This is a genomic window from Lentzea fradiae (assembly GCF_900100955.1).
Classification (GTDB): Bacteria; Actinomycetota; Actinomycetes; order Mycobacteriales; family Pseudonocardiaceae; genus Lentzea; species Lentzea fradiae.
Genome location: NZ_FNCC01000021.1, coordinates 1 through 57,671, shown reverse-complemented (window position 1 = coordinate 57,671; position 57,671 = coordinate 1). Strand labels below are relative to the sequence as shown.

Below are 57,671 nucleotides of genomic sequence, written 5' to 3'. Positions count from 1 at the left end.
CGTTGCCGCGCACGCGCTCGACACTGAGCTGGATCTCGTCCACTGCGAGCGCCGACGCCAGGTCCTCCCGGTGCTTCACGACGTCGGCCGCCTTGCGGGTGGCAGGCAGGTCCACGGTGATCGCCCAACCAGCGCCCTGCCGAGACGCACGCTCGACCAGGCGCAACGTCTCGTCCTTCCCGATCAGCTTGGCGTCCCGGAACGCGTCGACCAGCACCTGAGAGTCCATCGTCCAAGTCAGCGTGCGCGGTCCGGCGAGCACTGCCTTTCGTCCTGGTGAGCCGTCCTTCGCCCGTCCGACGATGGCCAGCACGGCCGCGCTGACGCCTCCAACGCTCCACAACACGAGGTCGCCGTAGAGCACCCACGCCACCGTGATCACCGCACCGCCCGCGAGCAACACCGTGCCGGTGACCTTCCATCGGAACAGCGTCAGCGCGCGGATCTCAACAAACTTGTCCGCCAGCTTCTCCGACTGCTCGGCAGCGTCGCGGTAGTCCCGGACCCGAACCCAGTTGCGCCAGCCGCGCGCCGCAACCACCAGGCCACGACCAACGGCACTCGCACACCGAAGAGGAGCGCGAAGCACCCAGGCGAGCGCATCCCTCGCGGCGAGCTTCAACGCCTCCCGAGACTTGAGCGCCGCAGGCACCACCCGCGAGTAGCGCCAGGTCGTCTCGATCCGCCGCACGAGCGCCGCACGCTCGTCGACCAGCTCCCCTTCGAAAACCTGCTCGGCAGGCACCAGCTCCCCGCTCATGGCTGGTCCCCGTTCAGCTCCGCAGCCAGCTTCGAAGACAGCCCGCGCGAGCACCCCGTGACCTCACGAACCCACGCCGGCGAAACCTTGGCGCTCGACTTCCGAGCCTTGCGAGCCACCGCCAGGTACTCCGCGAACGACGTCCGCGGAGCGGGTGCCACGTCCTCCACTGTGGCACCCGCAGCGGTCCCGAGCTTGTCCCGCAGCTCCGTCACCGCCTCCGCGGCGACGAACACGACGAGCGGCGGCACCGAGTGCAACACCACGAGTGCCGCAGACCCGGCCACGAACGCACTCCACGTGTTCATGACGTACGTGGCCCCGAGCGTGAACCACTTCGCGGCCCGCACCCATCCCCCGAGCCGCACTCCGTGCCGAGCAGTCACCTGCTCGGCACGGAGGATCGCCAGCAGCACCAGCGACACCATCGGGTCCAACAACCAGGCCGCAAACCAAGCCAACGACCACACCGCGGCACCGGCCGCCGCGAACTGCTGAACATTGGTCATTGTGAACGCGAGCCCGAGCAAGATCCCGGTCCAGCACAACCGGTCCACCTGCACAGCAACCCGCTCGATCGGCTCGCTCACTTCCGATCACCACCACGGCCGCGAGGCTCGTACGTGGTCACCGTGAGCGCCTTCGTGAGCGTGTAGGACGCGAGCAACGCCGGTACTCCGAGCACCGCGAACAACAACCAGCCGTTCCCGCCGTGCGTCACGACCACCCACTGAACGATCACGATCAGCACGGCGTTCACGACCACGCGGCCACCGAGCGACATCAGCCGAACGCTCGTCCGCGCCGCGTTCGCCGCAGCCTTCGCCCGACGAGAGCCAGCCCGCCAGACCAACACCAGAACCAAGAGGACACCGACTGCGGCCAGCATCTGAGTAGGCGTGACGCTGATGGCGTTCATGAACGCGGCCCCCTCTCGGCCCGTTCACCGCGCTGGAGCCAGTGCCGATGCACCTCGCGCCGCTCGTCCTCCGGCAGCGCTCCCCACACCCCGACCGTCTCAGCGCCGGCCGTGCGCAACTCCAACTCCAAGCACTCGTCCCGAACGGGGCACCCCGAGCACTGCCGCTCGGCCAACTCCTGATCGGTCAGTTCCTCGTCCGCCCACGGCGGCTCGCCCGTGAACGCCCACATGCACAGCCCGTCGTGCTCAACGACGTCGGTCAACTCATCGGTCGGCACCCATCGCAGGTGGTCCAGCGACCAGGCGACGCCGACCAGCCGCAGATCAGTCACGAGGCACCCCCGGCTCCGAGAGCAGTCGCCGCAGCGAGCTGTTCGGGATGACGAGACGTCCGTACTGGCGCTCGGCGGTCAGGAGCCCGAGCCGGATCGCCCGGAAGACGACGCCCTGGCTGACACCGAGCACCCAAGCGGTCTCGCGGATGGTGTGAACAGAAGACACAGAAGTACGCATAGGAATAGGCCCTTCAATGAACGAGCTGACGATTTCAGCTCTAAATGATTGATTTCAGCGCACATGAAGGCGCGTTTGATCGCACACAGCGCGGAATGCGCCGTGTCACGTCACCGAAGAACGAAAAGCGGCTAATCTCAGCGCTGAGGCGGAGCGCGGAGGAATACGTGTCGGAGGATTGGGCGGCAGTCGCCAGAGCGATCAACGAGCGCGTGCACGAGCTCGGCTGGCGTCAACGCGAGCTCGCGGAGCGTTCGAACGTCTCGCAGGCGATCGTCCGCGAGATCCAGCACCACACAGTGGAGCGCCGGCGGGGGCCGCGGACGCTGGAGTCCTTGTCTACAGCCATGGGTTGGCACCCGCAGCACCTCGACGCCGTGCTGCACGGCCGTCGCCCGCCCGAGCGAGACGAGCCGATCACCGACCCCGGCGACTCGCTTTGGTCGCGTTTGGACAGTGTCGAACAGCGCCTGATCGACATCACGGAGCGCCTGGACGATCTGAAGTCGGACCTCGCGTCGGTAGCGAAGCAAGTTCGAGAGAACCGGTAGTGCGGTGCGTTTCTGCTGGTTGAGCGGCTTGATTTCCATGCACCAATTCCAGCGCGCAGCGCCGTGTAAACCCATGCATGAGCGATGCATGTTCAATGCAAGTTCTGCGCTCCGGGGGTAGCGCAACCATGAGCATCGACTGGACCGGCGAAACGGCAAGTGCCCTGCAGAGCGCAATGCGTCTGACTCACGAAGCGTTCGCCGAGCGCCTGGGTATCGGCGTTCGTACGGTCGCCTCGTGGCACCAGAAGCCGGACACGAAGCCTCGCGGGGATATGAAGGGCATCCTCGACACCGCGCTGGAGCAGGCTCCCGACGACGTCAAGGCCCGCTTCACCAAGCTGATCAGCGGCGGCCCACTCGACCTCCCGGCAGGCGCGGCCGAAGACGCCGAACGACGGCTCACCGCAGACCCCACGATCGTCGCGGCTCTGAACTGGCTCGACGCCCACACCGGCTGGGACCCCGGCACCGCTCGCCGCGAGGTCGCCGCGCGTCTCGTCGCCCTCGACATCCGCGACCTGCACGACCGCGGCGTGCGGCGCAGCAGCGTGAACCAGCGCGACACGGTCCGCGCACTCGCGGACTACTACGGCACCACAACCACCGGCCACGGCCGCTACACCGCGGCGTTCGGCCCGGACACGACCGCCTCCACAACGGTGCTGACTCACCCGGACTGGCTCGATCTCGACTGCCCGCTGTTCCCCAAGCACGACAAGCTGAAGCTCGCCGGAGTGACCCCAGGCGACAACATCACCATTGACGAGGCGGGCGCAGACCGCGCAGCACAACGGCTGGCCGAAGCCCTGGCTCTGGGCAACCGCATGGTGAACATGCCGCTGTTCCGGCTGCTCGACGTGGACATGCAGAAGCACCAGCTCGCGGGCGCCGTGGGCGTGACCGACTTCGTTGGCTACGTGGTGACGATGGACCTGCTCGAAGGTGAGCTGATCGACGCGCTCACCACCGACAAGCCGGCGGATGCCAGCTCACTCCCGATGCGCAACGCGTACCTGCCCGACCTCTCAGCCGTGCTGAACGTCGGCAACCGGCTCTGCGCAGGTGGAGCCCTCGCACTCACCGCCATCGCCCGCCCAGCGGACGCATTCCGCGGTGAGCCGGACTACCTGCTGCTGATTCAGGAACGCTCAGGTCACGTGATCAACGCCGCGCGCCGTTTGGCGGTCATTCCGAAGGGCTTCCACCAGCCGCTCACCGACTTCCGCGCCGACACACAGGTAGGCGCGACCCTCCGCCGCGAGATCGAAGAAGAGCTGTTCGGACGCGACGACATCGACAACACGATGAGCGAACAGCGCCACGCAGACCCGATGCACCCAAGTCGGCTGTCCGAGCCGATGCGCTGGCTGCTGGCCGAACCCGGCCGTCTCCGCATGGAGTGCACAGGCTTCGGACTCAACCTCGTAAGCGGCAACTTCGAGTTCGCCAGCCTGATCGTCATCGAGGACGAGGAGTTCTGGAACCGCTTTGGCGGCGAGGTTCAAGCGAACTGGGAAGCGTCGCGCCTGCACCAGTACTCCAGCCGTGACGCGGAGCTGCTGGAGGAACTCATCCACGATGTAGCTTGGAGCAACGAAGGGCTGTTCGCCCTTCTACAGGGCCTACGACGCCTCCGCGAGATCGGTGGCGACCGCGTGGACCTGCCCTGGATCGAATGGGAGATCGAGTGACCGCCAACTGGCAAGCCGGAAACGCCGCAGACGACACGACGGAGACCCGCGGCTGGCTAGTCGGACACTTCATCGACCCATCGGTCGGCGTCCGCTCCCAGAAGGACGTCGAAGTGAAGTGGGGACTCCACCCGGCCGGCGACAAGCGTCCGGAGTGGACCGCTGACGACCAGCGCACGACGCTGGTTCTGTTGGTAGAAGGCAACTTCCGCGTGGACACCACAGACGGCAGCAAGACCATGAGCCGCCAGGGCGACTACATCATGTGGGGTCCGGGCGTCGACCACTCGTGGGAAGCCCTCGCGGACTCCGTCGTCATGACCGTCCGCTGGCCGTCACAGACCTGACCGCTCGAAGCTCGGCAGGCCCACCCGCGAGCCGCCGATCTCACGCAGTCGCCGGAGCCCTTGGAGCAATGCGAACAACCCCTCGTTGCTCCAAGCCTCCTGTTGCACCAGGTCCGTGATGAGTTCGCCGTCCAGGCTTGAGTACAACGTCAACCCGGACGCCTCCCAGTTCGCCTCGAGCTGCCCGCCGAACTGCGGCCAGAACTCCTCGTCCTCGATCACCACGAGCGTGGCGAACTCGTAGTTGCCGCTCACGAGGTTCAGCCCGAACCCGGTGCACTCCATCCGCATCCGGTCCGGCTCATCCTCCAGCCACCTCATCGGCGCTGACCAGCGACCAGGATGCATCGGCGCCGCCGCCCGCGCTGCACCTGCAGTCGTGTCCACGTCGCCTCGTCCGAACAACTCTTCCTCCAGCTCCCGCCGTAGAGTGGCACCGACCCGGGCATCAGCGCGAGGATCGGTGAGCGGCTGGTGAAAGCCCTTCGGGATGACAGCCAGCCTCCCAGCGGCGTTCACCACCTGGTCTGACCGCGTCTGCACGATCAACGCGTAGTCAGCAGCGCCACGGAACGGGTCCGCTGGCCGCGCAATCGCCACCAGCGACAGAACCCCACCCGCACAGACCCGTCCGGCGACATCGAGCACAGCTTCCATGTCCGGCAAGTACCTGTCTCGCAACGGGTGCAGCGCACCAGAACCGCTCGTCACCGAATCCGCCAACTCCGCTTCGAGCAGGTCCATCGTCAGCGCGTACTCCACAAAACTCCCCACGTCGACAGTCCCGCCGATGCCCTCGGCGCTGACGTCGATCTCCGCCAGTCGGTACAGCGGCAGGTTCGCGAACCGCACGCCAAGTGCCGCAGACGTCACGAGCCGCTGGGCAGCCGCCTCCGCGCAATCGGCGTCCAACACGCATGCCGCTCCGGCTCGTTGCACGAGCGTCAGCCGCTCGTTGTCCGCGTCGAGCGGTAGCCCAAGGTCACTCCATTCCGGCCGTGTGAACACGCTCGTCCGAACATCCAAGCCCGGACCACGGACGCCGAACGTGTCACCAGTTCGGTAGTACCGCCTCACCGCGTCCGCGACCTGACGTCGGCCGATCCGGCTCCGCTGCGCACGTTGGCCCTGGAGCGCACCGATGTCGGCGAGCTTCAACCCGGCACCGACCTTCGCGACGGCCGACCCCTTGGCCCAACCAGCCGCATCATCCAGCCACTCGAACGCACCCATCACGCCTTGATGAATCGACGCGCCAACGTCACTGGCCGCAGGACCGCGCTCCATCGGCGGAGACAACAACTCCTCGACCGGCGACCCGAGCATGCTCTCCAGCAACCGCGCGGTACTGGCCTTCACCTGACCAAGAGACTCGCCAGCCGACCGACGCCCAGCGACAAGCCGCTGAAGGTGCCGAAGCCCGAGCGTTCCAGGCTCCCGATGCTCTCGCGCATACAGCTCCGCTTCCTGGACAAACTCCTCCAGCGTCTGCCGACGTTCCCATATCCGCTGCTCAAGCACGGTGCGAAACGTCCGCATCGCCCCTCCTAGCTCGCCAGGTCGCAGCAGGTCGTCCCAGGTCACCCACAGGCCGTACCGCTGATCGAGCGCTGATGAAATCTTGATTTCAGTCTGACATGCCTGCTCCGCAGCCGTCAGACCGTCCGGTGACGTGAGGACTCCGCGTCCGCCTCAAACACGTCACCGGACACCCAACGCACGCGCCGCAGGAAAGGAGCCGCCATGACCGCGCTCACGGTCGCGCTCGGCCTCGTGGCAGGGGCGACATGGACGTGGGTCATCGGCGACCACTTCGACTGGTGGCAGCGAGCAGCCGCGCGCCGTCGGCACCTAAGACATCACCAATAGGCGGGGGTGCTCGGATGAACGACCTCCCAGCCGAGGCGTATGGCGAAGCGTGGTTGTCCCTCACCAACGAGCAGCGCACAGAGCTGCTGTCACAGCGACGCGACAACCAGCTCAACGAGAAGGCACTCGACGAAGCGCCCATCAACCACGGCGAGGACGAACAGCCCAACTGGGCCGAGACCAAGTAGCAGCCGACCTTCTCATCACGTTCTTCGCACCAGAGCAGGGAATCAGAACATGCCGAAGAGGTACTCCACCGCGCGCGGGCGTGAGTTCGGCGAGAGGTTGCGAGCGGCCATCGCGCAAGCGGGCATGACCTCCCGACAGCTCGCCGACCTGCTGGGCCGGCATGAGGCCAAGGTCTCGGACATGGTGAACGGCAAGGGAGGGTTCACCTTGCTGGAGCTCGCGGTGGTGCTCGGCATCTGCCGAGTCCCCGAGCCCGAGCGCGAGTTCCTGCTCAGCCTCTCCCCCGCTACCGAGCTGAACGGCTGGTGGCAGCCGTACGGCAAGTGCGCACCGGTCCAATCACACACCGCCCGCACCAACCTTGCCGCGGCGAAGACCCTGATCAGCTGGCACCCTCACGCGGTCCCGGATCTCCTCCGGACAGCTGACTACGCGCGTGCGGTGTTGGCCGCTTCAGCGACCGTGCCGACGACCGAGTTGGACGAGCGGGTGCGTGCGTTGCATGAGATGCAGGAGCTGCTCCGCAACGGTCTCGACTGCACGTTCTACGCCCACGAGTTCGCCCTTGAACTCCAGGTCGGTGGGCGTAATAAGCACATCGCCCAGCTCCAACACCTCATGCGCATGGCGAACTGGAAGAAGATCAGGATCTTGATCGTGCCCGCGGCAGCCGGTGCGCATGCAGGTATGGCTGGACCGTTCACGCAGCTCACGTTCCCGAAGTACCAGCCGCTGATCTGGACCACGACCGAGAACTCCAGCCTCTTCGTCGAAGAGGAACACGCGGTCGAAGGCTATGCGGCGGTCGTCCAAGCACTCGACGAGATCAGCCTCGACGAGGACCAGTCGCAGAAGTGGATCTCCCGCCGATGCGTGCGCCTCCAGGAGTCCGACGGAGCCGAGGACGAGATCCGCGAAGACGAGGACGAGCCCTTTCCGCCGCTGTAGGCGACCAGCGCTTCGCCACCGAGATGAGAGCGAGCAGAGTGATCGTGAGGCGTCGATCTCCTCATGCCTAAGGACTTCCGAGCTACTGCCCTCGAACGCGCCGTCGGACGGAAGCTGGCCATGTGGCGAGACGAGCGCGACCTCAGCCTCGTCGAAGCAGGCGAACTCGTCGGTTTCAGCAGCGCCAAGCTGTCCATGATGGAGAACGCGATACAGCCCTCCGCGGCCGTCGACATCATGGCGCTGGGCTATGTCTACAAGGTGCCCACACCTGAGTGGCAGTTCGTTATGTCGCAGGCACAGCACGCCGCGGATCTAAGAGCGCTCCGGCAGCCTCAAGCAGCCATCTTCGACCCGGCTGAGGACTTCCCGCGTCTGATCGCCGATGCGACACGGCTGCGGACATTCGCCACAGACACGGTACCGACCATCTTCCAGCTCGCCGACTACACCACGGCAACGACGCAGAGAGACGAGCCTGCCAAAGCCGCACAGCTCTCGCGCGTCAGGGAGTCATGGGCAACCCGTTCAAGCGGCGACGACCCCCTTGTCGTCGAGGCAGTGTTCCTGGAAGCAGTGCTGCGCCAGGCAGTAGGCGGCAGACGCGTGATGAAGGCACAACTGCTTCATCTCATGGAGGTGAGCGAGCTGCCAGAGGTGAGCCTTCGGGTGGTGCCGTACTCGGCTGGGGCCCATCCCGCGTTGAGTTGCCCCTTCACGTGGCTGAGCTTTCCGCATCTACAGCACAACGACGTGGTGTACACGGAAACATTCCTACGTTCCGAGTACGTCGAAAACCACGCCCTAATCGAGCAGGTTGCGGAACGATTCGCGGCACTACGGACGTTAGCGCTCGACGAAGGCAACTCGCTGGAACTAGTCGCCAAGACCGCCGCAGAAATCTAGTCGTGCCCGCTCAAGATTGCCCACGCTCCCTGACAGAAGTGGCACTTCGAAGCCCTATCCGACCGCCCTTTGCTTGACCCGTTGCCACCACCCACGAGGTGATGATCCCAACCCGCCAGCCCCAAGTCTGCTCTGACCAGTTTGCCGAACCAAATCGGCTCAATACTTCACGCTGATCGTTCTTGCTAAGCGCACCGGCAGATGCCGCATCAATAAGAGCGGCAACATTCTGCTTCGATAGACACAGAACCGCAATATCGCGGTCAGTGATCTCCGCACCGTTCGCCACGAGTGCCCGCCCTTGCGCCGTCAGGCGCACAACATCACCGTCGTCCTCCACGAGGCTTAGTGCTCGCGCATCTCTTACAACTGCAGCCGCATATTTTGACCCGAAATTTGATCGCACCTCGGAGCGATTCATTGTGCCATTCCGCAAGAACTCGACAAGCTCCCTAACTTTCGGCGGCCTTGTTGATGGAACGAAAGTTCCAGGAGTAAAGTTTCCAAGGTTGAACTCCCGCCGCAGCAGCATCTCGTCCGACGCGGACTCACGCTGCCTAATTAGGTCACCTTCAACATCAATAATCCCGGCATAACGGAGCCAGTTCACTAGAATACTAGAGTATTGAGCCCATGTAGTGCTGTTAACTCTGATGTGAGGAAGCTCCCGCTGCAATAGCGTAGTGACAGCGCCGAGATCTACCTTTTCCTCGCTCGCAACGAGATCCAGAACCCGCGAAACCAGTGCATTAGCACGGAGTGCCTTTCGCAGGAAGTCTCCAATCTGCTCTGAATCGATCGCAGCTGTAGCCTCAGCCGAAAGCGCTACCCTGCCAGGCTGCGGATCAATAAACCCCAATAGCCGAAGCTCCCGAAGTTTGTTATACACAGCGGTTGGGTTGCCTCCGATACGTTTAGCAAAAGTGGCCGCATCGAGAGGTCCTTCATCGGAGATAGTCGTCAATAGCCCGAGCGCCGCGCCAGGGGTAACCCTGAACACGTAGCGGGCCTGGAAAGGTATCCGGTTGGTCAGCAGGTACGACTTGAAGACATCGTTATATGTATCGTAAACGTCTCCCGCAAGTCGCAGAAGCTTCCGTCCCAAGAAATCGTTTAGCTTGTCGGTCAATCGCTGAAAGCTGACCTCACCCTCCAGACGCCTGCTGAGTTCAGCCGCAGTATTTGGCAGGTTCGCGGCAAAGACTCTGAGCAGGGCTTTGTCAGCCTCGTCCAACCCCGCAAGATCCTCATCGAAAAGATCCTCGGCGCGCAATCCTCCCCGCGCCAGCTGACTGACGTCCGTACCGGACTTGGCCATTCCAAGTATGTGTGCGCAGACTCGTTTCAGAAGCCATGGAAACCCAGCGGAAAAGGTGAGGATAGCCTCGGTCAATTGAGGTGACAATTTGGTCTCAAGCTCAGTTGAGAGCCGACTCAAAAGAGCCTTCTCCTCATCGACCGAAAAGTCATCCAACTCGATCGAGTAGCTAAGCTCATTAAGACGGGCAAGGTCAATGGCAGCGCCCTCATCGTATGTAGCAGCCAGGTCGTTCTTACGCGCCATGATCCACACGATTGGGAGCGTGCGCTCTGTGGTTTCCACTACCAAGTCTAGAACACCCTGGAACACACTCGGACGGGAGAGCAACGCCTCAAATTGGTCAATCTGGATCGTCGCAACCTCGTTGCGCCCCTTAATTAGAGAGCCCACTTCGCCGAGCTTTCCCGATATATCCTCCTGTCTAACCGGAGGATTTAGGCTCGACTCACAGGCATCGTTTAGGCTTTTCACCAGACTGGATACGACAAGCCTAAGATCCGAAGGCGTGAGCAGATTTCGCCCGTCAACTGTCACCGAAGCAATTGCACCTTTGGAAGCCGCCACCTTCAGTAGGAGCGAACTCTTTCCAACGCCAGATCGACTCAAGACCTGAATCGTCCGAGCAGTGATGCCCTCCTCGCGTACCCTATTAAGGTAGCCGACTATCTCGTCAAGCGGATCGGTCCGACCAATGAAGCATTCCGGAGGGCTAGGGAACTTATAGTCGAACCAGCCGGCACCGGCAAGCACACTCGGCAAACTGGCACGCTCAACCGTCTCACCCGTAGACTCACCCACTCGAAAGTAGACAAGATTCTGAAGGTCGGATACTTGGAGCCTCAACCGCGCGACATCTGACTCGCTCAGATCAGTTCTCTCGCCGGCAGTGCTGTACGCGAGGAAGTTGGTGGGCGCCGAGGCGGCGCTTGGCCCACAAGATGCAACTATGACATCGCCGTGCTCTCCAATTACATACCACGAGTCGAGCGGCTCTAGGCGCGTGTCTAGGCGCACTTTGGCACGAATGGCGCTTTCAGATGCGCAAGCCCCGTTCTTGAAAAGAAAATCTATTATCTCTTGACCGACCAACGTTCTAATGGTCATCTTGGTCGCCGTCAGGATTTCTGGGGTAAGCGACCGCAGATAGTCGGCGCCATCTGGCGTGAACGGTGATGTCGAGATGAATAGCCCATCTACCCCACCCCTAGTGACAGCGAGGGGAATCAGTTTTCCAACGAAAGCACTGACTTCTTTGCCAGAGATTGAGGACTCGTGAGCCTTCGCCTCACCGTCTAGCTGGCGCAGGGTCATCTTTGCAACCGCCTCGATATCATATTCGAGACTCGCCCGCTTCGCCCGCAGTACAACCTGCTCGTACCCGCACAGATCAACAAGCCTCTCAGTGAAGCGCTCAAAAAGACGCCCTTTGCGATAACTTGTCAGCTCATCGTTATCACAGTCAAAGAAGGCTATCTGCACGGCGACCTAACCCCATTTCATAAACTGCTTAACTAGATCAAAGCGTTTTGGCGCCAAGACGTAGCCTGCACCGCCACCCTCTTCGATCGATCACGTTTCCATTCATCACCCGATTGGCGGCTTGCTTCCATCGGATAGCGGATATATATCAGCCTCCGTCCTCTGCTTGGCCGGTACGCCATCTGTCGTTCTGCCTCCTACTTCGCCACAGCACCGGTCCATCGTTACGGCCACGTGCACCGATCACGCCGACAATTGGTCCGCCAGCACTAACGGCCAGGGAGCAAGATCCCCGCGGCCAGAGTGTCGGATCTCAAGAGGGACGTACGTCCGTATTGAACCTGCTGCTGGACAGCATGCGACTGGCAAGTAGCAGGATGCTGTCCTGTCCCATGACCCATGAGCTTGAGGCGTTCGACGCTCGTCAGCCGGTGCGGGATGGGACGGGCTGCGCTCAGGTGTCCTATGTCCTCGCAAGAGGTGTCTCCGCTTATGGGAACCTGTAGAACTCAGCCATGAGGCCCGTCCTGCGGGACCACCGCGGGACGGGCCTCATGGCTGAAGCTGGCAGGTGGGCTACTCAGGGCCCGAAAGGGCTACGTGGGTGAATAGTGTGCGACTTCGTCCTCGGACATCGGAGTTGATCAAGCTGATGAGGATCCTAATCCTCATCAGCTTTTTCGTTCATGGCCTCAACCGCTGAGCGCGTGGACCCACTATCGAGCACACCTCTCGACGCAATGCCGGTTCCACGTCATTTCGGTCAGCGTCAGCTCGCTATCTGAGCCCGCTGAAGAGCAACCACAAACCAGCCATGGATCAGGTTGAATGCCGACTCCCGGACGGCCGGCTCACTGGGCGCGCATGCACAGGATTCTTCGGCCGTCCCGCCAGAGCTTGAACTGTGGTGATCTGGTAGCTCTAGATCGTGTACGTCTTCGGGGGAACGGTCAGCGGTGCACATACCGCCATGCAGGAGTCACTCGATGGCTTCATCGAAGGTTGTGTCGCGGAGTTCGAGCATACAAGAGCCGAGGAGCTCAGCGAGTCGGAGAAGGCGAGTTGGCGCAACAGCTGGCCCGAGCTGCTCGGCGCGCTGACGCGGGCTGGGCTCGGCAACTTGCGCCTGTTCCTCGAGTACGAGCTGCCAAGGACCGGTCAACGCGTGGACGCGCTGCTGCTGGGCGCGCGCGAGGACGGCGGGCTTGCCGCGATCGTCGTCGAACTGAAGCAGTGGGACAGCTGTGAATGGGCCGACGCGCTGCTGGTCGCCGTCAGGGGACGTGAGTACACGCACCCGTGCCGCCAGGCTGCCGGGTACGTCGCCTACTTCGCTGACTGGCTGGACCATCGGGCGCTCGGTCTCGAGTTCCGTGCCGTCGCCCTGTTGCACAACGCACCACCCGCGACCGTCGAACAACTCCGCGACGCGGTACGTACGAGCGAGGGCAGCCGCGATGTGGAGTTGCTCGGCCGAGCCGACGTCGAGGAGACCGCCAGCCCCGCGACGTTGGCCAAGGCGCTCCTGTCGAACGACCTGGCCGCACCGAGCGACGAGGCGGTCGCGCGGTTTCTGGCGGCGCCGCATTCGCCCTCGGGACGCGTGTTCGACCGGCTGGCGGCGGTTCTGGCAGGCCAGCCGTCCTTCACTCTCATCGGGGCCCAGCAGGACGCACAACTGCACGTGCTCGGCAGGATCAGCAAGGCTGTGCGCGACCGACGCAAGTCATCGCATCTCATCGTGGTCCGGGGAGGGCCGGGCACGGGCAAGACAGTCATCGCCGCACGGCTGCTCGCCGATATCCCGAGAATGTTCCGCGAGGTCGAAGCCCGCTACCTCACCCCGTCGGGAACCCTGCGGTGGCAACTGGAACGGGCAGCCGCCGACCCCGCAGCCAAGGGCCTGTTCGGCAACCTGCAGACCTACCTGGGCAAGCAGCGGCCCACGGTAAGGGAAGTTCTGCTCGTCGACGAGGCACAGCGCATGAAGCGCGGAAACCGGTGTGTCGAAGGGCTGCTGGACCGCACCTCGGTGGTCGTGTTGTTCCTCGACGAACGGCAGATCGTCAACCCCGGCGAGGGCTTCACCGTCGAAGAACTGAAGCAGCAGGCTCACCACCTGGGCGCGCGGTTCACCTCGTTCGACCTGACCAGCCAGTTCCGGTGCGGCGGCTCGCAGCCCTACCTCCGCTGGCTCGAAGGGCTGCTGTTCGACCAGACGCATCCCCAGTCGCACGGCACCGACTACGACCTCGGCATCGCGGCCGACCCAGGCGAGCTGGCGCGCTGGGCCGACGAGCACGTCCGCAGCGGCCACAGCGCGCGGATCACCGCAGGCTTCTGCTGGCCATGGACGAAGAAGCCACGCGGCCACTCACTGATTCCAGACGTGTCGATCAGCTGGACTGATCCGGCCGGCGCGCGGCGCAGCTGGGTCCGGCCGTGGAACGCGTTCGACACGCACCGCGACGGCGCGATGGTTCTCGCGCCGCGCAAGGAGTACTGGGCCACGGATGCCGGCGGCGAGAACCAGGTCGGCTGCATCTACACCTGTCTGGGACTCGAGTACGACTACGCCGGCGTGATCATGGGACCGGACCTCGTTCGCCGTGGCGACCGCTGGGTGGCTCGCCCCGAGTACAGCCACGACCCGGCGATGAAGGACGTGAGCCCTGACGAGTATCTCCGGCTCGCGGCGAACACCTACTGGGTCCTGGCCAGCCGCGGAGCCAGAGGGTGTCGCCTGTACTCCACCGACAACGACACCCAGGCCTACCTGCGCGCAGTGCTCGGCCGGTGACGCGCGCCGAAAATTGTCGGTGCCCATCCCTATCCTCGTGATCATGACCAACGCCCAGCTCGTCCTGCAGCCCCGCGGCGGCTCGCGGCACAACGGGCCGCAGAACTTCGAGCGGTCCGTCCGCCGCGGGGTCCGGATCTCCGACATCGCGTCCGAGCTCGGCGACGACCTCCCCGCATTGAGTCGGCTGTTCCCGAACGGGACAGTCAGGCTGTGGGGCTCAACCCCAACCGCTTCGACCGGCAACGCCAAGGCCGTCGCACTGCGGAACCGGCGAGCCGGCGACCGGATCCTCTTCTACGCCGACATGGGTTTCTTCGCCGAAGCCACCATCCTGCACGTGTTCCGCAACGCGGACGTCGCGAGGGCCGTATGGGGCGCGGACGAGGAAGGCGCGACCTGGGAGCACATCGTCGCGCTCGGCGACGTCCACGAGTACGAGACGGCGATCCCGGCCGGCCGCGTGCTGACACCGCTGGGCCTGTCCGCGCCGCTGCGCAGCATCACGCTGATTCCCGCGGACCGCCACGCACGCCTCGGTGACCTCCACGCCGAACAGGCCTCGCCGCGGTACTGGCTCCTGCAGTGCAACCCGACCGTGTGGGACGTCTGGGCCTGGTGGCAGGACAACACGATGGAACTCGACCGGTGGACGGTCGCCATTCACCACCAGGACCTGCGGCCCGGCGACCGCTTCGCGTTCTGGATCTCCGGCACGGCCGCCGGCGTCTACGGACTGGGAGAGATCACCTCGCCGGTCCACCGCACGACCGACTTCGACTCCTACTGGAAGGAGCAACCGCCGTCGGAGGCGGACGTTGTCGACCTGCGCTTCGACCGCTACCTGTTCGACGCACCGATCACCAAGCAGCGCCTCCAGTCCAACCCGGACTTCGCGCGGGCGAGGATCCTGCGGATGCCCGGCGGCGCCAACCCGTTCCCGCTCACTCCGGCCGAATGGCACGTGCTCGAAGCGAGCGCGGCCCGCGGCCGGACGAACCGCCCACGCCACTCCGAGACCGTACTGACCTCCCGGCCGGTCGGTGACGTTCCCGAGGACACGACGTCGAGCAACAACGGCGGACCGCGCACCGTCACCTACCCCGAGGCGAGGCTGATCAAGCAGTACAGCGAGTTCCTGGGACGGGAGTTGCGCTGTCTCGTGGGCAGGCTGCCCACGGGTGAGGAACTCGTCTGCGACGTCTTCGACGACCGGCAGACGATGATCATCGAGGCCAAGGCGTCCACCAGCAGGCAGGACGTCCGCATGGCCATCGGCCAACTCCTCGACTACCAGCACCACCTGCGACCTGACGCGCGCCTCGCGGTTCTCCTTCCCGCCCAGCCGGCGCCGAGCCTGATCGACCTGCTGAAGGCCACGGGGATGGAACTGATCTATTGCGAGGACGGGACCTTCCACTCGACGCGAGCCACCGCAGACCGCTCAAGGAGCTCCAGTTGAACGATGACGCCTACCGCGAGCGCTCAAGACCGTTGCTGAGTCCAGGCCAGGTGCACTCGAGGGACGAGGTGCTGGCGCGCGATTCAGCCATCCCAGCCAGGCCTGGGGTCTACGCGTGGTACTTCGACGAACTGCCACCGGGTGTCCCCGCTCAGGGCTGCATTGCTGGAGCGTTCGGCACGCTGCTCTACGTCGGAATTGCACCGAAGCTCCCGCCGTTGAACGGCCGGCCTCCGAGCAGGCAGCACCTCCGGCAACGCGTCAGGTACCACTTCCGGGGCAACGCGTACGGCTCCACGCTCCGCTTGACCTTGGGCTGCCATCTGGCCGGGCAGCTGGGGATCGAACTCCGCCGCGTCGGCAGCCGCGGCGATCGGCTGACGTTCACCCAGCCAGGCGAAGCTCTCCTGTCGGAGTGGATGGCGGCCCACGCACGCGTGGCGTACGTGGTCGACGACGAACCGTGGAAGCTAGAAGACGAGCTCATCAGCAGAGAGGTGCTGCCTCTCAACATCGCCAACAACCCACACAGCGCCTACTACACCTCGCTCAGGGCCCTTCGTGCGGAACACAAGCGCCGCGCACGCGACCTACCGATTGTCTAGTCATTCAGCCTCCCCGTTGCTCGACCTATCGCGGGTGGACCGACGTCGCCACGGAGGTTGGGACACACAGGAGGATCGGGAGCGGCGCAGCTCCGACAACACACGCCGCTGATCACCAATTCCACGCGCACCCTGGTAGAGATCGATTACCGAGACCTGTCCGCCGCGTTGGCCTAGGAGTTCACTTGCCTGGCATAACCGGGCCAGGTACGTCTGCGGGAGGAACGCGTAGATCTCGGCCTGCTCCGTCCGTGTCACGTCCATCAGCTGCTCTGCGACCACCGTCGCCCCGACTGCGTCATGGCTTCTCATAGACAGGTCGTACGGGGCGACGAGCGCATCCAGATCCAGCAAGCCATGCTTGGCTGACAAGATCATCACAGTGACGTGGTGCCCAGCGGCAGCAGCAAGATCAGCCTCCCCGTCCGCCACAGCAAGACAAAATCGGAACATTGAGCCGGTGTAGAGCTCACGAGCATGCGCCGGATGTGGCAGCTTCGCAGCTCCACATGGGACAACAAAAACAATTCTCGCCATCGACCCGCCGATCTCGGGTTCCTCGACTGTCAGGACCTATCCAGAGTCGCTCGAACACAGTCTCCACAAGTGAGGTCAGTCGGCGGGATACCGGTCGGGACCCGCCGATTCAGGGAGTGGTCACCACACGCGACGGCCGACGACGATCGCGCTGGGCGGCGTGCGGTCGAGCCCGAGCCTAGGAGTGCTCCACGGGTTCCAATGATCGGGAGCGATCACGTCGAGAGCTGAACCGCTCGCGTGATCACGCTTGCTGAGACTGACCAGCTCGGCCGATCCCCCTTGATCTTGTCGACTCGGCACGGCGACCCCGCCGACAAGATTGGGCGAAGTGCTCGGACTAGTGCACCGCGTGGTCGAGCACCGACCGCCACTGTGACGGCGTCCCCAGCAAATTCGCGGCGTTCGACAACCATCATCGACGCTCCAGACGGTTCGTCAAGCATCACCGGCGGTCCGCTGTCAGCGCCCTGGCGACCCCGGCCCGTTGTCGCTGATTCTGGAAAGCAGTTCCAGGTAGCGGTGCCCGAACATCACCAGGCCGAGCCGGACCGTGCGCAGCAACTCGTCATTGAACATGTCCTGGACGCACTCCAGGTCAAGCAGGCAGACGACAGCCAGGCTTCGGTGCCCTCAATTTCAGTTGGATCCGAGCCATAGCAGGAGGACGATGATGTGCTGGCGCTCCGAGAGGAGCTACGAAACCATGGAACGGAGGCAAGCGCGCGGTGACTGAGGTCCACGATGAACGGCCCGACGGGCAGGTCGCTACTCCCGAAACACTGAAGTTGCGTAGAGCAACCCGCGCCTTGCGTTTGCACCTTGACGAGCTGCCCATCGACTACCACCTGGACATATCGGGAGATCGCTTCCTAGCTGGGCTCGCCTTCATGTCCGCTCGTCAACGCTATGCCTGCGCCGACTCGATGATTGGAGCCGGCTTCGGCGGCTCGGTGATCGGCGCGATCGCACGTAGCTTGTTCGTTGACGGGCTCCAATGGCTGTGGATCGGCGAACTGCCCGAGCGTCGTCGCGCCCTACTAGGAGACCTGCTTGAGGAACGCAATGGTCTGTGCATCCTACTTGAGGACACTGGCGCCAGCTGTGCAAATCTGGCGCGCTGGCTCATGCCCCTGCCGGATGTTGCCGACTTGACGGGAGAGTCGTTGAGCTGGTTGGACGCTCCAGCGATGCCTGTCGAGCAAGAATTGATCGACGAATTCTTGGCCCGCCGGACGGAAAACGTTTCAGTGATCGGCGATACAGGCGAACATGAAGAACTACTCCGCCGGACGCGGACCCTCCTGGACATGTCTGGACTGCTTGGTGCGGTGATGGTCCTGGCCCACGCTGGCCATGGCAACTACCTCGGGCTGTCGAGCAGTGTCACCGAGCACGGCGCAGCGGGGCACGATCTGCGCGCCGACCACGAGGCGCTATTCATGCAGGTGGCCGCAGCCGGCGCGACCGCCGCATTGCTTGGCAATGCAGCAGCTGTCCCGGAACTCTGGCCTTCAGACGTGCCGCGTCAGCCGTTTCTAGCGCGTGCTGTCGAGCTCACTGCAGACGTTGCGTCAGCTGCTGTGCCGATTCACAGACTGGACACAGCACGTCGACCCTTGCCGCAAGGAAAAAAGAAGAACTCTCCCCAACGTCGAACTGCCCTGCTGCGACCGAGCGCTGTTCTCGGCACCGACGATCTGATGCCTGACATCTTGTCGATCGATCGTGTAGCAAAGGCAGCAGAGGGCTACCACCGATTGACTCGCTCTCTGATGATCAGGCCTTGGGACTATGGAGAGCCGACTCTCCACGCCATGCTGGCTTACGGCGGCGGACACTCCAACCTTGCGGCAGTCATGAACACCTACGATCAGCCTGGGGCAGGGGTAATCGCAGTCTTCGCCGCCCGAATGCTACTGGAAGAGGCGGCACGCATGGTGTGGCGATACTCAACTGGGGCTATCCAAGAAGAATTCGAAGAGCGCGCAAAACAGTACTTCGACGAGTTCCGCGCGCGCCAAAAAAAGACAATCGATACACTAAGAGGGAGTGGCGTCCCCAAAGCTGATGCGCAGCGCATCTTCGCACGTCCCAGCAATATTCGCATTGACACCCCAATTGACGAGATCGCGAAGAACAGGAAGCCAATTCCCAAGATCGGCGAAATGCTGAAAGCATTGGGCACAAACTTTCCGGAGCCGGGATGGCTGGAAGTCGCATACTCGCTGCTCAGCCAAATAACGCACAGTACACCTATCGGTCAGCTGCACACGGTGCGCTTCCGTAACGGAATTTGGCACGGAAACGAGCTTAGTCCCGAGATGCTCGCCCTGACCCTAGACGTGGCCTGCATCGGCAGCGCACACATCATTGGCATGGGCGCCAGGCTGCTGAGCAACGACGCAGTAGATGCCGCCGACTATCACCGTCGTCTCCTGCGTCAAGCCATCACCGTAGTGCACTCGCGAGCACGGATGGTCCACGGGCTCGACTAGTTTCCACGCGCCTAGGAACTGGCATCTACAGATCTTGACCATCCCCTACTCGTGAAACACGGTCGGATCAGGTGCATTGCGCGAAGCTCAGCAGGTCCACGAAGAAGGTCTGCAGCATTTCGGGTGCCTCTGGCTGCCCCAGCTCGAACCCGCCGAATCGGTAGACCTCGTACCCGCGCAGCCGAAGCTTCCGGTCCTCAGCAACCATCAGCGAGTAGAGCCGCGGCGAGGCGGTGTCGCCCTCCGCGTAGTGCTGCTTGCCGTCGACTTCGATCACTACTCGGCCGCCGTTGGGAAGCAGCAGCAGGAAGTCCATCCGCTCCCTGGCGAGCACGCCGGGCCGGCCACCCCGTTGTTTCCACGTCGAAGGGTCGTAGTGCAGGTAGACCTGCGGCAGAAGTGCCGGTACATCAGCCCCCCGCTCAGACTTGTAGAGATCTCGGTAGGTCTGGAACAGGGTGTACTCGACAGGGTTGTCCTTGACCGACGCCGCGAGCCGGTTGTAAAGACTTCTCGCGACATCCTGTTGCGAGGAGTCGCCGAGGCTGTTCGTGGCACGCCACCAGTCACACAGCTGGCCCCAGGTCAATCCCGAGGAACCCAAGGGCCGGTTGTAGAACAGGCAATGCTCGGCGTTTCTGGTGACCTCGATGATGTTGTCGATCGCGTCCCGCAACACGATGTCCGGCTTCGGCCCGGTGGACGCGAAGATCAGGTTGCGGATTTGACCATCCGTTGCGCGCAGGCCCTTTTGCCCGCGCTGCTTGTCGTCCAGGTCGTCGAGCCGTTCGAAGATCGGGTTGAACAGTTCGTTCAGGTAGCCGCGGCGGGCTCCCCAGCCACCGGAGCCACTCATCCCCTGAGCACTCCAGAAGCCATGAAATCCTTTGAAATCCCGGAAAGGCGGGTTGAACGGCACCCCGAGGCGCTTGAGGACCGTCCGCAGCGTCCTCAGAACCGCTGAGATTTCGTCGTCGCTGAGCGTCTGGCTGCTGTCCGTGCCGTACGACTCCAGCTCACCGTGTGCGAGGCGGCCCAAGTCCATCGCCGCGTCGATGTCGCTCGGCTCTGCCTGCGATGCGCCTCGAACAAGTTCCAGCCGACCGATGTGCAGGACATCCCTGAACCTGTCGGGTGACCACGGATCGCCGTTCAAGGGCCACGCCGGATCTTCCTCCGACACGACGAACCAGCTCGACCTCACGCGGCCCAGTTTAGGCCGACCCTGGAACGACAGGAGCCCGACCAAACGAGCCCGCGAGCGTGCGCCACGCTGGCAAGCTAAGGGAGTGCCGACCACATCGCCCGACGACGAATCAGCTCAGACGAACAACACGATCTCCGGCTCGGTGTTTGGCTCTGCGGTACAGATCGGGCAGGTGCAGGGCGACTTCCATGTGCATCATCATCCAAGCAGTCACCAACGCACGACTAGCGAGTCGTCGCGATGGAAGCCTGACCCGCTCTTCGTGGGACGAAAGCAGGTTCTGAAGCACCTGCGGAGCTTGCTGAGGCTGGGAGAAGCAGGCGACACCGCGCCTGTTGTGCTTCACGGCATGACCGGCAGCGGCAAAACGAGCGTTGCCACTCAGCTAGGCGCTGAAGTTCCTGACTCGGTCACTTCCGTCTTCGTCGACGCGTCGAGCCGAACGTCCCTGCTGGAAGAGCTTCGTCGCCTGGCCGGCGCCTCGCAGCAAGGTGCGTTGATGGACGACAGTGTGATGTCAGCCGCGGGGCCGGTCACTCCAGAGCTTCCTGTGTCATCGGACATCTTGTTGATCTTCGACGGCGTTTCGAGCACCGACACGCTGCGGGGAATCGTGCCGAGAAGCGTCGGATGCAGGATTCTGATCACCAGCACGGTGCGATACCTCGACCACGGCTACACGCACGTCGAACTGGACGACTGGACAGCCGACGAAAGCAGTGAATACCTGGCGATGGTATTGCCGGACAGCCCGGACGGCGACCGCGCGCTTCTCGCTGCAGCGCTTCACCACCATCCGCTCGCACTTACGCAGGCAGCGCACCACTGCAGAGTGCTAGCCCAATCCGTCGGTCCGTTCCTCGCACGTCTCGCGAAGGAACCAACAGGCGCGCTTGGGCTAGGTGAGGCCAGCGGACACCGCCGCACCACGATTCGCTCCATCGAGATGAACATCGAATTGGCAACGACGACCGAGCCTGCCGCAGGAGATATTCTGACACTCCTCGCGCATCTCGGTGCCGAACCCTTGCTGGCCTCGTTCTTGGAACGCGAGTTCCCGCTGACCTACGTGCGAACATACGGCGCGAGACGAGCACGATGGCACAAGCGACTGAAGAAGTTCCTTGGAGAACATCGGCTGGCCACCTGGTCCAAAGCGAGAGCGATGAACAACGCTCTCATACGAGACCGTGCCTTCGCGGCACTGCTGCAGCTATCACTGATCAAAGCCACTGGTGACGGATATCTGATCCACCCACTGGTGGCAATGGTGGCCCGCGCACGCGCTGGCAACCCGCTGCCATGGCTGCAGATTGGTTTTGGCCTGTTCGCTGAGCGCATCGGAGACGTTCACACTGAAGTCCACGACCACAGGGATGCTGATCTTTGCCTCGGCCATTTGATCGAACTCACCTCGACGGCGATTCGCCACGGTTACCACGGCACCGCCGTGATCGAGTCTTGCGTCCATCTCGCACGGAGGCTCGCGGTCCTCGGTGGAACAGAGGAATCCAGGACCGCCGCCCAGTTCGCCCGGCATGTTCTGGCGATCTTCGCAGGCCCCAATCCTCCGCGGACTACCGTCGGGGTTCCCCAAGTGCGTGCGCGACTCGCACTGGCCCTCATCTCGTTCCGGAACGGCGACGCGTCGGAAGCCCTCGCCTGGTGCAGTGAGTGCCTCGCGATCAGCGCCAAAGCCGGTGACATCTTCCACTACGTCACCTCGATTCGTTTCCTGGGTGAGATCGCGTCCGTGGTGGGCGAGCACGACCTGTCGAGGCATGTGCTCGACATCGTTAACCGTGAACGCCGCCGCCCACACCGGATCGATATCCGAGTCAGCCTCGCCAACACTTGCACGCGGATCTTCCTGTCAATCAATGAGATCGCCGAGGCGCAAGCGTGCAGTGATTGGGTTCTCGATCAGCTGACCTCCTACCGACTTCCAGCGGCAGTCCATCAATCCGCGCTCCAGATGGCTGCTCTTCTCGCAAGGACGGTCGACGATTCCGAGGCGTGGCTGCGCCACGAGGTCGCCCTACTCGACATTCGCAGGGCAGAGCAGTCGAACGGCAGACGGCCAGACCGGTGGTTCGTAGAGTCTCTGCACTCCACCGCCGACGCGGCGATCCGGGCGAACAGGCTTCAGCTTGCGCAAGAGCTCCTTGACGAGGCAGTGGAGACGGCTGAAAGCACCTTCGGAGCGGGAAGCGAGAACTACGCGAACGTCCTCGCAGTCAGAGGGCGTTTGCGCCTTCACCAACAGCGCTACCCCGCTGCACTGCGCGATCTCACCTACTGCGCCGACTTCTTCCGCGCGCAGCCACCACCGGCCAACCACATGATCTCGGCCGTTCTCATTCATCTGGCGCTCGTGCTTTCCGCGACCGGAGCGCGGGCCCGCGCCATCGCCGCTGCCACCGAGGCATACGAGTTCGATCTCGCTCACTTCGGTCCGGATCACCCAGAGACTCTGATGGACCTCGACGTACTCAACCGCGTCAAGGCGCCCCGTCACGGCTGACATGCGACCGGTCACCGACCATTACGGGCGGTTCCAGCGCTGGCACAGCGGACCACAACCCATCTGAGCAGCCCGACAATCTTGTCGATCGCCCACAAGCGACCGACGCTCCGTCCCGTGATCAGCGGTTCTGTCTTGCCTGACTGACGACCGCCGCATCCGGCAACGAGGGCAAGTACAGAGTCAGCTGTCCCCTCAGCTCCACCCTCAACTGCCAGCCTTGGGAGCGTGACTCTCGCGCCAGGGACACATGTGGATCAGGCTGTCCCCCGTCCCTATTGTGCAGATACTTGCTGGTAGCTGCCAGCAAACACAGCATGAGGCCCGTCCCGCGTGACCACTGTGGGACGAGCCTCATGTGCCGAACGGGCCAGGTGGCCTACACAGGGCCACGAAGAGCTACATGGCTGAATAGTGTGCGACTTCGTCCTCGGACATCGGAGTTGATCAAGCGGATGAGGATTCTTCAATCCTCATCCGCTTTTTCGTTCATGGCGTCAACCGCTGGGCGCGCGGACCCGCTATCGAGCACACCTCTCGACGCAATGCAGGTTCCACATCATTTCGGGCAGCGTCAGGCCGCTATCTGGGCCCGCGAAGAGCAACTACAAATCAGCCATGGAACAGGTCGAATGCCGACTCCTGGACGGCCGGCTCACTGGGCGCGCATGCACAGGATTCCTTCAGAGGCCGCAGACGCCGGCCAGCCCGAGCCGCACCGCGCGGCGGCCGACACTACCGGTGTAGGACCCGAGTCGCTGCGCTACAACCTCACGCCGGCATCCGGCGACCTCGACGAGCTAATGCTCGACGACCGGGACCTGTACGAGCAGGGAAGTCCACTAACGGGTTAATGGCACGCGGCATAGGCGTGTAGGCGGCAACCGCTTGTCTACGCTTCTCGTACGCATCCCTAGGACTACATCAACGTCGAGCTGGGCTCGTTCGCGGTCCGCTAGCTCGGACAGCACGGCTCCGGATCCTGACAGAGAGCGGCGATGGCGAGACCTCGTGGCAAGAAAGGCTACACCGGCGCCTCGATGGGCGGATCGATCGTGCGGATCCCGCGCACCGGCCCGTTGCAGCGCAACAACAAGTCGTGCCCGGTGTGCTACTCAGTCGCCCATCAGCCGTGCCGTCAGGTGGTCTCCAAGCCTCGGGCGGCGGTGCTGAAGCTGGGCAGGCCGATCCCGACGATGCACCGTGCCCGCTCAGGCAAACCCGCGTCGGACACGCCTCAGCAGCCCGGGCCACGCCGAACTCCCGCACGCAGGCGCTCGCAGGAACCGGTACCGATCGAGCGCCTGCACCCAGACCGGGCAGAGTTCGTGCCGAAGAACCTCCGCGACGGCGGACCGCTGACAAAGGCGTGGAGCCGCAACAACTCCGACGCCCTTCCGCGAGCTACGAAGCCGTGACCAATCCGTACTCCGGCACAACGGCTACAGGTCGACGTACTCGCCGCGATCGAGCATCCACGACTGCACTTGTGCTCGTCGTAGCGCTGACGTGCGGCTTCGGTCCGTGAGGTCGGCGGCCAGCCTGCCTCACCGGTGCGAGGCTACTGCTCCGACTCGTCGACGCCGCCGTGCGCCGCGGCGTGGTCGACGAGTTCGGCAACCTGGTCAAGGAGGGCGTCGAGTTCCTCAGCATCCGGCAGTGTCCCTCCATCGCTGTACCGAGCAGCGGGTCGCAGGCTTTCCAGCCGCTTCATCGCCGGGTACCAGTCAGGCGACCCGTTGCCGTCCCGCCGCGTGTACCAGTTCAACCACGTCAGGCGGGCTCCGTGTGAGGCCCGCTTCTGGATCGGTACGACGTGCAACAGGTGCATCGCCTTCACCGCGAGCTCGGCGGCCGCGAACGCCGCCTCCACGGCGGGGCCTGGTCGGCTCGCAGCGACGGACTCACGCGCGGCGGCCACGAAGTCCCGTGCAAGAAGCACGTGATCACGCACCCGTGGCTTGTCCCGGCGCAGGTCGAACGTCACGATGTGCCCGTGGCCCGGCACGGCGGCGAAAGCCATCCAGCCCGCCGCCGGGTCGATATCGAAGGGCCGCAGGTCGCTGATCTCTTCGATGTCCTCCGCGAGCACCTCCTCGCCAGCGGCGATGTCGCGGCGCATCTTGACCTTCGCGGTCACGGTCGCCCGTTCGTTCAGCAATACCTCGACCTCGCCGCCGGGAGGCATCACGATCAGCGCCTGTCGGACCTGGTCGGTACCGATTCCCGACTCACCGGAGTTGAGGTACGGCGTGATCCACAGGTCAAACATCTGCTGAACAAGCGAGCCAGCAAAGGAATCCGGCGTCTCCACGGCCTCGTCCACATCACTCACACCGTTGAGGCTAGGCGCGCGGCACCTCGTCGAGCATGCGCTTTATCCCGACGCCGACGTTGTAGCAGGCCAGCACCAGGTCAACCTGACATCGGGGAATCCAGGCGCACGTCACCTGCATCTCGGTCGGGACCAAGCCAGCGCCACACAGGCTGTCGCAGGCGGCGACCGGCCGGTCAACGCCAACCGTGGGACTGGCCTTGGCCGACCAACACCGACCGCGTCCACTGCACGGCGCGGGCGTCCTCGCGAGTCAGAGGGCGCTCGAATGGCGGATGGGTCTTGCTGCGCTCGGCAAGGCACCACCGGAGTTCAACTCGCTCGCTGTCCTTGAAGCCGGCACTGATGCGGCCGATGTAGGTCAAGCCGTTGTCGGTGTACGCGCCTAACAGCAGGCCAACGAACGCGGTGCATCCCGCCGCGAATCACGACCGCGGCCGAGGACTCGTTGCGGCGCCTGGACGCCGACCACATCGATCCCTACCAGATGTACTGCTGCGACCCGTCAGTCGACCTCGACGAACCGCTGGGCGCGCTCACCGACCTCGTCCTCACGGAGAACACTCTTTGCCGGCCAACCTGACGCAAGGCCCTGACGACTAAGAACTAAGACGATCGACAAGACGCCCCCGGCGCAAGCAATACACTTAGCGCTTGATGCGGATCTATGTTCAACCAAGCATCGATACGTGCGCGCATCTCATCAAGTATTACGCATCGGATAGCTGAGCCCACGGCAAGGATTTAGGCAGCGATCGCATGAAATCGTCATGCCCCACGCGAAACCCTCTCCCAGACTCGCATAGAGTTCAGATCTAGTTAGTGTGTACGAGTGAATCCTGGCATCAGGCTGATTCGGCCGCTCCACCAAGGAAACTTCGAGCAGTTCAGCTTCGGTTATCACCCGACAACATCGTTCTCCGTCGTAGACGCGACCTGAGATGTGTTCGCATTCCTCAGGATCCTTACCACAAACCGAACAGTGACTTTGCTTGATCACAAAGCCGGCACTCATTCCCACACGAGAGTGCGCCAGCGCTACCGGACACGCTTGGTGATATGCATCGTCCCTAAAGTCAAAACAACACCCAGCGGAAAACTCTCGACGAGCAAGCTCACCGCTCTTATCAAGAAACTGATGCGCCAGATCAAACCCATCAGAATCCCAACCTTCGAGCCAATTCATAGCGCTACTGAGAGCGACAATGGCCCGCCTGATATCTTTGTTTGCCGAATCCCCGCTGTCACCTGTCAGCGCCCGCCACAGCGCAATTCCGTAAAGTCTTCTACCTTCACTGAGAAGCTGCTGCCCAGTGTCAGACATCTTCTTGCCTGCCGAACTTGTCAATTGCTTCCAAGACGAGAGCGCCGGGCCCGCTGGCATTAAACTTTCGCTGCGATCCGTCCGGAGTGCTCTCTTCGAACTCGACGTGCAGAACCGATTTTTCTGCACGAGAACGCCCGCCAAAATAGTTTACAATCATCGTTGCGACGATGTTCGCCGGAACGTTCACCCCAACGTCGGTAACGAACGCAAGAACTGGAATCCATACCTCTGCACTATTTAAACTTAGAATCTTCCTCTGATCGCGATCGTGCTCGTATGATACTTCGACGCCTTCTTGACGGAGTAGCTTTGCAACGTCGGTTACGCTATCCGGATAAATAGGTTCACCCTGCCCGCGCCCTTGATGACTCGCAGGAATACCTGCCCGAATAACGACCGCCACCCTACGCGCCCCCTGGTCGGTTTTAAACACAGCTTGAGCATCCACGCTACCGCTCACCTTCTTTTTCGTCAGAGCCCTCATTCGCGGACTCGACATTAGTGATGTAGTCACATTCAAGCAGCGAGGATGGCACCAACTTCAACAGAGGAAGAACCTCTCTATGGACCCTAAAACCTGCAGCCCACCCAATCTCTGGTGAATCCTCGTTGTAAACCGCCCATAGCACGTCAACCGCGTCTACTTCGGCCATGTCCATACTCTTGACAAACTGAGAGAGCCGGTTTATGGGACGCGTAAATCCTCGCAAGCTTCTTTCTGGTGAGTAGCCTGCAATTTCATATACTTGCTCGCGAGACACGAACCCTGACTGCTTCACTGCAACCCGTAGTACGTCAGCCTGCACCATTGCCTCGCTGTTCAGCCTGACCAGGAGGAGTCCTAGACCTTCTACCGTCCATCCGCCACCAGGGGGTATCTCGCTGGCGCGAGATACAGCGATGTCGACCGATTCAACGTCGCGCACTACCTCGTCGCTTGTGCTTACCGAAAAGAAGTCCTGCCCGTACTGTAGAAGTTGAGCTGGCCGAAGCATCAAAAAACGCTGACCCGTCCTTCGGTACATCTCTTGCACGAGCTCGATACGCGGCCCTCTCCGCTCACCTCCTTCCATTCTCCACCAATCCTCTTTCGTGTCCGCAGTGATCAGAACAACGCTCTTCTGACGATTCTCCCCTTCAAGAAGTATCTGCTCCCATACAAGATAGTCACCTGCCGCGCGATCTCCTTCCTTCTTCTTATCCTTGTATCCCGGTGGCTCTTCAGCCGCAACTCGGCGAAGGCCCTCCGTGACCGCCTTCTTGTAAAGCGACTCCTCCATCGCTGGTCCAACCCGCCCCTTAAGGATCGGCTCCAGCGACTTCAACACCATGTCGTCGGACGTGTCTCGACTGAAATCTGCCGTTACCATGACGGAATGGGCCTGCATTTCCTCAGCGACCTGAGCAAACCCGTCCTCAATGTGGCCGACAAGTTTCTTTGCAACTTCCATAGGCAGCGAAACACGATTAGACCAGGCCTGGAGCGCATTGACGGCCTTACGACTATGTTCTTCGAGTTCGTCAATCGTCTTTTCGGAATCCCCAGGATCCCTCATGACAGATTCCCTATTTCGCCAGAACTCGACTAGAACCTGATGCGGAACCCACAACTGGGCGGACACCTTCTCAAGAACACTCACGAGATTCGCCCTCGAATCCGCGGTATACCTGTATAGGTTTAGCAAGACATTGGCATCTGGTACGATTAGACCTTCGGCGAGTACGCGTGCGATCTCATCGCGCCCCACAGTCCGATATCCTTCAAATCCCTCGAAGAGACCTCGATCGACCTGCGTACCATCGTCTGCCATGGCTCCGTGATCGAGCTTGGGTGCTGAGACGTTACAGAAGTGCGATGTGGACCCGAGTGGACCCGAGTGCTGAGAGGCACCTCCTGACAGCAGAGCCGTCCCGTGAGGTCTCGCCTGCCAACCCTCTCACAGACGCCGACAGGTCATCGGGACGGCTCATCTGCACGACGTCCCGACGTCCCGACGCACGTCTTCGCAGCTCAAGCATTCAGCAGCAGCATGCGAGGCCCGTCCCGCATGGCCATCGCAGGACGGGCCCCGTGGGCAACCGGGGTCAGGTGAGCCTACCTAGGACCAGGAAGCGCTACGTGGGTGAATAGTGTGCGACTTCGTCCTCGGACACTTCTACCCCCACGGGGTTGATGGAGACATCAGCAACGTGGGGGTTTTGCTTATGCGGGGCCAGCCGTGGTGTCCACCCGGTTGACCAAGGTAAGCACTGCCGCTCCCACGTACACCGCGCAAGCAGTGATCATCGCCATGGAGAAGCCCTCCGTCAGCGAAGCGGCCACGGCCGCGAACCCGCCGAACACGGCAACCCCGAGCGCACTGCCGATCTGACGCATCGTCGTCAGCACAGCGGTGGCCGCGCCCGCCAAAGCCGCAGGCGCGAGACGAAGTGTCATCACCGTCGCGGCGGCAAGCCCCACATCGACGCCGAACCCGACCACGAAGAGGGCGATGGCCAGTTCCGGGAGCGCTGACGGGGTGCCGGAGAGGTGCAGATAGCCGGCCGCCCCGCACAGCAGTCCGACGATCATCGGCAGGAGCGGGCCCGTGCGAGCCGTGAACCAGCCGGCGAAGAGCGAGCCGGAGATCGAGCCGGCCGCGACGACGGCGATCATCAGGCCGGTGAGGACCGGGGAGAGGTGCAGCACCTGCTGCAGGTACAGCGTGACGAGGAAGAACATGCCGTAGAGGCCGAAGTTGAGCGCGGCACCGGTCAGGGCCGTTCCGATCAGGCCGCGGTCGCGCACGAGAACGGTGGCGAGCAGCGGTTCGGGATGCCGTCGTTCGACGCGCAGGAAGGCCAGGAGCAGGGCGAGGCCGCCACCGGTCAGGGCCGCTCCCGACACGAGCTCGTTGTGTCCCAGCTCGATCACACCCGCGACGAGCGCGCCCAGACCCGCGAACGACGTGAGCTGGCCGACGACGTCGTAGCCGGCGCTCGGTGTCGTTTCGGTCTCCCGCAGGCTGCGGAAGCTCAGCACCGCGGTGAGCGCGCCGAGCGGGACGTTGATCCAGAAAAGCGTCTGCCACCCGGCACTGGTGACCAGCACTCCGCCCAGCAGCGGACCGAGCGCCGCGGCGACGCCTCCCAGGCCGCCCCAGATGCCGATCGCGCGAGCGCGTTGCGCCGGTTCGGGAAAAGTCGAGCGCAGCAACGCGAGCGAAGCGGGCATCATCCCCGCGGCACCGATGCCCTGCACGCCCCTGGCCGTGATCAGCAGCCAGTTGTCCGTCACCACCGCGCACATCGCCGAGCTGATCGCGAACACGACGATGCTCACGACGTAGACGCGGAGAGCCCCCAGCCTGTCCGTCAGGGCCCCGCCGCCGAGCAGGAACGCGGCGAACACGAGCGTGTAGGAGTCGACGATCCACTGCAGTTCGCCGGGGCTGCTGCCAAGGTCGGTCTGCATCGTGGGCAGCGCCACGGTGACCGCCGTGGAATCCAGCAGCACCAGGCAGAACCCCATGCAGAGCACCAGCAGGGCGAACCGGCGCCTGACCGCCCGATGCCGCGGCCGCGCACCGAACCGGCGCTTCCCCAGCCCGTCCCCGCCCAGCAACGCCTCGGCACGGCGCGTGGGCAGGGCGGCTTCGCCGTAGCTGACCAGGGTGGTGGCCACCACGTCTTCGAAGAGTTCGCCCCGGATCGGGAGGATTCTGGTGGCCGACTCGTTCTCGATCTCCGTGTTCACGTGCGTCGCCTCATCACAGAAATCCCATTCCGTCCTCCCGGACGCGAGCATGGCGACCGAACGACTCAGACCGAAGAGAGCCGCTCACACCGATGGAACATTTTCGAACGCGTTCCGCGCTAATTTTCAGCGCGCGGCAGGCGACGCCTTTGCACGGCCTGACGTCGAGAGTCTCTTGGCCCTGCGGGATCTTGGCGCGCTTCACGTTTTACAGTCCTGTCGGCGGCACGATCAAGAGTCCGATGGACAAACTCTTTTGCCCGACATTGTCTCAAATGGCAGGCCGGAGGAAGGTTTATCGCAAAACCAATTGAGACCTCGCAGATCGCCGCAGGGGTTTCGGTGGAATGGGGAGTTGTGCGATTCGGGGGCGCCGGGCGGAACGGACGTGATCAGTCCCACGCCGATCGCACTGCCCTGTCTCTACTGGTTCGGGCGACATCGAACGCGGAGCCGGGTCCGTAACTGGATCGCGGCAGGCGTCGATGTCCAAGGCATGCACGCAACTGGCGACGACGGCGTCGTGCTCAACGCGGAGTTCGAGATCGAAGCCGAGGGTGGCCTCTTCGCGTTGGTCATGAAGAGCGCGGGTGGCAAGGTCACCAACAGCCCGCACGCCCGCAACCACCAGTACAACCTCGTTCTGACGCTGCTGCTCCGCCGACTGGGAGCCCTGGACGCGGTGCTGGAGGACGGGGTCGTCGACTCGGCCGTCGCCAGGAAGCTGCCCGAGGCCGAGCGCAGGATCGTCCAGACTCCTGTTGCGCTGGCGACCGTGCCCAGCTTCGGGGACCTGCGGGCGAAGCTCGGCAGCGCGCAGGCCAAGATCGGCAGGAACGCGTCCGGCAACGCCACCAAGCAGATCCGGCTCAGGTTGCGCGTCCCCGGTTACACCGCCGACGACGCCGACCGGCTGGCCGCCGACCTGGCTCGACCGGCAGACCGCGGCGCGGTGCCGGACGCGGTGACTCTGCTGCGGTCGCTCATCGGGGACCCCATCAAGACGGCGAAAGGCAGCGTCAACACCATCATCGAGGTCAACCACAAGCAGGTTCTGGTGAGCACCGACCGCTCCCCCGAAGGACAGTGGGTCGACGTCAGGGATGTCGAGAACGGCGTCGAGAAGCTCTACGCCCGGCGCTCCGTCCCCATCAACGTCGAAGAGCTCGGCCATCGTTCGGCGTTCGTCGGGGCGGTGTTGCGGACCATCCCCGGAACGGTCACGTCTCTCCGGCCCGCGACGGTCTCACTGCAGGACGTGGAGTTTCCGCCGCACGTCCGCGAGTTCCCCGAGTCCGACGGCATCGCGTTGGTCAAGATCCGCAAGGAGCAGGCCGAGCTGCGGAGGTTGTTGCTGCGCGGGCGGACCAGCGCGCCGTGCGACCTGTGCGGGCACGACTTTCCGGGGAACTTCCTCGTCGCGGCGCACATCAAGAAGCGGTCGCTGTGCAGCGAGGCCGAGCGCAACGACCTGACGAACGTGGCGATGCTGGCCTGCACGTTCGGTTGCGACAGCCTGTTCGAGACCGGGTATGTCACCGTGGACGGCACGGGACATGTCCGTTCACGGTTCGAGGAAGAGCTTCGCGGGCGGCTGCGTGATCACTTGAGCGACCTGGACGGACGTCGGTGCGGGGCGCACGACGGCCAGTCGGAGCCGTACTTCGAGTGGCACCGCGCGAACGTCTATCTCGGGTAGCCGGCTCGGGGGTCGAGGGACTGCGCGACGAGTGCGGTGATGCCGCCGAGTTGTTCCACCTGCTGCTCGGTGAGCCGGCTGAACAGGTGCTCGCGCAGCGCCGCGTAGTAGCTGGGCGCCGCCTCGCGGTACTTCTCCAGGCCCGCCGGGGTCAGTGAGGCGATCGTGTAGCGGGTGTCGGACGGGTCGGACTCGCGTACGAACCAGCCGTGCTTCTCCAGGCGGGAGGCAATGCGCGACAGGTGTGACGGCGTGACGCGGGACAGTTCGGCCAGTGAGCTCATGGTGTGGGTGCGGTCTGTGTGGTGCGACAGGCACCAGAGGATCAGGAACTCGTAGTGGCTCAGGCCGTGCTGCTTGAGCCGTCCCTCCAGCGCCGCGGGAAGCCAGAGCAGGACGGACAGCACCGACTCCCACGTCTGCGCCTCGGCCTGGTCGAGCTCTCCGTCCACGGACGCGAAGGTACCACCCGAACACTTTCCACGGAAAGTGACTCAGGAGACACTTGCTGCGGAAAGTAATCCACTCTAAGTTACTTTCCACAGAAACTATCTACCTGAGGAGCTTCCATGCGTGCAGCGCGCTACCACGACTACGGCACGGCGGAGGTGCTCGTGGTCGAGGACGTCCCGGAACCGCACGCGGGTCCGGACGAGATCCGGGTGCAGGTCAGGGCGGCCAGCGTCAACCCGGTCGACTGGAAGCTGCGCTCGGGGGTTGCCCGTGCGTCGTTCCCCGTCGAGTTCCCGGCGATCCCTGGACGGGACGCGGCAGGGGTGGTGGATGAGGTCGGGGAGAACGTCACGGGGGTCACTGTCGGTGATCGGCTCTTCGGGCTTGGCGGGCTGTTCGGGGCGTCCGCTGAGTACGCGGTCCTCGCGGCTTGGGCGGTGGTGCCCGACGCGTGGAGCTTGGAGCAGGCCGCTGGCGCTGGACTGGCTGTCGACACGGCCGTGCGGGCGCTTGATGCGCTTGGGGAGTTGGCTGGACGCACGCTGCTCGTTGAAGGTGCGGCTGGTGGCGTGGGTAGTGCGGCGGTGTGTCTGGCTGTTGCGCGTGGTGCCACGGTGATCGGCACGGCGAGTACGGGCAAGCACGACTACCTGCGCGGGTTGGGGGCGTTGCCGACCACCTATGGCGACGGGCTGGGTGAGCGGGTTCGTCAGCTCGCGCCCGCTGGTGTGGACGCGGTGCTCGACACGGCTGCGTCCGGGTCGCTTGCCGATCTTGTCGCGATTGCCGGTGGTGCGGACCGCGTTGTCACGGTTGCCGATGCGGAACGGGCCGCCGCGCTCGGTGTTCGCCACTACTACGCCGAGACCAGCTCGGCCGCGCTTGCCGAAGGTGCCGCGCTCGGGGCGCGGGGTGGGTACACGCCGCACATCGCCGCGACGTACCCGTTGGAGAAGATCGCGGAGGCGCACCGGGAGTCCGAGCTGGGCCGGACGCAGGGCAAGATCGTCGTCACGATCTGACGGAAGGACGGGTGTGGCGCCGGAACTCGTGGAGATCGCCGCCGCGTCGATGCCGCGGCGCGTGGAGGTGTTGCGGCAGCTGGCCTCCGCCGGTCTGCCGTTCCGGGTGCCGGAGCCGCTCACGCCGGTGACCTCGTTCGGCGACCGGGCCCGGGGGCCGTCGTGGTGCGGCCCCGACACCCCCAGCCCCATCCGGAACCGGCCACCCGACAACGTGCCCTGGCTGGAGGCCGTCAGATGACGGGGGAGCTGGACCTCAGGACCGAGACAGACCTCGGCGTGTGGTTCCAGCACACCCGGTATCGCCTGGTGGGAGGACTGTCCACGCCGAGACCTCTTCTGGGATCTCGATCCCGGCGGTGGCGATGCCCAGCTGAGTGGGACTCTCCCCCGACCACCGGGCGGTCGCCGCTCCGGCGTCGCACCTGAACGCGACGATCTGCCGCGAGGGGTCCAGGACCTGCCGCACGTCCACTCTCACGACGACCCCGCAAGCAACGCCGGAGGAGTCCTGTGTGGACGCCGGAACGGGTTCAGCTCTGCTCGCTCACGCGGACCAGGATCGCGCCGCACTCGTCGCAGCGCACGACCTCGTCGGGCGCCGCCTCCTTCAGCTTCGACACCGCGCCGCGGTCGAGCTCGATGCGGCAGGCGCCGCAGCTGCGGGACTGGAAGACGGCCGCGCCGATGCCGCGCTGCTCGCGCTGGCGGTCGTAGAGCTTCAGCAGGTCGTCCGGGAAGCCCTTCGCCATCACCGAGCGGTCGGCGGCGCGGCGGGTCTCGGTGGTCTCGAGGTCGGCCAGCGCGGTGTCACGGCGGGCGGCGGCCTCCTCCAGGGCGGCGCGGGCCTTGTCGAGCTCGACGCGGGCGAAGGAGACGTCCGCCTCGACGGCTTCGCGGCGTTCCATGAGCTCCAGCAGGTCGTCCTCCAGGATGCCCTGGCGGCGCTGGATGGTGGCCAGCTCGTGCTCCAGGTCGGTGAGCTGCTTGGCGCCGACGGAGCCGGACTGCATCAGCTTGCGGTCGCGGTCGCCGCGGGCGCGAACCTGGTCGATCTCGGTTTCCTGGCGCTTCACGTCGCGGTCGAGGTCGCCGAGGGTCGTCTCGACGGCGACCAGCGCGTCCTGCTTCGCGCGGACGAGCTGCTCCGCCTCGGCGATCTCGGCGATCTCCGGCAGCGTGCGGCGCCGGTGCGTGACACGCGCCAGTTCGGCGTCGACCGCGGCCAGGTCGAGCAGCCTGCGCTGCACTGCGGGGTCGGCTTTCACGCATGTCCTCCTGCTGCTGGGCTCGTCGCGCCTACGGTCCACGGGTCGGTCCGGCGAGTGGAGACGAGTACGTCGACCCTACCGCCGAACGCGGTGCGCAGGATTTCCGCCGCCTGCTCGCACCACGGCCACTCACTGGCCCAGTGCGCCACGTCGACCAACGCCGGGCCGCCGGACTCGATGTGCTCGCTCGCCGGGTGGTGGCGCAGGTCGGCCGTCACGTAGACGTCGACGCCGGCGCGCGTGACCGCGCCCAGGAAGCTGTCGCCCGCTCCCCCGCACACCGCGACGCGCTTGACCAGGCGTTCCGGGTCGCCTGCCGCGCGGACGCCCTGCACGGTGGCGGGCAGGGCGGCGGCGACGCGCTGGGCGAAGACCCGCAGCGGTTCGGCTTCGGGAAGTTCGCCGACGCGGCCGAGGCCGGTGTCCGCGGACGGCTCCGCCGGGTCGAGCGGGCCGGTGACGGTGAGGCCGATCGCACGGGCCAGTGCGTCGGAGACGCCGGGCAGGGCCGAGTCGGCGTTGGTGTGGGCGCAGTACAGGGCGGAGCGGTTGCGGATGAGCTTGTGGACCAGCGCGCCCTTGGGGTCGTCGGCGGGGACTCCGTTGACGCCGCGCAGCAGCAGCGGGTGATGGGCGAGCAGGAGCTGGGCGCCGGACTCGACGGCTTCGTCCACTGTGGACGACGTCGGGTCGACGCACACCAGCACGCGCGTGACCTCCTCCTCGGGGTCACCGCACACCAGGCCGACCGCGTCCCAGCTCTCGGCGGTCTTCGGCGGGTACGCGTCCTCCAGGACCGCGACCACGTCGGCGAGCTTCACGCCAGTTCCTCCATCACTACCCGCAGCGCGTCCACGAACAGGGCGAACTCCTCCGGCGGACGGATCGCCACGCGCAGGTACGTGTCGTCGAGCCCGGGGAAGGTGTCGCACCGGCGCGCCGCGATCCCCTTGTCCCGCAACGCTTCCCTCGTGCCGCGCGGAACCCGGACCAGCAGGTACGGCCCCTTCGGCGGCACGACGACGAGATCTCCCAGTGCCGCCACGGCGAACGCGGCGTGCTCGGCGCCTTCCAGCGCGAACCGCGCGGAGTCGGCCAGGGCCTCCGGCTCGCAGCACGCGGTGATGGCCTCCAGCGTGAGGCTGCCCACCGGCCAATGAGGACGGCCGTGCGCCAGCCGCGCGAGGGTCTCGGGGTCGCCGAGGAGGTAGCCGGCGCGCAGACCGGCGAGGCCCCACGTCTTGGTGAGGCTGCGCAGCACGAGCACGTCCGGGTCGTGCGCGAGGGACTCGGGCTCGCCGGGGACGGCGTCCATGAACGCCTCGTCGACGACGAGCCTGCCGGGCAGCGCCTTGAGCGCGGCGGCCTCGTGCAGCACGGACGTCGGGTTCGTGGGGTTGCCGATGACGACCAGGTCGGCGTCGTGCTGCACGTCGCGCAACCGGAAGTCGCTGGAGAGCAGCACGTGCTCGACCGGGATTCCGGCGTCGCGGAACGCCACCTCCGGCTCGGTGAAGCCGGGGTGGACGATCGCGGCACAGCGGGGCGCGAGCTTCGGCAGCAGCGCGAAGCCCTCGGCGGCGCCGTTGAGCAGCAGGACCTCGTCCGGCGAGCGCCCGTGCCGGCGTGCGACGGCCGCACGGGCCCGCTCCTCCGCCTGTCCCGAGGGGTAGCGGCCGAGCCCGTCGAGCGCCGCGGCCAGCCGGTCACGCAGCCAAGCGGGCGGGTGCGGCACCCGCACGTTGACGGCGAAGTCGGCGAGGCCGGGTGCGGCGTCGACGTCACCGTGGTGGCGCAGATCTGGGCTGGTCATCGCCCGAGATACTAGTTCGTCCTCCCGGGGCGACCAGCTCAGCACCACGTCACTGCATGTAGCGGCGGAGCTCGGTGAGGTGGCTGATCAGCTCGTCCAGCTGGAACGCGTCGAGCTGCGCGGACTCACCGGGCGGGGTCCGGAAGCAGATCCGCCCCTTCTCGTTGAGGTACACCTCGAACGCACGACGGCGCCCAAGGGCGTCGGTGCACCCGATGATCTCCCGCTGCGGGGGCACGTCGGTACCAGTCTGCATGGGGCGGCCTCCAGGTCGTTTGTCCGTACATCTTGCGACAGCGGTTGATCGTTACCGTGCGGCGGCACCGCCTAGGCTGGGGTGTCATGCACGTCTCGTTCGTCTGCACCGGCAACATCTGCCGGTCCCCCGTCGCGGCATTGGTGTTCCGGGAGTGGCTGTCGCGGGAAGGATTGTCGTCCCGGGTCGAGGTGTCCAGTGCCGGAACGGGTGGCTGGCACGCCGGCGACCCCGCTGATCCGCGCGCGCTGAAGTCGTTGGCGGACAACGGGTATCCGACCGACCACGTTGCGGCACAGGTCTCCGAGCGGCATTTGGGCGCAGATCTGCTGGTAGCGCTCGATTCAGGGCACGCGCGGGCGTTGCGGAGGATGATCGGTCCCGACCGGGTGAGACTGCTCCGTTCGTTCGACCCGGATGCCGACGGAACGGATGTACCGGACCCCTATTACGGGGGTACCGAGGGCTTCACCGAGGTCTTGACCATGGTCGAAGCGGCGATGCCGGGACTGGTCGCGTGGGTCCGCGAGCGGCTTTGAGGACGAAAGTCCAGTCGCCGTCCGCCACCGCCGCGGAGGCCGCCGGGTTGCGCTGGATCGCCGTCGAGGGCGGCCCGCCGGTGCCGCGCGTGCACAGCGCGGACGGCGGCCGGCTGGTGATCGACGAGGTCCCGGCCGGCTCGCCGGATCTTCAGGCGGCCGTGACCTTCGGCCGCCGCCTGGCCGCACTGCACCTGGCGGGCGCCGAGGCGTTCGGCGCACCTCCGCCGGGCGGTCCCCGTGAGGCGACGATCGGTGCCGCCCCGATGCTCAACGAGCCGGCGCCCGAGTGGCCGTCGTGGTTCGCGTCACAGCGCATCGAGCCCTACGCGCGCCAGGCGGGCATCGACGTCTCCGAGGTGTGCGCGCGGATCGGCGAGCTGGCCGGACCCGCGGAGCCTCCCGCACGGCTGCACGGCGACCTGTGGAGCGGCAACGTGCTGTGGGGCGCGGACGGCCAGGTGTGGCTGATCGACCCGGCCGCGCACGGCGGGCACCGCGAGTCCGACCTCGCGATGCTCCGGCTCTTCGGCTGCCCGTTCCTCGACCACGTGCTGGGCGCTTACCGGGAGGTCGCGCCGCTGGCCGACGGGTGGGAGCGGCGGGTGCGGCTGCACCAGCTGTTCCCGCTGCTCGTGCACGCCGTGTTGTTCGGGGGTGGGTACCGGTTGGAGGCTCAGGCCGCTGCCAGGGAGGCGCTGCGGGGTTCATGACCCGGTTCCAGCTCACCCGATAGCGCGTTGCGTTTGTTTCGAATGCTGCGGATAATTCGGATAGCGGAAGGGAGGGCAGCTCGATGGGATCGGCAGCACTGCAAGCCGTTCAACCTGACGATGACGACGTCGTCACAGCGCGCGCTGCGATGACGCGGGTCAAGACGTACCTGCAAAGTCATCACGACGACGAGGGCGATGTCCGCGTTCGCGTCGAGGAGAACGACGACGTGCTGGTGCTCCCGCGCGCGGCGGTCGAACTCTTCGCCCAGATCCTCGCGTACATGGCTGCCGGGCATGGTGTGTCGGTGGTGCCCGCAGACGCCGAGCTGACCACGCAGCAGGCCGCGGACATGTTGAACGTGTCACGTCCCTACCTGATCGGTCTGCTGGAAGCAGGCGAGATCGAGTACCGCAAGGTGGGTAAGCACCGTCGCATCAAGGCGGTGTCGCTGGTGGAGTACATGCGCACAGACGACCAACGGCGGCGGCGTGCTGCCGACGAACTGTCGGCGCTCACGCAGGACTGACCTGAGTCCGAATTTCAGAGCGCGACACGACGAAGGGCACATCGCGGTCGACCCGTCCGTGAGCGGGACCGGCACCGAAACCCGTCGACCGAGCCGGGACCACTCGCGAACGCCGCGGCGTGACCCAGTGCCGCGAGGCGCGGCTCACGCATCTACCGTGGTGACGTGCGGTTCAAGTTCCTCCTCAAGCCGGGTTGGCTGGCGCTGACCCTGGCCGTCTGGGTCTTCGCCGGGGTCTGCGTCTACCTGCTGTCCCCGTGGCAGTTCGGCCGCAACGACGAGCGCCAGGCGCAGAACTCCGCCATCACCGAGTCGCTGAAGAGCGACCCCGCCGCGTACGGCGGCCAGCACGCCGAGTGGCAGAAGGTCGAGCTCAAGGGCCGCTACCTGCCCGAACTGGAGGCGTTGGCGCGGCTGCGGACCGTGCAGGGCGAGGCCGCGTTCGAGGTCATCACGCCGTTCGAGACGTCGACCGGGCAGCGGGTGCTCGTGGACCGCGGGTACGTGCGGCCGGTCAACGGGATCAAGCCGCCGGACTTCGCGGCGCCCCCCACCGGTGAGGTCACCGTCATCGGGCTGGCCAGGGGGAACGAGTCCAACGCCACCCCCGCGTTCGACCAGGACGGGCGCAGGCAGATCTACTCGATCAACAACGACGCGGTCGGGCCGGGTATTCAGCCGGGGTACTTCCAGCTGATCGAGGACCAGCCGGGGGCGCTCGACGTACTGCCGCTGCCGCGTCTTGAGTCGGGGCCGTACTTCTCCTACGCGTTGCAGTGGATCGCGTTCGGCGTGATGGCCGTGGGCGGGTGGTTGTACTTCACGATCCGTGAGGCGCGGCCGGGTGGCGTGCTGCACGAGAGCGGCACGAAGAAGCGCAAGAAGTCGATCGCCGAGCTACTTGCGGAGGACGGCGATGAAGGCGCTGACGAGGCCCGCGCCGAAGCCGACGACGCGGGACAGCTCCACGGCTCGCGTCACGTGACCTGAGTCCGGGTTGCGGCCGTGGCCCATGACGGGGCGTTCTTCCACGCCGTGGGCGTAGACGGTGCGGCCGCCGAGGCGGATCTCCAGTGCGCCGGCGAACGCGGCTTCGACCTGGCCCGCGTTGGGTGACGGGTGGGCCGCGGCGTCACGGCGCCACGTCTCCAGGGCCTGGGTGGCCGAGCCGCCGACGACGGGGGCTCCGCCGACGGTGAGCAGGGCGGCGAGGCGGGCCGGGAGCAGGTTCAGCAGGTCGTCGAGGCGGGCGGAGGCCCAGCCGAACTTCAGGTGCCGGGGCGACTTGTGGCCGACCATCGCGTCGAGGGTGTTGGCGGCGCGGTAGCCGAGCAGGCCGGGCACGCCGGCGACGGCGCCCCAGAACAGCGGGGCCACGACGGCGTCGGAGGTGTTCTCGGCCACGGACTCGACGGTGGCCCGCGCGAGGCCGAGGGTGTCCAGGCGGGAGGCGTCCCGGCCGCACAGGGACGGCAGGCGGGTGCGGGCGGCCTCGATGTCGCCCTCCGCCAGCTCGCGGCCCATCGACGTGCCCTCGGACGCCAGCGAGTTGCCGCCCAGGACGGTCCAGGTCGCGGCGGCGGTGGTGAGGGTCTCCAGCAGCCAGTGACGCTTGGCGAAGCGTTCGGCGGCGACGCCCGCGGCCACGGTGCCGCCGACCAGCACGGCCGTGTAGACGGTGCCGGCGGCCTTCGAGTCGGCGTGCAGGCGCTTCTCCAGGGCCGCCGCGGTGCTGCCGAATGCCGCTACCGGGTGAAACCGGCGTGGATCACCGAAGACCGCGTCCGCTGCCACGCCCAGCAACAACCCCAACGCGCGCCCAGCACCCACGACACCCTCCCCAGCTCGTCCACGGCACGGTAGCGCCGCGACTGTCGGGGGTGCGCATTAGGGTGGCCGGTCGTGGAGCACAAGCGGCTGAAGTTGTACGCCTATCTGGACGCGCGCGATCACCAGCGCACGTACCTGGCGATCATGCGGCTGTTCACCTCCACGCTGCTCGCCGACCTGTCCGCGGGCGAGGTCGCCGGGGCGCTGGCCGGGCAGGAGCGCGAGGGCCGCGTCGAGCAGGGCGAGTCGCGCATCGAGAACGTCATCAACCGCCTCAAGCAGCTGGTCGAGTGGGGCAACCTGGTCCAGGGCCGGCGCGAGGTGGTGGCGGCGAGCATCGCCGAGTTCCAGCACGGCAGCGTGCGCTACCAGGTGTCGAAGCTCGCGGTCCGGGTGCAGCGCGACGTGGACGAGCTGCTGCGGGTGCCGGAGGGCGCCCGCGAGGTGTCCCGCGAGCTGCTGCCCGCGATCGAACGGGGCCTGAACGAGCTGGGCGGGTCGCTCAGCGTGGCGCTGCTGAACGAGGGCGACAAGACCAGGGAGCTGCTGGCCGAACGCGTCACGACGCTGTTCCTCCAGCACGCCGAGCTGGCGGCGACGGTCCGCGACTTCTACGCCTACCTCGGCCAGGTCGTCACGCGGAACCACCTCGCGCCGGACGAGATCGCGGGTTTCCGGAACCTGCTGGTCGAGTACATCCAGCGGGTGGTCGAGGACGTTCTCAAGTACACGCCGCCGATCGCGGCGGCGCTGGCCGGGCTCGCGAAGGCGCGCGGCGAGCTGCTGCGGCTGCTGGGCACCGATCTCGGGCACAACGTCGAACGGGCACGGGGCCGCACGCCGGAGGACTGGCAGGAGCTGACGGACTGGTTCGTGGACCGTCCGGGCCGCCCGAGCCAGGTCACGGCGTTGCGCGAGGCGACGGCCCGTGCGATCGGCAGCCTGCTCGCCAGCGTGAAGCGGGCGACGTCCGGCGGCGGGTTGCTGCCGGGCCGCCGCGCCGAGCTGCTCAAGCTCGCGGGCTGGTTCGACAACGCGACGCGCGCGGAGGCGCACGAGATCTACGCGTCGGCGTTCGGGCTGTACTCCGCCCGCCACCTCTCCCCCGCGCCGGAGCACGACTCGGACAACGAGCGCACGCCGTGGCGCGACGGACCGGTCTGCGACGTCACGGTGTCGGTGCGCACGAGGGGCGACCGTGGGGCGCGGGGCAGGCCGTCGCGCATCCTCGACGACCCGATGATGGAGCAGTCTCTGCTCGCGGAGGCCCGTGAGGCGGACGAGATCCGCGCGCGGCACGTCGCGGAGCTGACGAAGGCCGCCGGGAACCTGGAGAACACGACGCTGACGCACGGCGCGCTGGAGGTCTTCTGCGAGCTGCTGACGCTCGCGATGGCGCAGCGCGACTCGCCGCGGGACAGCGGGTCGGCCAGCGACCCGGTGCGCGGGCTCCGGCTGGAGGTCGCCCACGGCACCACGACTAAGATCAAGTCCGCCGCCGGGACGCTCACGCTGCACGACGCGACGGTGGCCCTCAAGCGATGAACCACCTCGACAACCTCTCCGAGATCGACGCCGCCAACGTGGTGCGGTGCGCGCGCACGTTGCTGCGCAGGCCGATGCTGCGCGCCGACGGCCCGGACGGCGAGCTGCTCAGCCTCGTCTACCGGCACCGGGCGACATTGCAGGACATGTTCGCGGGCCTGCTCGGCTACCGGCTGGTGGTCGAGCGCCGGTTCGCGCGCCTGTACAAGTCCGGTCCCGGCCACGACGACACCCGCGGCGTGCTCACGCTGTCCCCGCGCGCCTACGCCTACCTCGCGCTCACGCTCGCGGTACTCACCGGCACCGGCCGCCAGACGCTGCTGAGCAGGCTGGTCGCCGACATCCGGTCCGCGGCGGCGGAGGCGGGCATCGACGCGCCGGACGACGTGGTCGAGCGCCGGGCCCTCACCGCGGCGCTGCGTCACCTCGTCTCCCTGGGCGTGCTTCAGGAGACCGAAGGTTCGGTGGCGCAGGACGTGGTGCCGCAGGAAGCGCTGATCACGATCGACACCGACCTGCTGGGCCAGCTCGTCACCGGTCCGCTCGGCGAGGCGCGCAGCCCCGCCCACCTGGTCGAGCTGGCGGCACGGCCCGGTCCGCGCGGCATCGAGCACGCCGTGCGGCGCAAGCTGGTCGAGACGCCGCTGGTGCTCTACGCGGACCTGCCGGACGAGCAGGCGGACTGGTTGCGGCGCAACCAGCGCAAGGAGACGGCGTTGCTGGAGCAGGCGTTCGGCCTGCACACCGAGTGCCGCGTCGAGGGCGTGCTGGCCGCGGACCCCGAGGACTTCCTGACGGACCTGTCGTTCCCGGGCGTCTCGACGGTCGCGCGGATCGCGTTGCTGGCACTGCCCGAGCTGGTCGGCAGCGACGACGAGAACCCGCCCGCCCGGCACGTCGTCACGGTCGAACGGCTGCGCGAGGTCTGCGCCAGGCTGGTCGAGGACTACCCCGCCGCGTGGTCGAAGCAGTTCACCGACGACCTCGGCCGATTGGTCGCCGAGGTGACGGAACTGTTGCGCCGCATGGGTCTGGCGCGGCCGGAGGACGACGGCACGTGGTCCGTCAGCGCCGCCGCGCACCGCTGGCTGCCGTCCCCGGACGGCGACCCGGAACGAGAACAGCAACCGGAACCCGTCGTGGTGCCCGAGCTGCCGAGCTGGTCCCTGTTCGACGAGGAGAACGTGTCATGAGCAGGTGGCGGCTGCACCGCGGCGGCGTTGTCAACATCTGGCAGTACACCGAGCAGACGTTCGACTTCTCCGGTGGCCGCGCGATCTTCCAGGGCACCAACGGCTCCGGCAAGTCCCGCACGCTGGAGCTGCTGCTGCCGCTGTGCCTGGACGGCGACCTGCGCCAGCTGGGCTCGAAGGGCTTCGACACGGTCAGCCTGCGGCGGCTGATGCTGGACGACTACGACGGCGGCCCGAACCGCATCGGCTACGCGTGGGTCGAGCTGATCCGCGAGGCCGCCGACCACTCCGGCAACGAGTACCTGACGTGCGGAATCGGTGTGAAGGCGTCGAAGACCTCGCAGGCGATCACGGACTCGTGGCGGTTCGTCACGCCGTTGCGCGTCGGCACGGAGCTGCAGCTCGCGGGCCCGGAACGAGTGCCGCACGGCCCGGCGCAGCTGCGGGACCTGATCGGCGCGGACTGCATGTTCGAGGAACCGGCGTTCCGGGCGAAGGTCGCCGAGACGGTCTACGGCGTCCCGGCCGCGCGTTACGGCGACCTGCTGCACCTGCAACGGACGCTGCGCAACCCGGACGTCGGCCTGAAGGTGCTGGAGGGGCAGCTAGAACAGATCCTGTCCGACGCCCTGCCGCCGCTGGACCAGGCGATGGTCGAGCAGCTGGCGACGTCGTTCGACGACCTGGAGTCGATCCGCGAGAACATCGTGCGACTGTCCTCTGCGGACACCGCGCTGACGACGTTCCTCAAGACCTACCGCGACTACGCGTTCGGCGGGCTGCGCAGCGCGGCCGACCGGCTGGAGTCGGCCGAGAAGTCGGTGGCGAAGCTGCGCCGCGAGCAGGCGAAGCTCACCCGGGAGCTGGACCTCACGCGGGTGGAGCGGGCGGCGGCCGAGCAGGCGCTGACCGACATGGAGACCGGTGAGCAGCAGGCGGAGGAGACGATCGCCGCGCTGAAGGAGCTGCCCGCGTTCCGCGATCTCCAGGACCTGAAGACGCGCGAGAACCTGGTGGCGCAGATGCGTTCCTCGGCTGTCGCGGCGCTGGAGACGGCGCACCGGCAGCGCGCGCAGGAGGACGCGGCGGTCGACAACGTGCTGCGGCTGTTGCGGCGCCTCGCGGAGGACCTCCAGGCAGCCGACGCGCTGAGCGAACCGTTGCGCGAGAACCTGCGCCTGGCGGGCATGGACGCCGACCTCGCGCCGGAGGTGCCGCAGGTCCCGCCCGCCGAGGCCACGGTCACCACGGACGCCGTGCGCGCCAAGCCGGATCCGGAGGCGGGGCCGCTGCCGATCGAACGCCGCGTGCCTCCCGCCGCGGCGACCGAGGACGTGCTGGCCGTGCTGACGTCCGTCGTCGACCAGACCGCGGGCATCGCTTCCCTTGCACGCCAACGAGGTGCGCTCGCCCTGGCGCTGCACGAGCAGGCGCTGGCGCTCGACGGGCAGCAGCGCGAGGTGGAGTCGTTGCGGCAGAAGGCCCGTGACGCCCAGCTCACCGCGACCGAGTCCACGTCGTTGCGCAACCAGGAGGCCCAGGAGCTGGCCGAGGTCGTGCAGGCGTGGCTGGAGCAGGTCGAGGCGTGGACGTCGAGCGGCCCGCTGCTCGACGAACGCCCGTCCGGTGCGCTGGACCTGCCGCGGACCGCGGACCCGGCGGCGGCGAAGAAGCTCGGGGCGACGGCACGGGAGTGGGTCGGCCCGCTGGTGCAGGCGGCCCGCGACGCCGCGCACGCGTTCGCGCAGCAGCGCACCGAGCTGCGCGCCCGCCTCGACACGCTGGACGAGGAGCTGGTCGGGCTGCGGTCGGGCGCCGAACGGGTGCCGGTGCCGGGCCAGTACACGGCGGCGGACCGCGACCCGTCCGTCGGCGCGCCGTTCTACCGGCTGGTGGACTTCGCGCCGTCGCTGACCGACGACGAACGGGCGGGCCTGGAGGCGGCGCTGCAGGCGAGCGGTCTGCTGGACGCGTGGGTGGCGCCCGCGCAGGCGGACCTGGAGGACGTGCTGGCCGTGCCGAGGCCCGCCGTCGAGGGGCGCTCGCTGGCCGAGTTCCTGGTGCCGGCCGTGGAGGGCTCGCCGGTGCCGGAGTCGTTCGTCGCGGACCTGCTGAGGGCCGTGTCGCTGGACGACATGACGACGACCGGCGACTGGCGCACCGGCGTGCTGACCGGCCGCTGGACCAAGCCGGAGGCCGAGTTCATCGGTGCCGGTGCGCGGGAAGCGGCCCGTGGCCGCCGGATCGCGGCCCTGGAGGAAGAGCTCGCGGAGCTGCGCGATCGGCTCGGCACCGCCGAGGACGAGCTGGCCCGCGCCCACGAGCACGTCGCCACCTGGGAGGCGCACGTCGCCGCGTTCCCCGGCGACGGCGAGCTGATCGCGAAGCACAGCCGTCTGCAGGCCGCCGAGGAGTCCGCGGCACGGGCTCAGCAACGCACGTTCGAGCTGCGCGAGGCCCTGGAGAACGCGAACGCGCGGCTCGAAGCCGCACGCAGCGAGCTGACCAGGCAGGCCGGTGACGCCGGGTTGCCCGCGGACACCGAGGCGCTCCGGCAGGCCCGTGCCGCCGCCGGGGAGGCCCAGCGGACGGCCGACCTGCTCGGCGACGCCGTGCGCAGGCGGTGCCAGGGCACGATCTCCGACCTCACCGACGCCTCGCACCGCTACCACGAGGCCGTCGCGGACCGGCAGACCGCCGAGGCCGACGCCGACAGCCGGTGCGTCGACCACGCGGCCCAGGCAGGCACGCTCGCCGAGCTGACGGACGCGGTCGGCGGTGAGGCCAGGGAGATCAGCGAGCAGCTCACGTCGCTGGAGAAGTCGCGCAAGAGGATGCGCGAGGACCTCAAGGGCGTGCGGGAGAGCATCACGACCGCACGCGAGCAGGCGGCGAAGCTGGAAGCGTTGCTGGAGAACAACTCCACTCAGGTCGGTGAGGCCGAGGAGGCGCTGGCGCGCGCGTCCGCGAACTTCCAGGCGACCGTGCGCGCCCCCGGTCTGCTGGCGGCGGCGTTCCCGGAGCCGCCGGAGGAGGCGCTGGTGCGCCAGGCGATCGCCGAGGCGGGCGACCGGCGCGGCGGCACCGAGGCGACCGTGATCGCCAAGTTGCAGGCGTTGCAGACGTCGCTGGCGGGCAGCCACGACATCGTCGCGGAGCAGCACGCGGGCCTGCTGACCGTGACGGTGACCGGCGAGGAGGGCGCGAAGCCCGTCGCCGTCGCCGCCCGCCAGGTCACGACGAAGCTCGCCGAGCAGCGCGGGTTCCTCGACGAGCAGTACCAGGGCATCTTCGCCGACTACCTGATCCGCGACCTCGCCGAGTGGCTGCGCGGCCAGATCACCGTCGCCGAGGACCTGACCAAGCGGATGAACGAGGTGCTCTCGCAGGCCAGGTCCAGCCAGGGCGTGCACGTGAAGCTGGCCTGGAAGTCGTCCGGCGCCCTGGACGACGAGACACGCCAGGCGCTCGCGCTGGTGCGCCTGCCGTTCGGCGAACGCACGCCCGAGCAGGACGCCACGCTGCGCCGCGTCTTCACCGAACGCATCGAGAACGAGCGCGACACGCACTCCGGCGGCTACGCCGAGATCCTGTCGCGCGCCCTCGACTACCGCACGTGGCACCAGTTCACGGTCACGGTCGCCGACACCGGCCCCGACGGCAACCCGCGCGAGCGGCGGCTGCGCCAGCTGTCGTCCGGCGAGACCCGACTGATCTCGTACGTGACGCTGTTCGCGGCGGCGGCGAGCTTCTACGACGCGGTGAGCGACGAGTTCGACCCGCTGCGCCTGGTGCTGCTCGACGAGGCGTTCGAGCGCCTGGACGACCCGACGATCGCGCGAATGCTGGGCCTGCTGGTCGACCTCGACATGGACTGGGTGATCACCTGGCCGAGCGGGTGGGGCGTGTCGGACAAGATCCCGCGCATGCACATCTACGACGTGCTGCGGCCGAAGAACGGGCGGGGTGTGGCGTGCACGCAGACGACGTGGGACGGCGCGGCGCTGGACCGGGTCGACCCGTGAACCTCGACCGCCCCGAGCTGGCCGAGTTCTGGCGCCTCGCCCGCGAGACGGTGGAGGGCGGTGGCCGCTCCGCGTTCAGCTTCCGCGTCGAGGACGAGCAGACCGCCGTGGCGCTGGCCGAGCTGCTGCGCAAGCCGGTCACCCACCCGGCCCGCAGGCAGATCTCGCTGGCACGGCTGGACGAGCACGTCCGCGCGCACGGCAGCACGTTGCCCGAGGTGCTGGAAGCCGTGCACGGCAGGCCCGTCGCCCTGACGACCACGCAGGAGGCGTCGACGGCCGACGCGGTGCTGAGGTTCGCGTTGCGCGAGCACGGGTTGCTGCACGCGCCGTGGGCCGCGGAGTGGATCGAGCACGTGCGGCGGTACGGCAAGATCCCGCAGCCCGCGCTGCCGATGATCGCGAACCAGGCCGCGGCGGTCCTGGCGCGGCTCTCACCGGAGCCGAGGCGGTGGACGACGCGGTTCGCGTTGGCGGGCAACGGCCTCGACGACGGACGGCCGCTGACCAGGATCGTGCAGAAGGCGTTGCAGCTCGCCGGCACCGACTGGGAGCGTTCGGGCGTGCTGCCCGACGCGTACGGCAACCCGGTGCTGACGTCGGACGGCTACCTGACGCTCGACGACTCGTGGGCGCCGCAGGAGATCACCGTCGTGCGCAGTCCCCGGCTGCTGGAGTCGGGCATGCCCGGGCCGGTGATGGTGCTCCCGGACGGCCTGACGCCTCAGGCGAAGCACCACCTCGACGGCAAGACGGTGCGGTGCCACCACGACTTCACGCCCGACGGCATCCGCGTCGCCAACGAGGTCCTCGCCTGGACCGGCGGCACGGCGTGGCGGATGTCGGCGGACGACTACCGCGAGGCCGTGGCGACGTCACTCGCCCGCGGGGTCGAGCTGCCGACCCTGCGGACGCGCCCGCCGGAGGCGAGCTGGGACCCGGACCTGGCCGGGGTCATGGCCACGACCGGGCTCGTCGTCACCGAGGAGCACGTGCTGCCGTCCCTGCTCTGACGGACGACGCTCAGCCGCCCTGGCCCGCTCCCGACCAGCTCTGCAACATCCGGAACGCGATCGAGGCGCCCCCGGCGAGCCCGAGACCCGGCACGCTGCCCGGCTCCTCGATCGCCTTGCGCACGTCGGCGCGCTGCACCCACTTCGCCTCGGCGATCTCGCCCTCCGCGAGCCGCAGCGGCTCCGCTGGGTCGGCCACCGCCTCGAACCCGATCATCAACGACCGCGGGAACGGCCACGGCTGCGACCCGAGGTAGCGGATGTCGCGGACGACGACTCCGACCTCCTCCAGGACCTCCCGCGCCACGCACGCCTCCAGCGACTCGCCAGCCTCGACGAACCCGGCGAGCACCGAGTACCTGCCCTCCGGCCACTCCGGGCCGCGGGCGAGCAGCACCTGGTCGGCGCCGTCGTGCACCAGGCAGATCACCGCCGCGTCGGTGCGCGGGTACTCCTCACGGCCGCAGCCGGAGCACACCGACGCCCAGCCGGACTTCTCCAGCACCGTGCGGGCACCGCACTTCGCGCAGTACTTGCCGAGCCGGTGCCACTGGAACAGCGCGGCGGCGGCCGTGAACAGCCCCGCCCACCTGTCGTCCAGCGTGGCACCGGCCTGCCGCAGGTCGAGCCACTGCGGTTCGGTCGTCAGCTCGGGCGGGCCCCACGCGCGACCGGCGGGCGGCGCCTCCCCCTCCTCGGCGGGCATGAGCACGGCGAAGTACGCGACGCCGTCCTCCTCGCCGAGCAGGACGGCGTTCACCGGCGGCTGGTCGCCGAACTCCGCGGCGGGACGGTCGACCACCCGCGTGCCGTGGTCGGCGACCAGGGTGCGGCCGCGCGTGTCCACGACGAGCATCCGCGCCTTGGGCCAGAGCGCGGCGAGCTTCTCGTCGTCGCCGCGCAACGGCTCGCCGCGGTCCACCGTCGTCCGCGACAGCGCGGGCAGTCCGAGCAGGTCGAAGCTCACTGGAACGAGACTCCGCCCAACGCGGCCAGCTTCGGCTTGAGCTGCTCAGCGTCACCGACGAGCACACCGGTGAAGTTGCCCGGCGCGAAGAACTCCAGCGCCGCCGCGGCGACCTGCTCCGGCGTCACGGTCTGCAGCCGCTGCGGGTGCTCCACCAGGTAGTCGATGCCGAGGCCGAGCGCGACGAGGTTCACGAGGAACGACGCCAGGCCCGACTGCGACGACGTCGAGGTGAGCAGCGTGCCCACGGCGTAGCTGCGCGCGACGTCCACTTCGGACTGCGACGGCGGGACCATGCCCATCCGCGCCAGCTCGTAGCGGGTCTCCAGCAGTGCCGCCGCCGTCACGTCCGACGCCGTGTCCGCGTCGATCAGCAGCGTGGCGCCGTGGATCGTGAACTCGGGGTGCGAGCGGGCGCTGTAGGTGTAGCCCTTGTCCTCGCGGATGTTCTCGACGAGCCGCGACGAGAAGAACCCGCCGTAGACCAGGTTCGCGAGCTGCAGCGCCGGGTAGCGCTCGTCGGTGCGCGGGATGACCTGCGCGGCGAGGCGGATCTGCGACTGCACGGCACCGACGCGGTGCACCAGCCGCACGTCGCCGCCCTTGACCGGGGGCAGCGGCGGCAGCTGCACGGCCTCGCCCTCGCCCTGCCACGCCGCGAGCGCCTCGCCGACCTGCGCGACGGCCTCGGCCGGCTCGACGTCGCCGACGAGCACGAGCACGGAGCCGCGCGGCAGCAACGCCTTGGCGTGCAACGCCACGACGTCCTCGCGGGAGACGGCGGCGACCTCGTCGGCCTCCGGCATCTCCTTGGCGTACGGGTGGTCGCCGTACAGCAGCTTCTGCAGGGCCTCGCGGGCGATGACGCTGGGCTGCGAGCGGGCGAGCGTGATGCGCTCGACCAGCCTGCCGCGTTCGCGCTCGACCTCCTCGGCCGGGTAGGAGGCGGAGGTCAGCACGTCGCGCAGCACGTCGAGCACTGTGCCGAGGCCGGTGGCCAGCGCGTTACCGGTGAAGCTCAGCCGCTCCGGGTCGACGACGGCGTCGAGCTCGCCGCCGACCAGCGCCAGCTCGGTGTCGATCTGCACGCGCGTCCGCGACTCGGTGCCGGTCAGCACGGTGTTCGCGAGGATCTCCGCCGCGGCCGCGTGCAGCGACCCGGTGGTGGACCCGGCCGGGTCGGCGAACGGGACGCGCAGCCGCACCTCGACCATCGGCACGGTCGACCGGCGCACCGCGATGACCCGCAGGCCGTTCGGCAGCACGGTGTCCACAGAGGACAGCTCGGCGGGTGCCCGCTGCGATCCCAGCTCCGGCAGCGGACGCGGGCCGGTGGTGGTGCGACCGATCTCCTCGGCGGTGCGGTGGGTCTTGGCCGAGGCGGTGGTCACTGGGCTCCTCCGGTGGGCTTGACGAGAAGAAGGGCGCGGGAGTCGGGGCGCAGCGCCTTGGCCGCGGCCGACACCTCGTCGACGGACACCGACGCGATCCGCTCCGGCAGTTCGTAGATCAGCTCGGCGCGGCCGAACAGCAGCTCCGCCGAGCCGAGGCCCAGCGTGCGGTTCGTGAGCCGGTCGTGCTCCTTGTGCATGGTCGACGCCCAGCGGGCGGTGACCTTCGCGAGCTCCTCGGCCGACGGCGGCTCCTGCGCGAGCTTCTGCAGTTCCTCGTCGATGGCCGTGATGACCTGGTCGGGCGTGACCTCGGTCGAGTGAATCGCGGTGATGCTGAACGTGTCGGGGTCGCGCGCCTCGAGCGGGCCGAACAGGCCGCAGCCCGCGTTCAGGTCGATCACGATGCCCTCGCGGTGCACGAGCCGCTGCTGCAGGCGCGAGCCGTCGCCGTCGGTCAGCACGCCCGCGAGCACCAGGTAGGCGAGGTAGCCGTCGACGTCGGTGACCGGGTCCGGCACGCGGTAGCCGATCGCGATCGCGGGCAGCGGGGCCAGCGGGTCGCCGTGCTCCTGGCGGACCTCACCCTGCGGCGCGGGCTCGGCGAACGACGGGCGCTCCGGCTTCGGCCGGGCGGGCACGTCGCCGAAGTGCTTCTCCACCAACGCCTTGGTGCGCTCGACGTCGAGGTCGCCCGCGACGGTGAGCACCGCGTTGGACGGCGAGTAGTACGTGTCGAAGAACTCCGCGCAGTCGTCGACCGTGGCGCTCTCCAGGTCGACGAAGTCGCCGTAGCCGTTGTGCGCGTTGGCGAACGTCTTGAACAGCACCGGCGGCAGCAGGATCCAGGGGAACCCGCCGTACGGGCGGTTCAGCACGTTGAGCCGGATCTCCTCCTTCACCACGTCGATCTGGTTGCGGAGGTTCTCCTCGGTGAGCTTCGGCGCGCGCATCCGGTCGGCCTCGAGGAACAGCGCCCGCTCCAGCGCCGCGCTCGGCAGCACCTGGTAGTAGTCGGTGTAGTCGGGGTGCGTCGACCCGTTGAACGTGCCGCCCGACGACTGCACGTGCCGGAAGTGGGCCAGCTTCTCCAGGCTCTCGCTGCCCTGGAACATCAGGTGCTCGAAGAGGTGCGCGAACCCGGTGCGCCCCTCCGGCTCGGAACGGAAGCCGACGTCGTAGTGCACGCTGACGCCGACGACCGGTGCGCTGGCGTCGGGGGCGAGCACCACCCGCAGGCCGTTGGGCAGCGTGAACCTGTGCAGTTCGGGTGAGGCCATGGGAGCAAGCCTACGGGTTCGGGGCCCGGAGCGACCGGAGGTGGCCCGCCTGGGCGAGCACGCCGTCGAGCGCCCCGAGGAAGGCCGGGAAGCTGCGCCGGAAGTCCGTGCCGTGCTCGGAGTTGCCGTACCAGTACAGGTCCTGCCTGCCGAACGCGGCGAGCCAGCGCTCGGTCTCCCCGAGCACCACCGCGTACGGCAGCGACCGGGAGAACACCAGCTCGCGGTCGCTCTCGGGAACGTCGTCGGGTGTCACCCCGTGGAGGTACCCGCGCAGGCCGCGGACGTGCACCAGCAGCTCGCTGCCGCGCTTGGTGCGGGCGGGCATCGACCGCGCGCCGAACGCGAGCGCCACCCCGGCGACCGCGACCGCGAGGCCGAACAGCGCGCTGCCGACCGTCAGGGCCAGCACGACCGTCGCCACCAGGCCGAGCACGGCGACCCCGATGCCCACCCACCAGAACAGGCTGCGCTCGGCGTCGGGCCTGCGCACGAACCAGCGCTTCTCCACGACGTCGGCGTACAGCTCGTCGCGCACCCGCGCGAGGTCCACCTGCCGTCCGCGCAGCTCGGACACCGTCACGGCGTCCACGCCCTGCGGCAGCACCGCCTCGTAGACGGCCCGCTCGTACCCGGACAGCGAGGCGTCGGCGGGGTTGCGGCGGACGATCTGCCAGTCGTGGGTGTCCAGCTCCCTGATCCACAGGTAGTTGCGAACGGCGAGGTCGATGATGGTGGCGGTGACGTCGACGACGTCCACGTGCTCGTCGACGACGGTGCCGACCTGGCCGGGCAGCACGCCGTCCGGGGAGGCGAACGCGACCCGGCCGGAGGGGTCGCGGACCAGCACGGAGACCGCGCCGACCTCGCTCGCGAGCGCCGCCGCGTCCCGGCCGCGCAGGTACCAGAGCAGGACGACGCCGCCGAGCAGCAGCACCAGCAGGCCGCCCAGCGCGACGGCGCTGACCGGGGTCAGGGCGAACGCGGCGGCGAGACCGGACTGCTCGACCACGACGGCGTTCGGCGGCACGACGCCCGCGGACAGTCCGATCGCGACGTCGACCCGTTCCCCGGCGGCGAGCTTGATCTCCTGCGCCCGCACGCCCTTGCCGTCCGCGAGGTCCGCGCTCGTGCACGGCTGGGACGAGCCGATCGGGCCCGCGAGGCAGTTGACCGACGTCGGGGAGTCCGGTGCGGAGAACGAGACGGCGACCTTGTCGAGCTCGGTGTCCCAGCCGCCCGCGACCTGCCAGCGGACCTCCAGCACGTCGCCGACCGGGGCGACCGCGCCGACGACGGTGTAGGTCAGGGTGGCGTCGCCGCCGTCGAAGGTGGCGGTGAACTCGTCGCCGCTGACGTTCGCGGAGCCCTTGCCGTCCACCTTCGCGTCGGTGACCTGGTACTGGCGCTCCAGGTCGTTGCCGACGGCCAGTCGCAAGGGGACTGTCCGCTTCACCGTCGTGCCGTCGGGCACGTGGACGGTCTCGGTGACGGTGAGCCGGGCGTCGCGCTCCAGCTTCATCCGCACCTCGGTGCTGACGGTGCCGGGAAGCGGCTGCGCGAACGCGCCGGGAACCGTCGCGGACGTCAGTGCGGCGGCTACGAGGACCGCCGCTCCCCAGTTCTTCGACACGGCTGCGGACAATAGCGGAGTCCTCATATGCTCCGGCGAAGATTCGAACAGACGCCATCTGGGGGATTCCCGGCGATGACACAACCACCGCCACCGGGCGGCTGGCCTCCGCCACGCCCGGTGGGGCCGCCGCCTGTGCCCGCACCACCGCCGTACGGCCCGCCGATGCCGCCGCGGCCCGTCCAGGGACCACCGCCGGGCGCGTACCGCCCGATGGGCCCACCCCCGTACGGCCCGCCGCCCGGCCACGCCCCGCTGCCGCCACCCCGTCCCGTGATGCCGCCGCCGCGTCCCGTGATGCCGCCGCCGCAGCCGATGTGGGGCCACCCGCAGCAGCCCTACGGGTACGCGCCGCAGCCGTACCCGATGATGCCGCCGCGCCGCAGGAGCAACGGCCCGATCCTCGCGCTCGTGCTCGGCGGGGTGGTCATCCTCGGTCTCGGCGCGGTCGGTGTCTTCGCCGCGACGCTGAACACCAAGGTGAAGGACACGGGCTACTCCGCCTACACGACCCACAGCCCCACCTACTCGTGGCCGACGATGACCACGACCACCGCCACGACGACGACTACCACCACCACGCGCCCGTCGTCGTCGCGCACGCAGTCGACCCCCGTGGGACCCAAGGCCGTCTACAAGCTCGCCGACCACCCGATCTTCGCGACAAACGTCGGCGCGAACGACTTCGCGTCCTGCCCGCTGCCGACGATGGAGTACAGCCCCGCGGGTGAGCAGCGGTTTCTCGCGGCGGCGCTGCCGTGCATCGAGAAGGCGTGGCAGCCGGCGCTGAAGACCGCGAACCTGCCGTACCAGCCGGTCGAGCTGCAGGTGTTCACCGGCAGCACGCAGACCCCGTGCGGCACGCGGCAGGCGAACGCGACGGCGATGTTCTGCCGCGGCGTCATCTACTGGCCGGGCTCGTTCTACGCGAACGAGCAGAACGGCACCCGCCACCCCGGTGTCTACCTGGGCCAGCTCGGCCACGAGTACGGCCACCACATCCAGTGGCTGACCGGCATGATGCGCGCCGCCGACCAGGCCCAGTACGACGCGGGCGGGTTCGACACCGCCAAGGGCCTGGAGCTCAACCGCAGGCTGGAGCTCCAGGCCACCTGCCTGGGCGGCATGACACTCGCGCCGTTCTCGCACAACAACGTCATCCCGATGGACGTCGTGAACACCGGGTTGCGTGACGCAAGTCAGCGCGGCGACTACAACCGGACACCGGACCACGGCAGTGCGCCGAACAACGAGCGCTGGGTCATGCACGGTCACCGGCAGAACAACATCAAAGCCTGCAACACCTGGTCGGCGAGTCCCGCTGACGTCTCGTGAACCTGACCCCCGGCCCGCACGTCCTAGTTGCGAGGACAGAGCGCGTTAGCCCGGTCGGGGGACACACGATCTCGGTCCGCATATGCTCGTACCCGACCCAGGCTCACCTATGGGGGGATCGCAGGCGATGACGCAACCACCGCCGCCGGGCAGCTGGCCACCGCCACGCCCGGTCGGCCCCCCGCCGATGCCCGCACCGCTCGGCCAGCGCCCGCCCCAGGGCCCGCCACCCCAGGGTCCCCCGCCCCAAGCCCGTCCTCCGCAGGGCCCGCCCCCGCAGCAGTACGGCCAGTACGGCCCGCCACCTGGCCAGGTCATGCCGCCACCCCAGCCGTACTGGGGCCCCCAGCCGAACGGCTACGGCCCGTACGGCCAGTACCCGCCGATGCCACCGCGCCGCCGCAACGGCCCGATCATCGCCCTGGTCCTCGGCGGAGTCGTCCTCCTCGGCTTAGGCGCAGTCGGCGTCTTCGCCGCCACGCTGAACCGCAAGGTCGAGGACGCGGGCTACTCGGCCTACACGACCCACAGCCCGACGTTCACCCCGTCCACGACGGCGGAAGACCCGGCGACGACGAGCGCGGCCCCGTCCCGCACGCCGACGACCCGCACACCGACCTCGCAGCCGGCACAGGTGGGCCCGAAGGCCGTCTACGCGCTGGCCGACCACCCGTTCCTGAAGCCGAACATCGGCGCGAACACGATCAGCGGCTGCCCCCTGCCCGGCATGGACTACTCCCCGGCGGGCCAGGACAGCTTCCTGCGCGCGGCGCTGCCGTGCATCGAGAACATGTGGAAGCCCGCCCTCCAGGCGGCGAACCTGCCGTACCAGCCGGTGGAGCTGCACATCGTCACCGAGACGCTGCAGTACCCGTGCGGCACCGTCCGCCCCGACCAGACAGCCCGCTACTGCCAGGGCGGCATCTACTGGACGGCGAACGCCTACGCCGCCGAACGCAACCCGAACAACCCGAACCACCCCGGCAAGTACCTGGGCCAGCTCGCCCACGAGTACGGCCACCACATCCAGTGGCTCACCGGCATGCTGAAGGCGTCGGACCGCGCGCAGTACGACGCGGGAGGGTGGGATACTCCGAAGGGCCTCGACCTGAACCGCCGGATGGAGCTGCAAGCCACCTGCTTCGGAGGGATGACACTGGCCCCGCTGTCACACGGCGCGGTGCCGATGGACGTCATCCGGGTGGGTCTGTCCGACGCGGGCAACCGGGGCGACTACGACATCTACCCGACGAAGGACCACGGAACACCGCAGAACAACGCGGCCTGGGTGGACCGCGGCTACCGGTCCAACAAGGCGTCGGACTGCAACACCTGGGCAGCCGACCCGGGATCGGTCTCCTAGAAAGGGGCGAACGTGACCCAACCAGCCAAGAACAACCCGGTGGTCCTCGGGGCAGTCTTCGTGCTGGTCGTCGCCTTCGTCCTCGGAATCGGTCAACTGAGCCGCCCCAGACTCGTCACGGGTCACGCCCTGGCGGGCTCCCGCCCCGCGGCCCCACCGGCCTCGGCCGACCCGTCCACCCCGATCCGCCCCCGAGCGGTCTACCGCCTGGCGGACCACCCGGTCCTGCTGGCCCCCGCCTCCCTGGCCGAGGTCACCTGCGCCCTCCCGGCCTTCGGCCTGAGCGACACCCAGCTGGCCGCCTACTACCAGGCGGGCACCGACTGCCTGGACACGGCCTGGGGTCCCCTCCTGACAGCGGCGAACCTCCCGTTCGACAAGCCCACCCTGGACGCCTCGGCGGAACTGCGGGACGGCCCCTGCGGTGCGGCCCCCGAGTCAGACCACGCGGTCGCCTACTACTGCGGCCGCAACCGCACCATCTACATGCCCACCTCCCGCCTCCGCGAGAACGGCGGAGGCGACGCACCGGCCACCCACCTGGCAACGCTGGCCCACGAGTACGGCCACCACGTCCAGGCCCTGACGGGTCTGCTGCGAGCAGCCGACCTGAAGATCACCGCAGCAGGCGAACGCACCCCGGCGGGCCTGGAGATGTCCCGCCGGATCGAGCTCCAGGCGAACTGCTTCGCGGGCATGTTCCTCGCCAGCGCCTCGGGCCGAGGTTCCATTACGGCCAAACTGGCCAGGCAGGCCCAGGAAGACTTCCGCTACGCCATCGAGGAAAAGCCCGAGAACAACGCCCACGGCTCAGCGGCGAACCAGGCCCAGTGGGCGGAGGCGGGCTTCAAGACGAACAAGACGTCAGCCTGCAACACCTTCGCGGCAGAACCCCCGGCAGTCGCATAACGCCACTAGATGATTGATTCCGTTTGGCTCTTGAGCTGAAGGCGGTCCTGAGACGCAGGAGGAGGGTGTCAAGATCAGGTTTGTGACGACCGATCTGGACACCCTCCTGACTGCACTTTACGTGTTCTGCGATGACCACCTGACACCACCCGAACGCAGACGTCCCGGCCGGCGCAAGAAGCTCTCCGACGCGGAGTTGCTGTGCCTGGCCGTGGCCCAGGTACTGCTCGGCTTCCCGTCGCAGCACCACTGGCTGCGTTTCGCCTACGGCAGGCTCGGGCACCTGTTCCCGTACCTGCCGCACCAGCCCGGCTACCACAAACGCCTGACCGCGGCGACACCGCTGATCCTGCGCGCGATC

General features: G+C 67.1%; 49 protein-coding genes and 2 pseudogenes (1 of these 51 running past the window's edge). 27 read left to right on the top strand and 24 right to left on the bottom strand.

Going from position 1 to position 57,671, the window contains the following annotated elements:
- The 5 genes from BLT23_RS36625 to BLT23_RS40365 form a co-directional block, all read right to left on the bottom strand.
- Positions 1–760 carry the beginning of an FtsK/SpoIIIE domain-containing protein gene (locus BLT23_RS36625; RefSeq protein WP_090059285.1) on the bottom strand. 1,319 nt of this gene lie to the left of the window's left edge, so the window shows 760 of its 2,079 coding nt (coding positions 1–760); the start codon lies at positions 758–760; the stop codon falls past the left edge of the window.
- Complete coding sequence (locus BLT23_RS36620) at positions 757–1,350, bottom strand: hypothetical protein (RefSeq protein ID WP_245744549.1); 594 nt, start codon at positions 1,348–1,350, stop codon at positions 757–759. The genes BLT23_RS36625 and BLT23_RS36620 overlap by 4 nt, the downstream gene beginning before the upstream one ends.
- On the bottom strand, positions 1,347–1,544 hold the full coding sequence (locus BLT23_RS42360; RefSeq protein ID WP_406601504.1) for a hypothetical protein: 198 nt from the start codon (positions 1,542–1,544) through the stop codon (positions 1,347–1,349). The genes BLT23_RS36620 and BLT23_RS42360 overlap by 4 nt, the downstream gene beginning before the upstream one ends.
- A gap of 131 nt (positions 1,545–1,675) precedes the next feature.
- Positions 1,676–2,014 (bottom strand): WhiB family transcriptional regulator, encoded by a 339-nt coding sequence (locus tag BLT23_RS36610; protein WP_342713732.1) that lies wholly within the window; start codon positions 2,012–2,014, stop codon positions 1,676–1,678.
- Positions 2,007–2,183, bottom strand: coding sequence for a helix-turn-helix domain-containing protein (locus BLT23_RS40365; protein WP_143036170.1), 177 nt, complete (start codon positions 2,181–2,183; stop codon positions 2,007–2,009). The genes BLT23_RS36610 and BLT23_RS40365 overlap by 8 nt, the downstream gene beginning before the upstream one ends.
- A gap of 179 nt (positions 2,184–2,362) precedes the next feature.
- On the opposite strand from BLT23_RS40365, the gene BLT23_RS36605 reads away from it, so the two are divergent.
- The 3 genes from BLT23_RS36605 (at position 2,363) to BLT23_RS36595 (ending at position 4,787) form a co-directional block, all read left to right on the top strand.
- Positions 2,363–2,746 carry a helix-turn-helix domain-containing protein gene (locus BLT23_RS36605; protein WP_090059281.1) on the top strand — a complete coding sequence of 128 codons (384 nt, stop codon included), beginning with the start codon at positions 2,363–2,365 and terminating at the stop codon, positions 2,744–2,746.
- 128 nt (positions 2,747–2,874) lie between these two features.
- Positions 2,875–4,440 carry a helix-turn-helix domain-containing protein gene (locus tag BLT23_RS36600; protein ID WP_090059278.1) on the top strand — a complete coding sequence of 522 codons (1,566 nt, stop codon included), beginning with the start codon at positions 2,875–2,877 and terminating at the stop codon, positions 4,438–4,440.
- On the top strand, positions 4,437–4,787 hold the full coding sequence (locus BLT23_RS36595; protein ID WP_176947095.1) for a signal peptidase I: 351 nt from the start codon (positions 4,437–4,439) through the stop codon (positions 4,785–4,787). Before BLT23_RS36600 ends, BLT23_RS36595 begins: the two co-directional genes overlap by 4 nt.
- Here BLT23_RS36595 and BLT23_RS36590 read toward each other — a convergent pair.
- The gene (locus BLT23_RS36590; RefSeq protein ID WP_090059272.1) at positions 4,776–6,326 is read right to left on the bottom strand and encodes a hypothetical protein; all 1,551 of its coding nucleotides are present in this window, start codon (positions 6,324–6,326) and stop codon (positions 4,776–4,778) included. The genes BLT23_RS36595 and BLT23_RS36590 overlap by 12 nt on opposite strands.
- A 344-nt stretch (positions 6,327–6,670) precedes the next feature.
- On the opposite strand from BLT23_RS36590, the gene BLT23_RS41145 reads away from it, so the two are divergent.
- From BLT23_RS41145 to BLT23_RS36580, 3 genes are all read left to right on the top strand, one after another.
- Positions 6,671–6,844: a hypothetical protein gene (locus BLT23_RS41145; RefSeq protein ID WP_176947094.1), complete on the top strand. Its 174-nt coding sequence runs from the start codon at positions 6,671–6,673 to the stop codon at positions 6,842–6,844.
- A 49-nt stretch (positions 6,845–6,893) separates the two neighbouring features.
- On the top strand, positions 6,894–7,793 hold the full coding sequence (locus tag BLT23_RS36585) for a helix-turn-helix domain-containing protein (RefSeq protein ID WP_090059269.1): 900 nt from the start codon (positions 6,894–6,896) through the stop codon (positions 7,791–7,793).
- A 63-nt stretch (positions 7,794–7,856) separates the two neighbouring features.
- On the top strand, positions 7,857–8,699 hold the full coding sequence (locus BLT23_RS36580; protein ID WP_090059266.1) for a helix-turn-helix domain-containing protein: 843 nt from the start codon (positions 7,857–7,859) through the stop codon (positions 8,697–8,699).
- A 10-nt stretch (positions 8,700–8,709) separates the two neighbouring features.
- Here the strand turns inward: BLT23_RS36580 and BLT23_RS36575 are convergent, their stop codons facing one another.
- Positions 8,710–11,499 carry a restriction endonuclease gene (locus BLT23_RS36575; RefSeq protein ID WP_090059264.1) on the bottom strand — a complete coding sequence of 930 codons (2,790 nt, stop codon included), beginning with the start codon at positions 11,497–11,499 and terminating at the stop codon, positions 8,710–8,712.
- Between the two features lie 928 nt (positions 11,500–12,427).
- Here BLT23_RS36575 and BLT23_RS36570 point away from each other — a divergent pair.
- Genes BLT23_RS36570 through BLT23_RS36560 form a run of 3 tightly spaced genes read left to right on the top strand, consistent with a single transcriptional unit; the run spans position 12,428 to position 16,366 of the window.
- Positions 12,428–14,299 carry a DNA/RNA helicase domain-containing protein gene (locus BLT23_RS36570; RefSeq protein ID WP_143036168.1) on the top strand — a complete coding sequence of 624 codons (1,872 nt, stop codon included), beginning with the start codon at positions 12,428–12,430 and terminating at the stop codon, positions 14,297–14,299.
- Positions 14,300–14,342: 43 nt separating this feature from the next.
- Entirely contained in the window at positions 14,343–15,761 is a 1,419-nt protein-coding gene (locus BLT23_RS36565) for an EVE domain-containing protein (protein ID WP_143036167.1), read from the top strand.
- Positions 15,758–16,366 (top strand): GIY-YIG nuclease family protein, encoded by a 609-nt coding sequence (locus BLT23_RS36560; protein WP_245744548.1) that lies wholly within the window; start codon positions 15,758–15,760, stop codon positions 16,364–16,366. The genes BLT23_RS36565 and BLT23_RS36560 overlap by 4 nt, the downstream gene beginning before the upstream one ends.
- Here the strand turns inward: BLT23_RS36560 and BLT23_RS42355 are convergent, their stop codons facing one another.
- On the bottom strand, positions 16,367–16,903 hold the full coding sequence (locus tag BLT23_RS42355; RefSeq protein ID WP_425434449.1) for a DUF6884 domain-containing protein: 537 nt from the start codon (positions 16,901–16,903) through the stop codon (positions 16,367–16,369).
- A 728-nt stretch (positions 16,904–17,631) separates the two neighbouring features.
- Between BLT23_RS42355 and BLT23_RS40360 the strand changes: the two genes are divergently transcribed.
- Entirely contained in the window at positions 17,632–19,401 is a 1,770-nt protein-coding gene (locus BLT23_RS40360) for an RNA-binding protein (RefSeq protein WP_143036166.1), read from the top strand.
- Positions 19,402–19,468: 67 nt separating this feature from the next.
- On the opposite strand, the gene BLT23_RS36550 is transcribed toward BLT23_RS40360, so the two are convergent.
- Entirely contained in the window at positions 19,469–20,605 is a 1,137-nt protein-coding gene (locus BLT23_RS36550; RefSeq protein WP_090059253.1) for a hypothetical protein, read from the bottom strand.
- Between the two features lie 85 nt (positions 20,606–20,690).
- On the opposite strand from BLT23_RS36550, the gene BLT23_RS36545 reads away from it, so the two are divergent.
- Positions 20,691–23,132 carry a tetratricopeptide repeat protein gene (locus BLT23_RS36545; protein ID WP_176947093.1) on the top strand — a complete coding sequence of 814 codons (2,442 nt, stop codon included), beginning with the start codon at positions 20,691–20,693 and terminating at the stop codon, positions 23,130–23,132.
- Between the two features lie 1,561 nt (positions 23,133–24,693).
- Here the strand turns inward: BLT23_RS36545 and BLT23_RS36535 are convergent.
- Positions 24,694–25,467, bottom strand: coding sequence for a HEPN domain-containing protein (locus BLT23_RS36535; RefSeq protein ID WP_143036163.1), 774 nt, complete (start codon positions 25,465–25,467; stop codon positions 24,694–24,696).
- 176 nt (positions 25,468–25,643) lie between these two features.
- A complete protein-coding gene (locus BLT23_RS42350; protein ID WP_090059241.1) occupies positions 25,644–25,862 on the bottom strand; it encodes an ATP dependent DNA ligase in 219 nt (72 codons plus the stop codon).
- Positions 25,863–25,870: 8 nt separating this feature from the next.
- On the opposite strand from BLT23_RS42350, the pseudogene BLT23_RS42215 reads away from it, so the two are divergent.
- Positions 25,871–26,050: pseudogene (locus BLT23_RS42215) on the top strand (aldo/keto reductase); the annotation flags it as partial.
- 733 nt (positions 26,051–26,783) lie between these two features.
- Here BLT23_RS42215 and BLT23_RS40350 read toward each other — a convergent pair.
- The 3 genes from BLT23_RS40350 to BLT23_RS36525 form a co-directional block, all read right to left on the bottom strand.
- Positions 26,784–27,254, bottom strand: a complete 471-nt coding sequence (locus BLT23_RS40350) for a hypothetical protein (protein ID WP_143036162.1) — start codon at positions 27,252–27,254, stop codon at positions 26,784–26,786.
- Positions 27,244–28,605, bottom strand: coding sequence for a PIN-like domain-containing protein (locus BLT23_RS40345; protein WP_143036161.1), 1,362 nt, complete (start codon positions 28,603–28,605; stop codon positions 27,244–27,246). The genes BLT23_RS40350 and BLT23_RS40345 overlap by 11 nt, the downstream gene beginning before the upstream one ends.
- A 392-nt stretch (positions 28,606–28,997) precedes the next feature.
- Positions 28,998–30,530 (bottom strand): MFS transporter, encoded by a 1,533-nt coding sequence (locus BLT23_RS36525; RefSeq protein ID WP_176947092.1) that lies wholly within the window; start codon positions 30,528–30,530, stop codon positions 28,998–29,000.
- 496 nt (positions 30,531–31,026) lie between these two features.
- On the opposite strand from BLT23_RS36525, the gene BLT23_RS36520 reads away from it, so the two are divergent.
- A complete protein-coding gene (locus tag BLT23_RS36520) occupies positions 31,027–32,229 on the top strand; it encodes a hypothetical protein (RefSeq protein ID WP_090059235.1) in 1,203 nt (400 codons plus the stop codon).
- Here BLT23_RS36520 and BLT23_RS36515 read toward each other — a convergent pair.
- On the bottom strand, positions 32,217–32,681 hold the full coding sequence (locus BLT23_RS36515; RefSeq protein ID WP_090059233.1) for a MarR family winged helix-turn-helix transcriptional regulator: 465 nt from the start codon (positions 32,679–32,681) through the stop codon (positions 32,217–32,219). The two genes, BLT23_RS36520 and BLT23_RS36515, sit on opposite strands and share 13 nt — an antisense overlap.
- 117 nt (positions 32,682–32,798) lie before the next feature.
- On the opposite strand from BLT23_RS36515, the gene BLT23_RS36510 reads away from it, so the two are divergent.
- Both BLT23_RS36510 and BLT23_RS41455 read left to right on the top strand, forming a co-directional pair.
- Entirely contained in the window at positions 32,799–33,704 is a 906-nt protein-coding gene (locus tag BLT23_RS36510; protein ID WP_090059231.1) for an NADP-dependent oxidoreductase, read from the top strand.
- 13 nt (positions 33,705–33,717) lie between these two features.
- On the top strand, positions 33,718–33,945 hold the full coding sequence (locus BLT23_RS41455) for a hypothetical protein (protein ID WP_090059230.1): 228 nt from the start codon (positions 33,718–33,720) through the stop codon (positions 33,943–33,945).
- A 292-nt stretch (positions 33,946–34,237) separates the two neighbouring features.
- Here the strand turns inward: BLT23_RS41455 and BLT23_RS36500 are convergent, their stop codons facing one another.
- From BLT23_RS36500 to BLT23_RS36485, 4 genes are read right to left on the bottom strand one after another with little or no spacing between them, the layout of a single operon-like run.
- Complete coding sequence (locus BLT23_RS36500; RefSeq protein ID WP_090059229.1) at positions 34,238–34,972, bottom strand: zinc ribbon domain-containing protein; 735 nt, start codon at positions 34,970–34,972, stop codon at positions 34,238–34,240.
- Positions 34,969–35,796, bottom strand: a complete 828-nt coding sequence (locus tag BLT23_RS36495; protein WP_245744547.1) for a Nif3-like dinuclear metal center hexameric protein — start codon at positions 35,794–35,796, stop codon at positions 34,969–34,971. The genes BLT23_RS36500 and BLT23_RS36495 overlap by 4 nt, the downstream gene beginning before the upstream one ends.
- Entirely contained in the window at positions 35,793–36,788 is a 996-nt protein-coding gene (cobC, locus tag BLT23_RS36490; RefSeq protein ID WP_090059228.1) for an Rv2231c family histidinol phosphate aminotransferase CobC, read from the bottom strand. The genes BLT23_RS36495 and cobC overlap by 4 nt, the downstream gene beginning before the upstream one ends.
- A 49-nt stretch (positions 36,789–36,837) precedes the next feature.
- The gene (locus BLT23_RS36485; protein ID WP_090059227.1) at positions 36,838–37,044 is read right to left on the bottom strand and encodes a hypothetical protein; all 207 of its coding nucleotides are present in this window, start codon (positions 37,042–37,044) and stop codon (positions 36,838–36,840) included.
- A gap of 86 nt (positions 37,045–37,130) precedes the next feature.
- Between BLT23_RS36485 and BLT23_RS36480 the strand changes: the two genes are divergently transcribed.
- The 4 genes from BLT23_RS36480 (at position 37,131) to BLT23_RS36465 (ending at position 39,816) form a co-directional block, all read left to right on the top strand.
- Positions 37,131–37,583 carry a low molecular weight protein-tyrosine-phosphatase gene (locus BLT23_RS36480; RefSeq protein ID WP_090059343.1) on the top strand — a complete coding sequence of 151 codons (453 nt, stop codon included), beginning with the start codon at positions 37,131–37,133 and terminating at the stop codon, positions 37,581–37,583.
- Positions 37,562–38,296, top strand: a complete 735-nt coding sequence (locus BLT23_RS36475) for a fructosamine kinase family protein (protein WP_090059224.1) — start codon at positions 37,562–37,564, stop codon at positions 38,294–38,296. The genes BLT23_RS36480 and BLT23_RS36475 overlap by 22 nt, the downstream gene beginning before the upstream one ends.
- A gap of 83 nt (positions 38,297–38,379) precedes the next feature.
- A complete protein-coding gene (locus BLT23_RS36470; RefSeq protein WP_090059222.1) occupies positions 38,380–38,826 on the top strand; it encodes a helix-turn-helix domain-containing protein in 447 nt (148 codons plus the stop codon).
- Between the two features lie 165 nt (positions 38,827–38,991).
- Complete coding sequence (locus BLT23_RS36465; RefSeq protein ID WP_090059220.1) at positions 38,992–39,816, top strand: SURF1 family cytochrome oxidase biogenesis protein; 825 nt, start codon at positions 38,992–38,994, stop codon at positions 39,814–39,816.
- Here BLT23_RS36465 and BLT23_RS36460 read toward each other — a convergent pair.
- The gene (locus BLT23_RS36460; RefSeq protein ID WP_090059218.1) at positions 39,724–40,656 is read right to left on the bottom strand and encodes a cobalamin biosynthesis protein; all 933 of its coding nucleotides are present in this window, start codon (positions 40,654–40,656) and stop codon (positions 39,724–39,726) included. The two genes, BLT23_RS36465 and BLT23_RS36460, sit on opposite strands and share 93 nt — an antisense overlap.
- Before the next feature lie 72 nt (positions 40,657–40,728).
- On the opposite strand from BLT23_RS36460, the gene BLT23_RS36455 reads away from it, so the two are divergent.
- Genes BLT23_RS36455 through BLT23_RS36440 form a run of 4 tightly spaced genes read left to right on the top strand, consistent with a single transcriptional unit; the run spans position 40,729 to position 48,432 of the window.
- Positions 40,729–42,201: a DUF2397 domain-containing protein gene (locus BLT23_RS36455; RefSeq protein ID WP_090059215.1), complete on the top strand. Its 1,473-nt coding sequence runs from the start codon at positions 40,729–40,731 to the stop codon at positions 42,199–42,201.
- On the top strand, positions 42,198–43,394 hold the full coding sequence (locus BLT23_RS36450; RefSeq protein WP_090059212.1) for a TIGR02678 family protein: 1,197 nt from the start codon (positions 42,198–42,200) through the stop codon (positions 43,392–43,394). Before BLT23_RS36455 ends, BLT23_RS36450 begins: the two co-directional genes overlap by 4 nt.
- Positions 43,391–47,419: a TIGR02680 family protein gene (locus tag BLT23_RS36445; RefSeq protein WP_090059210.1), complete on the top strand. Its 4,029-nt coding sequence runs from the start codon at positions 43,391–43,393 to the stop codon at positions 47,417–47,419. Before BLT23_RS36450 ends, BLT23_RS36445 begins: the two co-directional genes overlap by 4 nt.
- Positions 47,416–48,432, top strand: coding sequence for a DUF2399 domain-containing protein (locus BLT23_RS36440; protein ID WP_090059208.1), 1,017 nt, complete (start codon positions 47,416–47,418; stop codon positions 48,430–48,432). The genes BLT23_RS36445 and BLT23_RS36440 overlap by 4 nt, the downstream gene beginning before the upstream one ends.
- A gap of 10 nt (positions 48,433–48,442) precedes the next feature.
- On the opposite strand, the gene nudC is transcribed toward BLT23_RS36440, so the two are convergent.
- Genes nudC through BLT23_RS36420 form a run of 4 tightly spaced genes read right to left on the bottom strand, consistent with a single transcriptional unit; the run spans position 48,443 to position 53,730 of the window.
- Positions 48,443–49,399 (bottom strand): NAD(+) diphosphatase, encoded by a 957-nt coding sequence (nudC, locus tag BLT23_RS36435; RefSeq protein ID WP_176947091.1) that lies wholly within the window; start codon positions 49,397–49,399, stop codon positions 48,443–48,445.
- Complete coding sequence (locus BLT23_RS36430) at positions 49,396–50,790, bottom strand: M16 family metallopeptidase (protein WP_090059205.1); 1,395 nt, start codon at positions 50,788–50,790, stop codon at positions 49,396–49,398. The genes nudC and BLT23_RS36430 overlap by 4 nt, the downstream gene beginning before the upstream one ends.
- Positions 50,787–52,070, bottom strand: coding sequence for a M16 family metallopeptidase (locus BLT23_RS36425; protein ID WP_090059203.1), 1,284 nt, complete (start codon positions 52,068–52,070; stop codon positions 50,787–50,789). Before BLT23_RS36425 ends, BLT23_RS36430 begins: the two co-directional genes overlap by 4 nt.
- Positions 52,071–52,080: 10 nt before the next feature.
- A complete protein-coding gene (locus BLT23_RS36420) occupies positions 52,081–53,730 on the bottom strand; it encodes a DUF2207 domain-containing protein (RefSeq protein WP_425434448.1) in 1,650 nt (549 codons plus the stop codon).
- Between the two features lie 48 nt (positions 53,731–53,778).
- On the opposite strand from BLT23_RS36420, the gene BLT23_RS36415 reads away from it, so the two are divergent.
- The 4 genes and pseudogenes from BLT23_RS36415 to BLT23_RS36400 all read left to right on the top strand — a co-directional run.
- Positions 53,779–55,038, top strand: a complete 1,260-nt coding sequence (locus tag BLT23_RS36415) for a neutral zinc metallopeptidase (protein WP_245744545.1) — start codon at positions 53,779–53,781, stop codon at positions 55,036–55,038.
- A gap of 127 nt (positions 55,039–55,165) precedes the next feature.
- Entirely contained in the window at positions 55,166–56,401 is a 1,236-nt protein-coding gene (locus BLT23_RS36410; RefSeq protein ID WP_245744544.1) for a neutral zinc metallopeptidase, read from the top strand.
- Between the two features lie 12 nt (positions 56,402–56,413).
- Positions 56,414–57,310 carry a neutral zinc metallopeptidase gene (locus BLT23_RS36405; protein ID WP_090059198.1) on the top strand — a complete coding sequence of 299 codons (897 nt, stop codon included), beginning with the start codon at positions 56,414–56,416 and terminating at the stop codon, positions 57,308–57,310.
- An 82-nt stretch (positions 57,311–57,392) separates the two neighbouring features.
- Positions 57,393–57,671 (top strand): annotated as a pseudogene (locus BLT23_RS36400) (IS982 family transposase); the annotation flags it as partial.

What these genes read in the sequence shown, in the direction of transcription:
- BLT23_RS42360 (WP_406601504.1), bottom strand. Translation starts at nt 1,544, where the DNA reads ATGTCGCTCGGTGGCCGCGTGGTCGTGAACGCCGTGCTGATCGTGATC.
- BLT23_RS36600 (WP_090059278.1), top strand. Translation starts at nt 2,875, where the DNA reads ATGAGCATCGACTGGACCGGCGAAACGGCAAGTGCCCTGCAGAGCGCA.
- BLT23_RS36590 (WP_090059272.1), bottom strand. Translation starts at nt 6,326, where the DNA reads ATGCGGACGTTTCGCACCGTGCTTGAGCAGCGGATATGGGAACGTCGG.
- BLT23_RS41145 (WP_176947094.1), top strand. Translation starts at nt 6,671, where the DNA reads ATGAACGACCTCCCAGCCGAGGCGTATGGCGAAGCGTGGTTGTCCCTC.
- BLT23_RS36585 (WP_090059269.1), top strand. Translation starts at nt 6,894, where the DNA reads ATGCCGAAGAGGTACTCCACCGCGCGCGGGCGTGAGTTCGGCGAGAGG.
- BLT23_RS36580 (WP_090059266.1), top strand. Translation starts at nt 7,857, where the DNA reads ATGCCTAAGGACTTCCGAGCTACTGCCCTCGAACGCGCCGTCGGACGG.
- BLT23_RS36565 (WP_143036167.1), top strand. Translation starts at nt 14,343, where the DNA reads ATGACCAACGCCCAGCTCGTCCTGCAGCCCCGCGGCGGCTCGCGGCAC.
- BLT23_RS42355 (WP_425434449.1), bottom strand. Translation starts at nt 16,903, where the DNA reads ATGGCGAGAATTGTTTTTGTTGTCCCATGTGGAGCTGCGAAGCTGCCA.
- BLT23_RS40345 (WP_143036161.1), bottom strand. Translation starts at nt 28,605, where the DNA reads ATGGCAGACGATGGTACGCAGGTCGATCGAGGTCTCTTCGAGGGATTT.
- BLT23_RS36520 (WP_090059235.1), top strand. Translation starts at nt 31,027, where the DNA reads ATGCACGCAACTGGCGACGACGGCGTCGTGCTCAACGCGGAGTTCGAG.
- BLT23_RS36510 (WP_090059231.1), top strand. Translation starts at nt 32,799, where the DNA reads ATGCGTGCAGCGCGCTACCACGACTACGGCACGGCGGAGGTGCTCGTG.
- cobC (WP_090059228.1), bottom strand. Translation starts at nt 36,788, where the DNA reads ATGACCAGCCCAGATCTGCGCCACCACGGTGACGTCGACGCCGCACCC.
- BLT23_RS36485 (WP_090059227.1), bottom strand. Translation starts at nt 37,044, where the DNA reads ATGCAGACTGGTACCGACGTGCCCCCGCAGCGGGAGATCATCGGGTGC.
- BLT23_RS36480 (WP_090059343.1), top strand. Translation starts at nt 37,131, where the DNA reads ATGCACGTCTCGTTCGTCTGCACCGGCAACATCTGCCGGTCCCCCGTC.
- BLT23_RS36470 (WP_090059222.1), top strand. Translation starts at nt 38,380, where the DNA reads ATGGGATCGGCAGCACTGCAAGCCGTTCAACCTGACGATGACGACGTC.
- BLT23_RS36450 (WP_090059212.1), top strand. Translation starts at nt 42,198, where the DNA reads ATGAACCACCTCGACAACCTCTCCGAGATCGACGCCGCCAACGTGGTG.
- BLT23_RS36445 (WP_090059210.1), top strand. Translation starts at nt 43,391, where the DNA reads ATGAGCAGGTGGCGGCTGCACCGCGGCGGCGTTGTCAACATCTGGCAG.
- BLT23_RS36425 (WP_090059203.1), bottom strand. Translation starts at nt 52,070, where the DNA reads ATGGCCTCACCCGAACTGCACAGGTTCACGCTGCCCAACGGCCTGCGG.
- BLT23_RS36420 (WP_425434448.1), bottom strand. Translation starts at nt 53,730, where the DNA reads ATGAGGACTCCGCTATTGTCCGCAGCCGTGTCGAAGAACTGGGGAGCG.
- BLT23_RS36415 (WP_245744545.1), top strand. Translation starts at nt 53,779, where the DNA reads ATGACACAACCACCGCCACCGGGCGGCTGGCCTCCGCCACGCCCGGTG.
- BLT23_RS36410 (WP_245744544.1), top strand. Translation starts at nt 55,166, where the DNA reads ATGACGCAACCACCGCCGCCGGGCAGCTGGCCACCGCCACGCCCGGTC.